This is a genomic window from Cytobacillus oceanisediminis, assembly GCF_004366035.1.
Classification (GTDB): Bacteria; Bacillota; Bacilli; order Bacillales; family Cytobacillaceae; genus Cytobacillus; species Cytobacillus oceanisediminis_C.
The window spans coordinates 470,865-519,027 of the sequence record NZ_SOEE01000004.1; the positions used below are offsets into that span (position 1 = coordinate 470,865).

Consider the following 48,163-nt stretch of genomic DNA (forward strand, 5'->3'; position numbering starts at 1 on the left):
AATCGGGCCAGATAATTGAATAAAAAATTGTTAAATATCTAAAAATTTGAAATAATTGTTATTAAGCAAAAGGGCAGGATTCTGGAATAAGTAGGTGCCCTTAAATTCGGATTTCATCGCTTTGGGGTCACGCTAGACTAATTGGACCTATAATCCTTATTTCTGAAAGTGTAATCACAGACACTTCTATTGATTTAAGTCAATGAGTCCCCTTACTTCTTGTATTACAATACAATAAACCGTAAAAAGGAGGCTCTATATGACAACTCAAAACAAATCGTTCAATCGTCAACACATTTCCTCCATCATTGCAGGAATATCCTTGCTTATTATGGGCATTGTCGCTGCTTTTTCGTATGGGTATGTTCACAATTCACTGGTGGCGAGTCGAGATCCTGTCACCACATTAAAAAACATCGAAGCATCATTCTCCTTATTCCAATTGGGAATCATTGGATGGGTTGTGATTGTTTTAATGGATATTCTTGTTTCATGGGCTTTTTATGTATTCTTGAAACCGACTGATCGGGACTTATCGCTTTTGGCTGGGTGGCTTCGCCTTGTCTACACCGCCATTCTCGCTACGGCAGTTTCCCATCTAGTAATCGCTAGCAATCTAGTTCGCCAACATATGTCCGGTGAATCCATCGAACTAGAACCTTGGGATATCATGATATCTATTTTAGCATTCGAATCGATTTGGTCCCTAGGATTAATCATTTTCGGCACACATCTAATCTTGGTCGGATATATTGCCTTGAAAGCGAAATACATCCCAAAAGTCATCTGTATCCTGTTGATTATAGCAGGGACCAGCTACACTCTAATTCATCTATTACATGGCTTCTTCCCACAATTGGGCAGAGTAACTTCCATCATCGAAATGATTTTAATCCTCCCGATGACTATTGGGGAACTTGGATTTGGGGTTTGGCTCTTGTTGAAAGGAAGCAAAATCAAGACGGCATTATTCTAGTCGCTTTTTAATCCGGCTTAACGACTCAGGCGTAATCCCAAGATAGCTTGCTAACTGATGCTGCGGTACCCTTTGAATTAGACCGGGTCTCTTTTTCAACAGTGCTTTGTATCGCTCTTTGGGTGTCGAGACCATAAAAGAAGCAAAATCATCGTGCATTTCACCGATATTTTCTTCTATGATTTTGCGCGTCATCTTTTCTAGACCAGGATACATGTTGTACATATCCTGTTCGATCGATAAGTCGCCTTCGACCAACACACAGTCTTCCATACAGCAGATTGAATAGTTGGATGCTTTATTATTCATATGCTGGTTAAAAATTGTGACACTCTGCTCTTCGGTAAAAAAATTAAATGTGATTTCTTTCCCACTCTCATCTACTGCGTACTGTCGTACACACCCTTTTAAAACGAAATAACATTTGTCTGGAACCTCTCCTTGATGTAATAAAATGGTTCCCTTTTTAAAGGTGGTGACATGGAGATCTTCAGCAATCTTTTCAAGTTCGGCATCACTTAGATCCGTAAACCGTTTCATATACTGAATGATGGTATCTTTCATACTGTTTACCTCCCAATGTTCATTTATTTCTCTTTTTTTATTAATTTAGTTCTACTACAAGCTTCTAATCCCTTTTAAAAAGGGATAAAATAAAGCTCCTGCCCTCGTACGACTACAATAATGTACGGGGGATAGACAGCAACATTAATCACTATATGAATCGTGTTTTTATGCTTTAACTGGAAACTCAAAGTATTCTTCCAAGCTTAATGAAGGACAAAACAATGTAAAAAGGATGGTGAAATGTCTTTCATAAAGACAGAATCAAAAAAGGCTGTTTCATAATATGAAAACCGTAATAACAGAAAATGACATCCCTATAAAGAATTTGCGAGGACAGTGAAAGTATGTACTTTTTCAACAATTGGGAGCTTTTCAGGAATAAAAGTGCAGCCAACATACAGTAAAATGATCTTCCGCAATCGGGCGCGATTGTTGAAGATTAAAGGTAGAAAATGATCAATCTTTTTTATAAAAACCAATCTTTAATCTGCTAAAAAAGAATCCATTTTGATCAAACTTTTAAATAGACTAAACTAATAAGAGGATATTATGTTCAATATAAGAGCATATATCCTCTTTTTTCATACATATTAGATTTATTAATTAGATATTAAAAATATAGTTTAATATGTATACAATGAATAAGAACGTTATTATATTTTTAGGGGTGAAATGCTATTAGGGTTCAAGAGGTTATCCTGGAGAGTAATAAGAGGTACATATTACTGGATCAAGAGGGATTCCCTGTAATGTCAGTTATGAAATATATAAAGTATTTAGATAAGACAGGGAAAAGTCCTAATACTCAAAAAACATATTGCTATTCCTTAAAACATTTTTTCACTTACTTGGAAGAAACAAACAAGGATTATAAGTATATCAGGTTAGAAGATTTAGTAGAATTTGTGGGATGGTTAAGAAGTCCCTACGAGAGTTCAAAAGTCACTCCCCTACAAAAAGTGAAAGCAAAGCGAACGGAAAAAACAATTAACCTTACCATTACTGTTATCGCAAACTTCTATGACTACCTCTACCGAAATGAAGAAGTACAAAATGACATGATGGAAAAGTTAATGAAGCAAGTTTTTATAGGGGGACACTCACGTTACAAAAGTTTCTTACATCATGTTAATAAGGACAAGCCATCAATCAGAAACATACTGAAATTAAAAGAACCACGCAAAAGAGTAGAAACACTCTCAAAAGAACAAGTACAACAAGTATTACAAGCAACCACTAATATACGAGATAGGTTCTTAATACAATTGTTATTTGAAACAGGATTGCGTATTGGAGAAGCTCTCGCTCTTTTCATGGAGGATTTTGTTTATGATTATGGAAAGGGGCATCGGATTCGTTTAGTAGATCGTGGGGAATTGGAAAATGGTGCTATGTTAAAAACAGGAGAACGAGAGATATATGTTTCACAATCCTTAATGAATTTTTATGATGATTACTTGTATGAAGTGATTGACGAATTAGATTTAGATTCAAACTTTGTTTTTGTAAAACTAAGGGGAAAAGGTGTTGGAAAACCAATGGAATATTGGAACGTAGAATCCCTATTTAAGCGTTTGAAAAGGAAAACAGGGATAAACCTTCACCCTCATCTATTTCGTCATACACACGCTACTATCTATTATCAGAAAACGAAAGATATTAAACAAGTGCAAGAACGCTTGGGACACTCACAAATTCAAACAACGATGAATTTATACCTTCATCCTTCGGATGAGGAAATTCGAGAGGATTGGAAGAAGGCACAGTCTGAATTCGATTTATCAAATAACTTAAAGGGAGATAACGGGTGAAACATATAAAGAATGTTCATAAAGATGAAATAGATTTCCAGGATGGTTTACAAAAAGAACTGTCCACCTATCCTAAAAAAATAGTAAATGAGGATTGTTCTGTAACCAAGTGAAAAATCCTTATTTCCTGGTCAACGACAAATGGAATATTGAATTTTTAGGTGAAATTAACCAGTTCGAAGAAATGGTGGCAAACTATAAGTATTCAAATAAAAATATTTGTTTTCGTTTTAATAACCCCACAATCAATTTAGAAGTGAAATATTTATATTACTATCATTTATTTAATGACTTATGGACAATTAATTCTTGTTTTGTGGACCAAAATAAATTAAGAAGATTAACGGTATTCATAAATGAGAAATATTTAAAACTCCCATCTTTATTGGACTTAGACATTGATAAAGCAGAGCGAGAATATTTATTTTGGTTAAGTGAAAAAGGGATTAAAACATATGAATTGGACAAACAAAGTGGCTGCATCAAAAAAAGTAAAGCAGCTAAGTTTCTTAGAATTCTTTATGATATTCTATCCCAATTAGCTGATAACCGTGAGGAATGGGAAAAAGATAAATGGGATATTCGTACTTTACATAATAAATATGGTTTAGATTACCGCAAAAGTATTTCAGCTTATCATCTTGACTTCTCAAAGATAGACAAAGCAATTCGTGAACAGCTTAAAAAATACTTTAAACAACGATTACTTAGTAAAAACAAATTTTCATGGGGGACAGCACGTGGTTACATTAATATTCTATCAATATTCTTCACATATATTTTTTCGATAGAGGTAAATTGGAAAGATGTAAAGTCCCTAAAACGACACCATATTGAAAAATACATTGAATATTTACATGAATATGCTAAAAATAATAAAAGTGGTAATGCACACCCTGAATATTATGTAGGTTACTCATTAGCAATAGTGCAGAAATTTCTCGAAGATATTCAACGGTATGAATACGAAATGGCTCCTGAAACCCATGTACGACTATTGATTTTCCCCGAAGATAAACCTAAGTTAAGAAAAAAATCCATTGACCAAATTGACTATATTCCAGACTATGTGTTGGAGCAACTTTTTACCCATATTGATGATTTGCATAAAGATGTCGTTCCAGTCGTTTGGGTTGCGTTTAAAACAGGGCTAAGAATATCAGATGTATTAGAATTAACCTCTGATTGTTTAGTAAAACTCAATGGTCAATATTCCATTGAAACGGATATTGAAAAAACCTATGTTAAAGGTCATCGAATCCCCATTGACAATGAATTAGCAGATATTCTTGCGGTTCTAATCGAAAAATCAAAAGAACTTAGCAATCAAGAAAATAATCCCGAAGGGTATATTTTTGTTCGATATCGTGGTCAACGAAAAGGTAAACCATTTACTCAAGAATTTATAAGGCAACAGTTAAATAAATTAGCAACACAAAAAAATATTATTGACGAAAATGGGGACTTATTTCATTTTAATACACACCAGTTCCGACATACTTATGGAGTAAAAATGTTGAACGGTGGTGCGGATATTCTTACGGTACAAAAGTTATTGGCACACGCATCCCCCGAAATGACATTAAGATATGCCAAACTATTAGATAATACTAAAAGAAAAGCATTTGAATCCGTAATAAGGCAAGGAGTTTTTAGTTTTGACTTAAATGGTGAAGTACAAGAAATTAAAGTTGGAGAAGATATCCCAACAGACGTTTTGGATGCCTTCTGGCAGGATCACAAGCTAAATGCAATGGACAACCCTTATGGAACGTGCCACGCTCGCCTGAACGGAAATTGCCCTCATATGGAAGCACCGCCTTGCCTTACTTGTGGTGACAATCAAACGCCATGTAAGGATTTAGGTGTTGGTTTTTCAGAATTAGATAAGCAAAAGTATGAACTTCACATTAAAACAACCAGGAAGGCAATTGAAATAGCAAAACAACGAGGTCGAGAAGATATTGCGGAGAAGAACCAAAAGAATTTACAACGTTATCAAAACATTTTAAATACCCTCCAAGAAGGAAATGTTATCTTTGGTAGACAAGCTCGGATAAAGAGAAAGTTGGGTGTTAAACATGGCTGAATATGACCGTTCTGCACATTTGAAAGTGATTCATGCCAAACGTAAAGCTAACACTTATCAGAAAGTAGATGAAGCCATTAAAAGGCTCATACGAGCCAATGAAACCGTAAACTTCAATAGCGTTTCTAAAGAAGCTGGTATATCGAAAGCAACACTCTACAACAACATGGAACTGCGTTCCAAAATTGAAACATTACGAAAGCAACAATCACAAGTACCAACACCGAAACAATTAAAAAGAGAAATGAACGAAAGTAATAAGGATGCCCTTATCGCCTCTCTAAAAAGGAAGAACAAAAAATTGGAGGAAGAAAACAAGCAATTCAGAGATCAACTGAAAGTAGCTTATGCAGATGTTTATAAAAAGTTATAGTCAATAGGAGAACGTTGTTCTACTTCTTCAACAATCGGGCCATTTCGTATTATAAGGTCAATCAGTTAATTACTGGTTGACCTATTTTTTATAGGTTACTCTTTAAGTAGCCGGGGTAGGACGCAAAGGGCCATTGGGACTTGATCCCGTCCATTATACTGTCCACCCCCTGCTTGTAGAAACATGTTTGAGAGGATCCCGTATAACAAGCGAAGCTATGATACTACGAGACAGAAGGGGCATCAAAAAAGGAGTACTGCAGTACATTTAATCGATATGCAAAATTTGCACTTCTCCTTCAGTGAATGTTTTATCGGCATAACCGTCACCCCATTGACAAAGCGCTCTTAGAATCGGTTCAAGCGATTGCCCAAGCTCTGTGGTCGAATATTCGACCTTCGGAGGGACCTGATTAAACATTTTTCTGCTTACAAGTCCATCAGCTTCCAATTCTCTAAGCGTTTGGATAAGCATTTTTTGAGTTATATTGTGTACAAGTCGCTTTAACTCACTCGGTCGTTTTGGACCATGTATCAAATAATATAAAACTAGCCCTTTCCATTTCCCCCCAATTACCTCCAACGTAACTTCAAGGTTACAATAATAAACTTTCATGTAGTAATCTCCTCCAGCGCCAATTATTACTTTTTAGTTACTATATCACAAAAAAGTGGGTACTTCTATTATTGTTACTTTTGATACATAATATAATTTGTGGGATCCGCTTATCTTGTCATCAGCACAACAAGGCGGTGTTAGCCACAAATCGACGCAAGGAGGAGAAGTTTACTATGCAAAACAAACCTGTTGCCTTAATCACCGGGGCTAATCAAGGAATTGGTCTTCAGATCGCAAAGGATCTCGTGGCACACGGCTTCACTGTACTGGTCGGGTCGCGCAATCTAGAACGCGGCGAGGATGCGGCCAAGGAGGTTGGGCCGGATGCACACGCGCTCCAGCTCGACGTGACGGATCAGGCTTCGATCGCCGCAGCGGCGGAGCGCATCCGGAGCGAAATCGGACGTCTCGACGTGCTCATCAACAACGCGGCCATCTCGCACGCGGGCAAGCCGGGCAGATCGCCCGAGGAGATCACGAAGTCGAGCCTCCCGAGCAACGTGTCTCTCGATGAAGTGCGTGCGGTGTGGGAGACCAACGTATTCGGCGTCCTCGCCGTTACCCAGGCGATGCTGCCGCTCCTGCGCGAGGCGCCAGCAGCCCGCATCGTCAACGTGTCGAGCGGCGTTGGCTCGCTGACGATGAATTCGGACCCGTCGTTCCCCTTTCGTTCGCACTTCAGCCCTGTCTACCCTGCGTCCAAGACAGCTCTCAACGCTATGACGCTCGCCATGGCTATCGAGCTGGAGCCGACTGGAATCAAGGTCAACGCCGTCTCCCCGGGCTTCACCAAGACGAACCTCAACAACTATGCGGGCACGGAGACTGTCGAGGAAGGCGCCAGCGAGGCGGTTCGCGTTGCGCTCCTTGGCTCGGAAGGCCCGACAGGTACGTTCACGCACGCAAACGGAACGTACCCGTGGTAATTTAGTCTCGAGGCGCTACACATCTGCTCTACAGGCGGACACTCATAATGTGTTCGCTTTTTTATTGAACAAAGCGATATCAAAGTAAAGGCCACCCCTCAGGGGTGGCCTTAAAACTGTACGCCCAGCATGGGCGTCATCTCTACGTTGAAAGTCCGGAATGGGGGCTGGCAAGCGCCTACCATTAGCCAAGAGCAAGGGTGTCCGCTGCGAGGCGGAATCTGAGGGAAGCTGGAGGCAAACGCACGGCTCGAGGTACGAATCCAATTTGAGGCGGTTACAGCCGGATGGGTCACCAGTTCATGACGAAATCCAAAGCTGCCAAAGGCTGTGGCCGTATACTTCGGCGAGCGCGGGCGGAAAGATGGCGTTCTTAGAATAGAAGTTAAAGTTTAGTTATTCCGCTAACGGAAACGTTAGTTCAAGAAAAATAAACTAATTTGCATCTGTGTTTCTATTTTTTTTATTCCATTATAGGGCGCGATTGTTGAACAGGAAGTAAAGGAGTGTAACATATTTTACATGACAAATATGTTACACTCCTTATTTTTTATGGCTTTTTTTGATTTAGGTCTTGATAAAAAGATTTTTCAAAATGGATTCTTTTTATTTATCGTAAAATGCTGGGTTAGGGGGTATTTTTGATCGAACTTTTAAGGCAACATTAGATACAGAAATCATGAAAATAAAAAATACCTTAAGGGAAAAAGGGTACCGCGCTAAAATGGATTCTTTGAATAATGAGTACCAGCTGCAAAGCAATAAATTGTAAGACCAATATGAAAAATTAGAGTTAATGAGAATCAGCGTTACCAAGTGGTCAATAAACGGTCCCAAGATTCAATTTCCTTATTAAAACTTAGGCTCAAGTCAGTTGGATATATTTTTTCCTTATACAACACTCGAATCTTAAAAGCATTGATTTTATAGATACTGATTGTCTTATCAAGTATATAATACAAAATGCAAAGAAAGAGTTCAAAGACGTTACTCTTAAACAAACCATTAAAGATATAAAGCATCTACTACATTTCCTTATAAATATTAGAGGGATTAAGCACCCACCCAAAATTGATCTCTCTCTCCAAAATATAGACTTATGGACAAGACTATAATACTCTCAATCTTATACAATCATTCCGAAAGGACCAATCTTGTAGGTGGATGAAATTTACGCTATGATATATTTAATAAAATAAACTATAAAATGGGAAAACCCCAAGAGCACACAGTGATCACCTAACTGTGTCTCTTGGGGTTCTTTTGTTTGGAGGGAAGTCATGAAAAGGTTAGCAACTTTATCAGCTGCCCTGGCTATAGGAGTAGGCAGTCTCCCAGGTCCTGTCCTTGCAGAAACAAACAGTACTGTTTCTAGGATTGAGGTACAAATTGAAGGTATACAGCAGCAAGTAGTTAAAATGGATAGCACCATTAATCAATTTCAGAATGAGAAGGCAGTCTTAAAAAATCATATCGATAAATTAAAAACGGCCATATTAGATTACCGTGAGAAGATAAAAGAAGCTAGAGAGGAGAGCCTTCGACTGGAAACTGACATTCAAGAACTAAAACTAAATATTAAGCTACTTCAAGATAGAATTTCTTTAATTCCAACTTATGATTCAACACTTTTGCCTTTTCACCAGAGGATCCAACCGATTCCTTCAGCATTGGAGACGAAAAGACAGATTATAACTGAAACCGAAACACTTAATATATTAATAGAGAAAGAAGAAGCAATTACATCTAAATTAGAAAAGCAACAAAGCCTGGAACTCGAACTAAAGGGTATGGCTGAACTTTTAAGTGAGCAAAGAGCTGAAAAAGATAAGCTTCTTTCGGAATTAGAATTTAAAGAAAAACAAAATCTTGAAGCTAAAGAAGCCTTGGAAAAAGAAAGCCAAATGCTCTCTAAACAAAAAACAACTATTGAAAAGGCGATTGAAAATGAAAAAGCACGGAAGAATGGGAATTTAGGAGATTTACAAGTTGATAAACCTAGCACATCAATTTTTGTTCCATCGTCTCCTAAAGGCCAGGTACCTCCTGAATACATGAAGTACTATCTACATGCTGAAAAAGAATATGGTATCCCTTGGTACTACTTGGCATCCCTACATGGAATAGAAACTGATTTTTCTAGGCACCCAACAATGATTTCATCGGTAGGAGCAGTTGGTCATCTGCAGTTTATGCCGGCTACATGGGTAGGACATAAATATGAAACAAGCGGCGGGTTAGTCGCCTCTGACATTGATATAACAGATTTAGCTCTTATTAAAGCGGGTTCTGGATACGGAGTAGATGCAGATAATGACGGTATAGCAAGCCCGTGGAGCATCGCAGATAGCGTAGCTTCTGCCGCTAAGTATCTTGCTAGTCATGGTTTCAAAAAAGATGTGAGAAAGGCGATATGGCACTATAACCACGCTGTTTGGTATGTTGATAAGGTTATTGCACAAGCAGAAGTATACAAAAATAGCATAAAGGTTAGTGAAGATGGTGAAATCAATATAACTGCTGTTGCAAACAATGAGGTAACTACTATAGGTAACCGGTGGATAAATAACTCAGTCTATGTCTTTGGGGGTGGAAGAAACCAAAACGATATTAAAATGGGAAGATTCGATTGTTCCAACTTTGTCCATTGGGCATTTTCTCAGATCGGTGTTAAATTAGGGGAGTTAACATCGGTCAGCACTGAAACACTTAAACACATGGGTACTGCCATTAATGTGGAGGATATGCAGCCGGGTGATCTAATATTCTTTGACACATACAAAAAGGATGGCCACGTGGGTATATATTTAGGCGATGGGGACTTTATAGGGGCTCAAAGTTCTACTGGAGTAGCCATTGCAAATATGAATAATGGCTACTGGAAAGAAAAATTTAATCATAGGGTAAAACGCATTGATTACGTCAAAAAATAATTTTGTATAAATAGTTGTTAGAAAGCAGAAGGAGCGTTTAAAAGCTTCACCTGTTTTTTTAGTTGATATATGAAGAGATGCATCTGTTCTGTTTTCGATCACTTCAGCAAGTACACTGACACAATCTAAATAAACATTAAGTCCATAAACTAGCATAAGTCAATTTTAACTCTTTCCGGTTCTACATCCAATAATTTAGCTATATTCTACGAAACCTAGCTGATACAATGTGAAGTTCCATTATTTTTTAAATTGCAAAGTACTGCATAGTCATGAATATCTTTTATTGGTATTTGTTGAAAAAAGAAACACCTTGTCTTAATCAAAAAAAGCAGTATTATAAAAAGTAAGATTGAAATTATATGATGTTTATGAAATGTAACCGGAGGGATGGTTTCCTTGTTTCGAATGAAATAATAGCTACCATCAATACTTGGAATTGTCGTTGTATGCATTATAGATTGAAAATATAGATAAGTCGTTTATATGAGTATTCGAGACATATCAAATGTATCTGCCTCAAGCATTTCTGCAGGAAATTGAATTGTGAGGGATTTACGAATTCAAGGTAAAAGTAAATCTATTATTGGATAAAAGGACGATCAGAAAGTGTACTTTGGAGTCAATGGCAAGGGAAGAGAACAACTAAAATAACAAATAACTTTATTCGATCAACTCATTAAGAAAGGTGAGTAGATAAATGGTCTCGAAACGACAAAAAGACATCGTGTTATCTTTAATGAAGGCAAAAGAACCTGTTTCAGCTGAATGGATGGCAAAAGAACTTGGTGTCAGTGACAGAACGATTCGCAACGAGATTAAGGAACTTCAATCACAAGGATCCTCGTTAGGAATCATCATTGAGTCGGTTCGAGGAAAAGGATATCTATTAAATATTAAGGATTATGAAATGTTTGAAAAGGAATATAATTATAATGCGAATGAAGCCATAGATGAAAATAAATTGGATTTTTCTGAACAGGAAAATCGGGTTTTGTACATATTAAAACGATTTTTATTAGAAAAGGAACCAATCAAAATAGAAACTCTTGAGGAGGAGCTATTTGTTTCCAAGCCTAAGGTTCAAAATGACTTAAAAATTGTCCGTGAAATATTGGAAAGTTATCAATTGAAGTTAGTTACCAGACCGCATTATGGTACACAGGTTGAAGGCGATGAATATATGAAACGACTATGTTTATCAAATTATATTTTAAGCCGAAATAGCAACTTAATCATTGAAAGTAATTCTTTTCACTTTTTGGACGAAAAACTGTTTGAAAAAATAAAAGAAATCATCATAAAAAAAGTGAATGAATACAAAATTGAGATATCAGACATAGCACTCGAAAATTTGGCGACCCACATTACAATTGGATGTAAGAGAATCGAAGAAGGTTTTGTCATTGAAAATCTCGAACATGATTTAACAGGAAAATACCCCTTTGAAAAAATTGTTGCCAATGAAATTGTAAAAGAAGTTGAGGCGTTTACGGGCTTTAAATTCCCGAAATCTGAAATAAACTATATTATTGTCCATTTGTTGGGGACAAAATTAATTCACAAGAATACGTTGAAAGAATTTAGTCAATTTGATGAGTTAGGCAGCATCATGCATTGCATGCTGGAAAGATTGAAAACCGACTTAAATTGGGATTTTTATGAAGACGAAGAATTCATTCAAGGGCTGACTTTGCATATTCGTCCAGCAATGAATCGGTTGCGCTATAACATGAACATTCGCAATCCTTTATTAAACGAAATTAAAATGAAATATCCCAGCGCCTTTGAGGGTGCTGCCATTGCGAGCAGATGCATTGAAGAATATTTAGAGATTGAGGTAGGAGAACACGAAATTGCTTATATTGCATTGCACATAGGAGTGGCGTTAGAAAGAATGAAGACAAGGCAGAAAATGCCAAAACGGGTGATTGTGGTGTGTGCTTCTGGTGTTGGAAGTGCAAGACTATTGTATTATCGTTTGCAAAATGTATTTAATGATGAAATCGATATTGTGGCTTCAACCAATTATTATCAATTAAAAGAATACGACCTATCCTCTATTGATTTTATTATTAGTACGATTCCAATAAAAGAAGATTTAGACGTTCCAGTACAAGTGGTCAACACATTTTTAGGAGAAGAAGATATTGAAAAAATTCGGGAAGGCATATCACCTGTAAAAAAGAATGAGGAACAGAGCTATTTAGATGATTCAAGAGTTTTTATTCACAAAAACTTTGAAGATAAAGAAAGCGTTATCCGTTTTTTATGTGAAGAATTATGTAGACAAAGGCTCGTCTCCAAAGAATACGTAAATTCGGTGTTGGAAAGGGAGGAGCTTGCTCCAACCAGTTTTGGGAATCTTGTGGCCATCCCTCATCCACTTTCACCAGTAACAGAGGAAACATTTTGGACTATATGCACGTTAAAGAAACCAATCGAATGGACTGATAAACATATGGTTCAATTTATCTGTTTGTTAAATATAAGAAAAGTACCTAATAAGGATGATCTGGAAAGTATGTATAAAAGGCTCATTGCTTTAATTGAAAACAGTGCCACAGTCAAAAAAATACTAAAGAGTGAGTCTGCTGAAGAAATTATAAGGATTTTAACTGTTACTAACTAATATGGAACATTAACGGATAATATATATCTTTACAACGAAACAAAAGCTGATAGGATCCATATTAAGACATTGATTGCTGCAAATGAAGAAGAAATTTAATAGGAAAATAATAAGGGTATTCCAGAAGGAGTACCCTTTTTTAGGTTACGGGCATATTAGCGGAGGATCATTTACAAAACAAAAACTTTATTTTAGTTTCCATTCATTTTTCCGTTACGTAACGGAAAAATCATTTCTGTAAAATAAAACGCTTTCAACATAAACTATAAACAGAAGGTGATTAAAGCACTCTTAAAATAGTTGCCAAATTTAACAGTTTAGATTAATTGGCTAATTGTTTTTTAAAAAAACCATTGTGGATAATAGGAGGAATAAATAAATGCATATTTTATTATGTTGTGCAGCCGGGATGAGTACAAGCTTGCTGGTGACTAAGATGGAGAAAGCAGCCCAAGAACAAGGTTTAGAAGGGAAAATTTGGGCGGTTCCGGCTAATCAAGTCAATCAACACATTGACAATGCTGATGTCCTTCTTTTAGGACCACAAGTTAGATACTTGCTTTCAAATATGAAAAAGTTAGGTGAAGAAAAAGGCATTCCAGTGGATGCAATCAATCAAGTCCACTACGGAATGTGTAATGGAGAAGAAGTTCTAAAAACAGCAATAAATTTAGTGAATACTAAGTAATAAAAAAAGGAGAAGAAGATTATGGGTAAATTCAACAGCGTATTAGAAGAGAAAGTCATGCCTGTTGCAGCAAAGATTGGTGCACAAAGGCACTTACTGGCTCTTCGTGATGGTCTCATTGCCACTATGCCATTCATTGTCATTGGTTCATTATTCTTGATCCTGGCTAACTTACCAATCCCGGGTTATGCTGATTGGATGACTTCTATTTTTGGTCCAAATTGGGCCGCGAAATTAAATTATCCAGTAGATGCAACTTTCAATATCATGTCAATTATTGCAGCATTCGCGGTGGCTTACCGATTAGCAGAAAGCTATAAGCTTGACGCGATGAGTGCGGGTACTATTTCAGTTGCTGCTTTCATATTAACTTCACCATTTAATTTCTTTTTTACTCCAGCTGGAGCTGAAGCAGGAATTATGGTAACTGGTGCGATTTCAAAAGCTTTCTTAAGCAGTAAAGGTTTGTTTGTTGCGTTACTATTTGCAATATTATCAACAGAAATTTATCGTTGGGTCGTCAAAAAAGATATTGTTATTAAAATGCCAGCAGGCGTACCGCCAAGTGTTGGTAAATCATTTGCAGCTTTAATTCCAGGATTTATTGTTCTTCTTGTGGTTTGGGTAATACGTTTACTTGTTGAACTGACTCCTTATGAAAGTATCAATGGTTTAGTCACGACCCTTTTAGGTGACCCGCTAAAAATGGTAGGTCTTACTCTAGGAGGAACCATAGTTGCTGAATTATTCGTAACTGTACTTTGGGCTACTGGATTACACGGTACAAACATCGTTAAAAGTGTAATGGAACCAATTTGGTTTGGTGCTATGGGTGACAATATGACAGCATATCAAGCTGGTCAACCTCTGCCACATATTGTCACACAACAATTCTGGGATAACTTCGTCCACATCGGTGGAACGGGTGTAACATTTGGTTTAGTTCTTTCAATGTTATTGTTTGCTAAATCTCAACAAATGAAAAGTCTTGGTCGTTTGTCATTTGCTCCTGGTATCTTTAACATTAATGAGCCATTAATATTTGGTTTGCCAATCGTGTTAAACCCACTCATGATCATTCCATTCGTCCTTACTTCAATCGTTACCGTGATTGTAACCTTCATTGGAATGGATATAGGATTAGTAGCAAAACCTACAGGTATTGCAGTCCCTTGGACAATGCCGCCAATTATCTCAGGATATCTTGCTAGTGGCGGACATATTTCAGGTGCAATCATGAATTTAGTTAACATCGTTATTTCATTTTTAATATATACTCCGTTCTTTAAAATATATGATAACGCGAAGAAGAGAGAAGAAGATGCCATGAACGCAGGTGAAAGGAAAAATATAATCGCGTAGGAAAAGGATGCAGACATTAGTTTGACTAGTGCCTGTCCCTTACAAGTAAAATGACAATAACGGTCATTCTACTTCTAATAGAATTGGAAATATGATCTTTGATAAGATGTTAAAAAACTTCTAGATTTTAATATATAACTAAAATTGATAGAGGAGGGGAATGTTCCCCTCCTAGTAAATCATTTGAAAGGCTGTTAATCATGAATAAAGAAGAACTTTACAATCTTGCATTTCAATTAATCCTTCATGCAGGAAATGCTAAAAGCTTGGCAATGGAAGCGATGCAGGAAGCTAAAGCAGGCAATTTTGATGAAGCAGAAGAAAAACTAACCGAAGCAGATTCTGCCTTTAATGAAGCACATCATGTTCAAACTGACTTAATCCAAAAGGAAGCAGGCGGATCGGAATTCGATTTTCCCCTTATTATGGTTCATGCACAAGACCATTTGATGACCTCAATGACTCTAAAAGATTTGGCCAGAGAAATCATCGAGTTGCATAAACTAATCAAAAAGGCTTAAAACAAAACTCTCCTCCAGAATAGCCCAACTTATTTTGGGCTTTTTTTATTCAAAATAATTTTCGCATACAAATCTTGCAATGATAGTAAGGGAAGAAATTTGTATATGAACCCATAGTCATTCTAATTAAAGAAATATAAAATGTGCAGTTACTACTATTTAATCCGTTTAACAATTATTTTAATGCATTTAGAAAGGAAATGAACTTTAATGAAAAAGACATTCCCGGAAAATTTTTTATGGGGTGGAGCTACAGCTGCAAACCAATATGAAGGTGGTTACAGTGAAGGCGGAAGAGGGCTTGCAACAAGTGACTTCATAACAAATGGTTCTGCAGACCGTCCAAGAAAAATTACAATCAAGCTAAAAGATGGCACAAAAACAATGGTAAACCGACGACCTGCTGGGGATCCCAAAATTGATACCATACCGGAAGGCGCATCAGGCTATATTGATGAAAATGTTTATTATCCAAGCCATAAAGCTGTTGATTTTTACAACCATTACAAAGAAGATATTGCCTTATATGGAGAAATGGGTTTTAAGTGTTTCCGGTTATCTCTTAGTTGGTCTCGTATCTTTCCAAAAGGTGGAATTGAAGGGGAACAACCAAATGAGGAAGGGTTAAAATTTTACGAAGATGTTTTTAAAGAGTGCAAAAAATATAATATCGAACCATTAGTCACTCTTTACCATTTTGAAACTCCTGCTTATTTGGCGAATCATTTTAATGGTTGGGGCGGTCGTGAGACGATTGCCTGTTTTTTAAGAATGTGCAAAGAAGTCTTTACAAGATATAAAGATTTAGTTAAGCATTGGATCACCATTAACGAAATTAATGTATTAAATGGTTACGCCTTTATGGGAACCAGGGAGGCTACTGCCCAGGTACGTTATCAAGCAAAGCATCATATGTTTGTTGCGAGTGCCCTTGCCAATAAGCTTTGTCACGAGATCATTCCAGATGCAAAGATTGGCTGTATGGTTGCATTAAGCTCCATTTACCCGAAAGATTGTAAGCCGGAAAATGTATTCGGAGCTTTGGATTATCGAAGAGGAGCTTTGATTTATTCTGATATTATGATGAGAGGATATTATCCATCTTACGCCGACCATTTTTTTGAAGAGATGGGGGTAACCATAAAAAAAGAACCAGGAGATGACAAAATAATCAGGGCGTATCCTTCGGATTTTTTATCATTTAGTTATTACCGCAGCAGTGTATACCATACTGAAATCGTTCAGAATACCGATACAGGCGGACAAATGGGAGATGTAAATCCTTTCGTAGAAAAAACTGAGTGGGGTTGGGCCATTGACCCAATTGGGTTAAGATACACCTTATCTGAACTTTATGACCGGTATCAAAAACCTCTCTTTATTGTTGAAAACGGAATGGGAACCATCGATAAAGCGGATAAGGATGGGTATGTGGAGGATGATTATCGGATCCAATATTTCCGAGATCATATTGCAGAGATAAAAAAGGCGGTTACTTTAGACGGTGTTGACTTAATGGGCTATACACCATGGGGTTGCATTGATTTAGTTTCAGCAGGAACTGGAGAGATGAAAAAACGATACGGTTTTATTTATGTAGATATGGACGATGAAGGAAATGGAACATTAAAAAGAACAAAGAAAAAATCATTTGATTGGTATAAAAAAGTGATTGCAACTAACGGAGAAGACCTTAGTTAATGGCAAACAAGCTTGGATTCTGATTGGGAAACAGTCCAATTTTCATACCTTCATACTTTAGGAAATCTAACTTTGACCGGATATAATTCTGAATTAAGCGATCGCCCGTTTTCTGAAAAACTCTTACTTGAAGGGGGCTTCAAAGATAGTCCCTTATGGTTAAATCGTAGTGTCTCCAAATATAAAACTTTGAGTAAAGAAACAATTGAAGAAAAAAAGCAATTACCTTGGCGGAGCGAGCAATCAGTGTCTGGCAGTCCCCTTCTCTTACAGAAGATGTTTTAAGACTATATCAGAAAAAGGAAAAAACAATAAAATCAAAAACAGATTATTCACTTGATCAGCATATTAGTGCATTTAGTTCTGAAACACGTCAGTTATATGATTTATTAAAAACTAGAATTTTAAACATTGATAGCTCCGTGCAAGAAGAAATTAAAAAATTTTATATTGCTTTTAAGTGCGGTAATCGAAATTTCGTAGACTTATCACCAACAAAACAGTCTATAAAGCTGTGGTTGAATTGCAAATTTGGAGAATTACATGACCCAAATCAACTTGGACGAGATGTGACTGATATTGGCCACCGTGGAAATGGTGATATTGAAATTATCTTAAAACCTGCGTCTAATTTACAATCCGTTATGGATCTTATTCAGCAGTCATTTAGATTGAACTCTGATTCAGATTGAATACAAAGAGTTTTATATTTTTGTATCTTCCTCAATTTGTTAACACCTGTTTGTAGAAAGCAATAAAAAGGTTTGGTGGAAATGTAAGGATAGTCATGAATGGAGAGCTACAATCGCGAGAAGAGTTAAAGGTCCAACCTGTCCACATTGCAGTGGAAGGCATAAAAAGTAACCACTTAATGAAGATATGTGGATGAGTAATATGAACAAGCCAAAGCTTACTACCTTCAACACAATAATTTAAACGTAAAAGCTACCTATGTTTGCAATAATGGATTTAAGTTAGGAAGTTGGATCAGAACACAACGAAATAGTTATAAAAATAACGATCTTACTTTAAAACGATGTAAGTTGCTTGAAGAAATTGGTATGATATGGAACTAAACTCCAGGAGCCAAGAAAAGCTAATTACTTTTTTGGTGGTAAAATCCAAGCAAACGGGTAGCGTTAGTTTAATAACGATCTTCAAAAAACGGGCGCTATTCTTGAATAGAATAGTGCCTAAAATGCAATACAGTAAATCTGAAAAGAAAGGGATTGGAAATAGTTTAGACTTTCATGTCTCGAAAAGAGTGTAAAGGACGGAGTTTAGATTTTCCTGTACAATCGGTTAGACTTTTTGCAAAAGAGATAAAGAGGAGTAATGTATTAATTTCTATCGAACACAACAATTCGTATAATACTTATTTTACGAATAATACCAAAAAAGGCAAATGTTTGGTATTATGAATATAAACCCATATATATTCAGGAGGAAAAATGGATAAAAAGGAACTCTATAAATATAGAGAAAAATTAATGGAATTCGTATTTCTCCAAAATTATAACAATGAATATAACATAATTAATAACAACTTCAGTGGAAATTCGTCGATTTTGCGATATATGAATCTATCATGTGCTAAAGACTTTTTCATCTTTATAATTTGTCCTCTTCGCCTCTTCCAAACTCAAATAGGATTACCAAAAAAAGGTGCATGCCCTCTGTTAATTTTATACGTTAACAAGTGTGGGGCAAGCACCTTTTTACTTCCTTCCATTTTAAAATCCAATTACCATCAACTCCACAACTAGTTTATAATAAGAATGATGTCTGCCTGAGTTATTGCAGTCTCTAAAGACCCCAAGATGTTTAAGAAGGTGAACAAAATCAACATCATTGAAACAAGGGTGAGAAGTTTCATTGAAGATATTCAGCACCCGAAGCAAAAGAAGAAGTTAAACATAAACGATTTAGAATTTCAGCTGCGAAAATTGCTGGATGATTATTACGAAATGGATGGTTATTCGCTTTTTTATGAGGCTATTCAATCATTGCAAATGGATGGGCAGCTGACCCCTATACATAATAATCAATACAATGGGAAAACACCGTCCTTGCCTTTATATTACTGGGTTAATGTGAAAGCTCAAGCCGACAAATGGGACCGGCTCGGGATGATGAAGCTGAGTGATCTGTTCGATTTTTCATTTTATGAACGGCACCCGGAATGGCAGACGAAAGAAGAGTGGAGCCGAATCCAGAATTTATATGCTTTTCTCCAATCCAGCGGTGAACGGGAAACCGTTTCACTCGAGGAGAGAAGCCTGGAGCTGTTCGGCCATGAAAAATTCCTGCAGGACGGGATCAGTTTTCCTGATGGAAAAGGCTTTTTAGAGAGAATTGGAATATCGGAAGAACAGCTTAATGTGGTGAAATACGGGGAGCCTTTTGTATTTTGGATGAAGCAGGGAAAAGAAATCAAAGATATTCAGAGAGTGCTGATTGTCGAGAATCTATCATTCTTTCATACTTCCATTCAATTATTGGAAAGTGATCTGCTTGATTATGAGCCTGAACTCATCATTTATGGGGAAGGAACTAAAATTGAACGGAGCTTTTCGTTTTTCTTTAAAGTTTTCCCGGCTAAATCGTATCTATTTTATTATGCAGGAGATCTTGATGCGGCAGGGTACGGGATCATGACCCGGCTGATTGAAAAATATCCGGATTGCTGTATTCAGCCTGCATTAAAGATTTACCGTAAAATGCTCGAATGTATAGATCAAAGAAATGAACAGAAATCAGGCCAGCTTCAATACCTTAAATACCGAGATGCATTCTTTCAGTGGTTTACCGAGGAAGAACGGGAACTATTAATGCACTTATGGCAGGAAAATAAACGGATTCCTCAGGAAGTCTTAACAATTGAAACATGGAGGAGATGGATGTGAACGAATCATGGGAAGGATTCGCTCAGCGGATGCAGCGATTGAACCCGCTGTTTGAGCTCGGGAGAGGAATGGAAGTCGGAGAGCTGAAGCCTCATATCCAAACGATTCTGATGCAGGTGCTCCTTACCATTTTTTATCGGGAATTGAATGATGATGATCATCGGAGAAAATCGGATATTAAGTATATGGTCGAAGATACAATTAAGCAAATGAAGCTTTTGGCCGATGAGAAACAGGTTGAACGGATCACAAGCGGGCTTCTGTATCAGGGGAAAGAGGAGTACAGCAGACCTTTTGAAGCCCTATATTACGATGAAATCAGGCAATCATGGGAGACTCAGGTTTTCCGCTATGTGACAATGGATGAATTATATACGAACCTGGAGATGGGCGGATCCATTGTCTACAAGCTCACCGATGTCTCACAGGAGATGATTTTCATGAGCAGGGAAATGGCAGAGGAATTCTCAATCACTATTGAACAGCTTTATAGTATGCAGCTGATAAAAAACGGTAATTTCCGCAAAGCTACTCGAAACCTCGATCACCTCATTTCACGGGTCAACCGCTTAATGGCAAAAGAATTTTCCTTTCAAAAAGAAATGATCAACAATCCCAAAATCTTATTGATGGAAGAAGAAATGCAAAGGGCTGATAACCGTTCGGAAATTGAAAAGCAGTTCGAAGAAGAGAAGAATCACTTCCGCACGATCAGCAGCATGATTGAGAAAACGAAACGAAGAAATGAGGAAGATGATCTTATTCAAAAAGAATTGATCCTTCTCCAGGAAAAGATCGGTCATACTAGGCAATTGCATGACCGTTTCGCCAAGCTTGTGATTCAAAATATCTCCTATGAAATGAAGCTGAAAGCGGAAAGCCCGTCCCTGTTTTGGGAAACGAGCCTTGTGTCATTCAGGGAGCATATTTATGAGAACTGGTTCATGAAAGAAGGGTTTTCTTCATTCGATAGAGTTGAAAAAGTATTAGGTCCTTTATTTTCGCCAAAGAATGAATTTATCTTGCCTTTGGACTGGATTTGGGGAGAGCAGGAATTTGATGAAAAGCAGCTGACAGAGGTAATGGAGGAAGAAGTGCAAGAGGAAAGCATTACCCATCAGAGGGTAACGAACTGGGATTCTGTCATCAAGGCCTGGAGCTATGTGTTTCAATATTTGCAGACATACGGAGAGTTTTCTTTGGCTGATTTAACGACATTACCGCTCGAAGTCCAGGATTTATGGTTTGAAGAATCGGAAACGATTGATTTATGGATGATGTTTGATAAAAAGCCGCTGAAGGTTCAGGTGCTGCATCGGAAAGAAGAGTCGTTAAGTGATGAACGGGAGATTCTCCTCTATAAACTGATGCAGGAATATCCTCAATTCCAGGTGTTTGAAGGCTTGAAAATATATACCGAGTTTGATCATCGGGCGGAACCCTTCCTCTGGTATCAAATGAAAATCACTCCGTTTAAAATTTGTGTACAGGAGGAGAAATGATGAGTGCAGAAAGTATCAAGAAAGCATCAGCGGTTTATTTTACTCTATTAAAAGACAAAGTCATCGACGAAAACAGCGAGCACTTTCAGGCGTATTTCGATCCTGATGTAAGACAGACGGTTCTTTTATTGGCAGACGAATCCGGTACCTTTATCATTGAATCGCCAAAACGGATTCAGCTCGTCGTGCAGCCGACTGGTTCTGTTTTTGCTACAAATTTTACTCATATGAAGGATAGGCATAAGCAGGTTGAAACTAAGAAACACTTTCACCTGATGAGCGTAGTCATTATGGCATTCCTGGCAAGCATCGACCGCAGCCAGGCGGCTAAAATCCGTACCAAGCGGGAAGGGATTAGCTTCTATACTCTTGAACGGCAAGTAAATGATGTCATTATGAATTGGGACAGCATTCTTAAATCAAAACCTGATTTCGGAGAAGATGAAAAAATTGATATGAAGGACGTCGTGACAACATGGAAATACATGGAGGTCGACACGGATGATTATGGATCTAAGAAGGCCAATCGCAGGACGCGTATCGGTTTGATTGCAAGCAGCATGCGTCTTTTGGAGACAGAAGGACTTATTGTCATTCTCGATCGGGAGGATATTCCAAAGGCGATTCCGAAACAGGAATTATTTGAGCGGATTGAATATCTGTATCATGATTATGACCGTTATGAAATGTTCAAGGAATTAATGAAGACAGAGGAGGATCAGCATGCCGAAAATCCATCGAATTAGAATTGCCGGCCTGAAATATGATGGCATGCAAAAGCAATACAAAGATACAACATTTAACTTCCATAATGAGGAGACCTCCACAAATGGCCTTATTTCCATGATGAATGGAGGCGGGAAAGGGGTTTTCCTGCAGACCATTTTCCAGATTCTTAAGCCAGGAACATCTTGGGGAAAGCAGAACAACCGCTATTATCAGCAATTCTTTTTTAATAATAAAGAGCAATTCATTCCTTATACCTTTCATGTACTTATGCAATGGGAACTCGACGGGGCTGACAGCAGGCATTTGGTGACGGGCGGAATGTTTTCAGCAGAACAGCGGATTTCCATGAACGAAGAAGGCGGAGAAAGCAAAACGCTTGAACAGGAAGCGAAAATTGTCCCGAATATTATGTTTTATACAAGGGAGTTTGAACGGAAAGAAGAAGCATCCCTTGAACATATTCCGCTCTATGAAGATGGTGAACTGGCTGATACAGAAGGCCTGAAGGATTATTTAAAATGGAATGGCTATGATGTCTACCGCGATACAAAGAAGCACTACCGCATCCTTGATACATACGGCATTAACCGCAAGGACTGGGATATTATGAAAGACATTAACAAGGATGAGGGCGGCGTCGGAAAATTCTTTGAAGGTGCTGAAGATGATCACTCCCTGTTCCAAAAGCGGATTATTCCTACAGTCAGTCAGGTCATGCACCGGACGGAGCATCAGAAGAACGATCTGGTGGAGATTTTTAAGAGTCAGGCAAGCATTGCAAAGGACCTGCCTGTTTTGCTGAAAAGAGAGCAGGCTCATAAAGAGTTTCTGGAAGATATTCTTCCTTTTGAAGAGAGTCTGGCAAAGGGCATCGGGCATAAAGAAATTGTTGAGGACAGCATAATGGTCGGGAGACAGCTGCTTGGTGCTTTGGAGCATTTGAAGAAAACGGAAGAAGAAACACTCATTGGGCTGGAAAAGGAAATCGAAAAACTAACGGGCAAGCAAGTGGAACTGCGCTTTCAGAAAGATAACCTTGAGTACGCAAAGGCTCACCGGGAAGTGCTGGATTGGGAGAAGAAACTAGGGGAAGAGCAGAAGAAGCATATAAGTCTGCAGGAAACGGTGAAAGAAAAGCAGGAGCGAAAAGATGAGCTGGCTTTTCATCTGTTATTGAAAGAATGGAATGAAGGGGAACAGAGCATTCGCGCGCTTTCCCAGCAGATTATGAAGCTAGAGCAGAACAGCGGCCTAGAGCAAGTGAATCAAAGAATGGATGAAATCAAAAAAGAAGCTGCACAGCAGTGGGAAAAATCCTCCGCGGCTATTAGGGAAGCTGTTCAGCATTATTCCGGATATCAGAAGTTTTTAAAGAAAAAAACAAACGACCTGTCTAAGCAGGATAAGCAAAAGACCCAGGAGATTGCCCAGCTTAGTACGGAAATTGATTTTCTTTATACTCAAATTCATGAATTTGAATCAAAAGAAGAACATCTTATCAAAGAATTCGGTGATCGCTTAACCTATGATTTACAGGGCTTTATCGAGAATCTTAACAAGCAGATAGAGACCAAAAAAGCAGCTCTCGAGGATTTACAGGCAAAAGAGAAACAATCGAATGAAAAGCAAAATCAGCTTGCATCTGCGCATGGTACGCTCGCTCAATCCATTCAGTTTTCTGAAGAAAAGTGTGAAGAGTTAAAGATGAAAAGTGAAGAGCAGCAACGAAAAGAAGCGAAGCTGTACGACAAGCTGCAAGGTGTGCTGAATGATGTCTCAGGACAGTTCACGAACGCTCTTTTATCCAAATATGCCCTGCAGGTGGAAGATCTCCTCGTTCAAAATCGTGAGCAAGTGGAAGAAATGAAGAAAGAGCTCTGGGAAACGCAGCTGGATTATGCTTTGAATGATGAGCATTTCTGGATTGCGAATAATGATGTGAAGGAACTGAAGGAATGGATTGATGAGAAAACAGGGATAGATGTTTTTTACGGCTCACAATTTCTCCAATCTTTAAAACCGGATGAAATGGCGAGTCACATGCTTTCTCATCCGCTGCTTCCCTATGGCTTAGTGGTCAGCAGACCGCAATGGGAAAAAATGAATAAACAGGTCCTTGCAGGAAGAATGTTTAAGAGCCCTGTCCCGATTTTTATGAGGGAAAAAATGGCGGGCAAAAATCAGCAAGATACCTTTGTGATGATCACCGGTGCGGAGAAGGAACTTCTGACAGATAAAAATCAGTTCACGAACTGGAAAATTAAGATTGCCAAAGAAATAGAAGAAAAAAAAGATACACTTATAGAAATGGAAAAAACAGAGAGTTCTCTCCGTCGTATTTTAAAAGAAATCGACCGTTTCCTTTCCAATGACCTTGCGGGTGATATCGAAAGAACGCTGCTTCAGGAAAAAGAAGCCCTGCTTTCCAAGAAAACGGAATTGCAGGCCATCATCGTGCAGGAGGAAAAAGAAAAAGAACGGCAGCTGGGACTTAGAGATCAGCTTGAAAAGACGAAGGAAAAGATTGAAAATCTATCTAAAGATGTGGAGTCCCTGGAAAACTTTAATCGTGAAAAGTCGCTGCATCATGAAAATAAACGGGTAAAGCAGGAAAAAGAGAAACAAAAGGTAGCTTTCGAAAGTGTACAGAAAGAGCTTGCAAACGAGCATCAAATCATCGTTGATCTGCAGGAAAAGTGGAGCCAAACGTACTTGGAATGGAAACTATCAGCCGAGCAAAATATTAAGGAGATTAGCTTCTTTATAGATGGTGCGGTGTTTCCAGCCGCTGGGAAAGCAGAAGCTTCTGATGAGGTTCCGCGATTATCATCACATATGCTGGAAGAAATCATTGGAAGCATTGAGGAGCTTAAACAGCTGCAAAAATCAAAAGAAGAACAAGCCAGTGAATTGCTGGCGATCCAGGCGACAAGAGAATCGGAGCAAAAACAGCAAAAGAAGCTGGAGAAAAAACTTCATGCTCTTAACGAAGAGTGGAAGGATGCACCTATACCGGATGAACCCATGAGTATTTTGGAAAAGATGGTTCAGACAGCTGCAAAGGAATCAAAGGCAGCAGAGAAAGAAGAGCGTGAGCAGGGAACAGCTGTAACAGTTGCTGATACTTCTTTAAAGCATGCGAAGGCGCAGCGCGATAAGACTGTTAAAAAAGTGGCCAAGCATGATAAACAGCCAGAAGAATGGGAAGAACTTGATCTGGAGATGAAGACGGTTGAGATTACTGACCAGACCAAACAGACGAATGCAGAAATAAAGAAAACGGAAGAGCGTAAAAAAGAGACGGAGCAAAACATTGCTGAGTTTGAAAGCAATCAATTACATCTATCCGTAATCCTTAAAGAGGAAGCAGCAGCTTTTACGGATGAAGATATTGAAAAAATAAAGAGCCAGGGAAAGCAAAGCATCATTTCCTGGAGTGAAAAACATCAGGATATCCAGGATGAAGGCCTGGAGAAGCACGCAAAAATTGAACAATCCCTGCGCAATTTAAAGCTCAATATTGAAGGAAAGGATTGGGAAATCCGCTTTAAGAATGAAGTCTTAACTACGCTTGATCATATGGATACAAGGCATTATGCACATATTCAAAGTGTGGTTCAAAACATGAAGCGCTTTTCACAGAGCGGCTTAGAACAGTTGGAACGCGATAAAGAACGGGCGGAGAAAGCGCAAAACTTCTGGGCCAGTCGTGCGAGCATGAAGGTGCTGAGTATTTCGGAAGCGATTCGCTCGATGATTGCAAAAATGAAGCTTAAGAATGAACGGGGTTCTTTCCCGCTCGTCCAGCTCAAAGAAGACATCCTGCCTAAAAAGGCGGAAGATATTGAAGCTTTACTGAAACAGCATTTTGTTTCGGCCATTAACAAAATTACGAAACGATTCGAGATGATTGATGACAATAATCTGGAGCTGGATCAGGAAATCAAACAGCTCATCAGTGATGAGCAGATTTTATTTGTCTCCCTCAGGAATCGTTACCCGGAGCTGCTGGTATATAATATGCGTACTGATAATGCCTTCATGTACGGAAAACCGCAGCGTGAGCATTATTCAACCTGGCAGACGATCAACCAGGGTTCAAAGACTAAATCCGATGGCAGCGGCGGCCAAAAGCTATCTGCCCGCATGGTCATGATGATGATGCTTCTTTCGGTTAAGAGTGAAACCGATCAAAGCTGGGTTCCATTAGTCTGTGATAATCCGTTCGGCCAAGCGGCTTCTGCACATGTGCTTGATCCGATTTTTGCTGTAGCTGATAAGCTTAAGTTCCAATTTATCGTCGTTACTCCGCCTGAATTGGTGAAAACAGAAATCAGCCAGAGATTCGATGCGTATTATAAATTGGATTTCATCCGGGAAAAAGGGAAAGAGATTGTGTCGGATACGATTGTTCCGGCGTTTCGAATTTATCAGGGAGAGGAAGCAGTTCATTAGATTAAAAGAATTAAAGTATTGCTATCTTGTAAAAAATATGCAATACTTGGTTGAAAATATATATTTTATACAAATTCTTATCCAGAGAGGTGGAGGGACTGGCCCTGCGAAGCCTCAGCAACCCCTGATTATGTCAGGAAGGTGCTAATTCCAACAGAGTTGAAGCTCTGGGAGATAAGAGGTCGTTTTTGATAGTAAAGGCCTCTTATAAAGAGGCCTTTTTTTGATGTCTTTTTAGTTTGAGCTTGGTTTAAATAATAACGAAGAAAGAGGAGGAATGGCAAAATGGAAAACGGCGTTATACAGGTACCGGAAGCATATTCGAGGATATTACAGGACTCTGATGTGCTGGGTTTCGGACAATCATGTGATCGGAAAACAGGGTTTTTACTAAAGGGGCTGGCTGCCTCAAAACCAGGAGGAAGCTTTTTGGAGCTGGGCACAGGTACGGGGGCGTCTGCTTCCTGGATCATTGATGGGATGGATGAAGGCAGTAAGCTAACGACGGTTGACATAGATTCAACAGTGCAATCCATCGCGAAAAAAAACCTCGGGTATGACAGCAGAATCACATTTTGCTGTGAGGACGGTGCAGCTTTTATTCGAAACCTATCAGAAAGCTTCGATTTTATTTTTGCAGATACGTGGCCAGGGAAATTCGAGCTTCTGGACAAAACCCTGGATCAATTAAATATCGGCGGTTTTTATGTGATTCATGATGTGTTTCCGCAGCAGAAATTGCCTGAGGAATTTAGGATCAAAGCCACTAAGCTTCTGAAAACTCTGCAGGACAGACCTGACCTTGACATTACAGAATTGGATTGGTCTACTGGACTGATATTGGCAGTGAAGACTGCGGTTTGATAGTGAAATATGAGGGGGGCGTTCCATGAAGAGTGATATAAATCAGGTTAAACATGTATTGCATGAAGATGAAAACATTATTGAATGTTTAAGCTGTTCATTAGTGGCTCATTTCTGTTTAGCACCTCATCCAGGCTTCTTTGCAGCAACGAACAAAAGACTGCTGTTTTATGGAATTCCTGCATCAGGGACAACCAAGGAATTAGTTGAAGAATTTGCGTATATCAATATAACTTCCATTGAAGAAAAAAGGGGTATCACCGGCAAGCATATTCATATGTATTATAACCAGGACTTGTATAAATTCCAGCAAATCCAGGGGATGAATATGTTTGATTTTATGGCAGCGGTTAAGGAAAAGATGTGCATGTTTGCTGCTTCGGCAAAAGAGCGTTATCCCGTAGGATAAGCGCTCTTTTAAATAGTGGAATATATGGCTTAACTTATTTGCTCAGATGACTTTTCCATGCTTTAGCGATTAACTGGACCCCTTTCTGAATCTCGTCCATTGAGGGGGCACCATATCCAATCATCACTTGATGATTTGGCTTTTGAAGCTGATACATAGGTGAGACGGCATCCATTTCCACACCGCAGGACTTCGCCAGTTCAATGGCCATTGCTTCTTTTAATCCTTCGGGTAATGTCACGATGATATGCAAGCCCGCTGTATCACCAATTATGTCAAAGTGGTCACCTAAGTGTTTTGACAGGCTTTCTATCAAACAGCTCCGCTTGGCTCGATATAACGTTCTCATTTTTGCTATATGAGATGTATAAAGTCCTTCTTCTATAAATTTTGAAGCAACTTGCTGATCAATTCTAGAAACATTCGACTTTTGGTAAGCATTAAATTTTTTAAAGTCCTGCTGCAGTGCTGCTGGCATAATCAGATAGCTGATCCGAAGTGATGGCAGCAATGTTTTTGAAAAGGTGCCAAAGTACAGTACCCGCCCTGTTGAATCCAAATGGGACAATGCTGGAATTGGTGCACCTTTGTAGCGAAATTCAGAATCATAGTCATCCTCGATAATATAAGCGTTCTGTTTAATTGCCCAATTTAACAGCTCAATTCTTCTGGCAATTGACATAATTGAACCGGTAGGGTATTGATGAGCTGGTGTCGTATACAATAATTTTATTGGCTCATCAGCATCAGGCACACAGCATCCTTCCTCATCTACAGAAATCGGATAACAAGGCAGCTGTAATTGATCAAAAACAGATCTTGCCCGAATAAAACCTGGATCTTCTATTCCGATGGCTTTCCGCTTAAAAAACAAACAGACATTTAGCAGCTGCTGCTGAAATCCGCTGAATATATACACTTGCTCCGGCTGGCAGGCCAGCCCTCTAGCTTGCTGCAGGTAGTGTGCAATTTGAAAACGCAAAGAATATTCACCCTGCCACGGGGCATTGCTGGCATTGGATTCCTTAAGCTCTTTTCGATAAAGTCTATTCCATTGTTTGTAGGGGAAGGCAGAGGCATCAATCTGCCCATTTTTAAAATTAATGAGAAACTCATGCTGATCTCTTTTCTCCAGGTCCAATGCATTAATCTGACTATAGTGCATTTCATCCTGAATTTCAGAAACAAAATAGCCTCGGCGTTCTGCTGAATAACAGTACCCTTCACTCTGCAATTGTTCATAAGCCACCTGAACAGTTATAATGCTTACGTTTAATTGTTCAGCCAGCCGCCGCTTTGCAGGGAGTCTTGCATGAGCTGTCAATCTTTTTTCCAGAATCGCCAGCCGAATTTGTTCATAGATTTCTTTATACTTTATTCCATTTTCCGAAAGCAAAATTTGAATTTCCATCGAATCATTCCCTGGTATTATATTAAAATTCATTTTTGGTTATTTTTATCATACCAGAATTCGGTTTTAATTGATTCAAGGAGAGTGATAGCATGCAGAAATTAGAAAACAATGTTGTGCAATTAATTCCTATGGAACTTGAGCATGTTGAAGGAATTTGTGAAGCAGCTCAGGATAAACGGATATGGGAGCATATGTCTGTTGATTTAACTGAGAAATGCCGGGTCATACATTATGTCAAAGATGCCATACAAAAACGGGAGCGAGGTACCGATTTTGCTTTTGTCATTGTCCATAAAAAAACAGGGACGATCATCGGTGCTACTTGGTTTCTCGATATTTCAGCCCAGCATAAACATCTTGAAATCGGCTCCACTTGGATGAACCCTATTTATTGGCGCACGGAGCTTAATACAAACTGTAAATATTTATTATTACAATACTGTTTTGAAGAACTTTCACTTAATCGCGTCCAAATCAAAACCGGACATGAAAACATCCGATCACAGAAAGCGATAGAACGAATCGGTGCCGTAAAAGAAGGCCTTCTTCGGAATCATATGATACGAAAAGAAGGGACCATTCGTCATACTGTCCTGTATAGTGTCATAAAGGAAGAGTGGGGAAAAGTAAAGAAACATTTCGAGGATCACTTGCTTTTATAGGTTTGGTGGAGCATCTCAGGCAATAAGTTTATAATGAATAATAAAACTGCCGGAAGGATGTAGATTCAAGTGAATGCTGGTTCTTTTTTTCCTGATAATATCAAAAAGGCGCTTCAGAATACTCCCCCTGGGGAGTGGATTCCGGAAATTCCAGATGAGTGTATAAGCCTGCATTGTGGCTATCCAGCTCCTGCCCTTATGCCTGATGAAGAGGTAAAGGCAGCTGTTACCAGTCTATTAGAGGAAGAACATGATTTGCCGCTCCATTATATAGGAAGTCCCAAAATAATAAAACTCAAGGAACAAGTTTTAAAGAGATTGAAAGAGCGGGGTATATCTGTTGCAGAAAAAGAGCTTTTGATCACTTCAGGTGCATGTCAGGCGATCGATTTGATTGCCCGCATTCTCCTTAATGAGGAGTCAATCGTGGCAATAGAATCACCTACTTATATGGAGGCTTTAGAAATTTTCCAAAATTACACCAGACATATAATTAGTATTCCTGTAGACAAGCACGGACTTCAAACAGGTGTATTGGAAGAGATTCTAGAGGAAAGGAGGCAAAAAGGGTTCACTCTGCCGCGTTTTCTTTATACGATCCCAACCTTTCAAAATCCTACAGGCACGACGATGTCAGGAGAGCGCCGGCAGCATGTATTGGAGCTTGCCAAAAAATATAATTTCCTAATAGTTGAGGATGATGCTTATGGGGAATTATCATTTAATAAATGTTTCCCCACTCTAAAAGCAATGGATCAATACTCTCGAGTTCTGCATGTCGGTTCGTTATCCAAGATAGTGGCCCCGGGCATGCGTATAGGATGGATAGCGGGAGCAAGCGAAATAATCCATGCATGCGCCTGGTTTAAAAAAGATTTGAACCATCCGTTTGCTCAAGCTGCGATGGCAGTTTATTTAGCAAACACGAATCTTAATAATAAACTGGTAACCTTGAGAGATACATACCGGTCTAAAAGAGATGTTCTGACCTCCGCACTGGAACAGTACTTTCCTGAATCAGCTTCCTGGTATGTGCCCGAGGGGGGGTACTTCCTGTGGATGAAAATTCCAGGTGCCGATACATCGGAACTGCTGACACATGCCCTGGCAGAGGGGGTATCTTTTATTCCTGGCAAGTACTTTTACATAGATCAGGCAGCGGGAACGGAATTTCTGCGCCTTTCCTTCAGTTATGCGGATGAGAAGGAAATAACAGAGGGTATTCGCAGGCTGGGAAAAGTCACAGAGGCCTATCTTTAAATGAAAATATTCTATGGAACTTTCAAAAATGAAGAGGAATAAAGTAAAAAAAGCCTAATTATCTTGGTATTTTAAGCCAGAAATTAGGCTTTTTTTAAAAAATGCGTCAGGGATAGATGTAAAAATAAATTATAGTCTTACCTGAACCTCAGAACCGTCCTTAGCCTTGACATCTACTATCACGATCCCCTTTTGATTTTTCAGTTCCTTGACAATAGGCTTTAGCGCTTCTTTATCTATTAATGGAAAGGTAAAATCCAGTTTTTTTCTTTCGAAGTGCTCTTTTGTCCATTTATTTACGTTTTTATGAAACAATTTTGAACAAAAAATTGAAATAGCAAGGTTTAAAATAGCATATGGAATTGGGATGGTTAACCGAATGTCTTTTGCTTTCACTTTTACATACAGCATAAGCATTACACTAATCGATGATGACCGAAACGGTATCTCCGTTTGCCGATTTAATATCAACAATTTGGCCATCTAATTCGTTTTCGATTGCTTCTATAATAAGGCTAATGTCTATATCTTTAACGTATTTTTCTGATTGGGGGACACTCGCCGCGATGCTGTGTCCAGCCATTAATACTGCCTTAACAAGTTTTATTGGCAAATTGACCGTGACGTTATCATTTTCGGCGGATACAACACGGATTTTTAGAGTTTTATCTAAATATTTAGTCGTGTTTACTGCTGGCTTATTACCTGTTTCTGCTTTCTCTTTTAATACTTGGATTAGTTCTGATCCTTTATCTGCATCAATTTTCCCTTCTTGAACCATTGTTAACACTCTTGTAATTTCTTCCTTCATGATAAATCCTCCCTATTCCTCTTTTAATAGCTTAATGGCTTCTTCTGGTGTGATTTCGCCATTTTCCAACATGGTGACAACTTTTTTCTCATCTGCTTCATTTTTCTTCTTCTGCACATATCCGAGGGATGAAATGATGTCTGTTAGCTTGCCTCGAACCGTTGGATATGAAATCCCAAGTTCCTTTTCAACTTCTTTGATATTCCCTCTGCATGTTAAAAATACTTCCACAAAATGAAGCTGATCCTTTGATAATGATGCCAGCTTAGATAATTCAAACTCATTTTCAATCGTTGTATGACAATGAGAGCACTGCAGTTTTGTAATTTTCAATGTTTTACTGCAGACAGGGCAATCTGTGATTAATTTATAAGCCATAATAAAATTCCTTCCTTTTATTTGATATGATTATATAACATTAAATCAAAAAGATAAATAACAATAATGGAATTTATTGATGAAAAAAGTTAATATTTTTAAGTGTGTGTTTAATTTTATTGATTTTTAGGTGAATGCAGAAGTTTCGGGAAAAGAGCAGAATAGAAGGGAAAATAAAATATTAATAGAAAGTAATCTGTGATGTATTTAAATATTTTCGTGCTGAAGGAGCGATTGTCAATGCATTTTCGAAAAGCAATTGAAGAAGATTTACAAGCTATTGTCCGCTTGCTTGCCGATGATGAATTAGGAGCAAAGCGTGAGAGGTATGAAGAACCTCTGCCGGAATGTTATTATAAAGCATTTAAGGCAATAGTAGCACAGGCCGGAAATCAGATTATTTTGGCGATAGACGGTCAGGCTGTGATTGGCTGCCTTCAATTAACAATTATTCCTGGGTTAGCACGGCAAGGGATGAAACGAGCACAAATTGAAGGGGTGCGTGTCGATCAGCGCTGCCGTGGTAAAGGGGTAGGGGAAGCCTTGTTTAAAGAAGCGATTGCCATAGCAAAGTCTGAGGAGAGTGGTCTTGTTCAATTGACGACTGACAAGCAGCGTGATGATGCACATCGTTTTTATAATAAGCTGGGGTTTATGGCGAGTCATGAAGGGATGAAACTAATCTTTTAATCCGGAACCTTTATTCCTTATTTAGTCGCTATTTTTTTGTAAGATAGAATACTAGCTAAATACTGAAGAATCATTTTGAAGGAATGCTGAATAATTTTTCATCATATGGAAATTATATAGTTGAATTCAAAAAGGAGGAATAATGTGGAAACAAGCATGAGTGTTGAAGAAGTATTGACCGGGATCTCTGAACTGTTGGAAAAAGAAGGGGAGCCGCCCCGAAAGAAGCAAGTAAAAAAATCAAATCCAGAGTTAATGAAAAATGCATTGTATTATTTTCCGAGCTGGGAAAATGCAGTAGAGCAGTCTATAGGATCTTAACCCAAAGGGTACATAACATATCTGCTTTTTGAAGTGTTTTCATATGTGTTTGTCCAATTTAAAAGGAAATGCTGAAACCACAGAAGATGCCTTCCTTATGGGAAAAGGAAGGCATCTTCTGTGGTTTTATAAATTAGGGGGTTAAAAAGCCCTGTCACCATTAAAGATTGAATTTTTAACAATTACGTAATCGACATGGCGGATGGCATCCAGCTTGTTGCCGCCTGCATAAGAAATAGAGGACTGGAGATCCTGTTCCATTTCTTTCAGCGTATCTGCTAAAAATCCTTTGTGTTCTACTAAAATTCTTTTGCCCTCAACATTTTTCTTTTCGCCTTTTTGAAATTCAGAGGCTGAGCCAAAGTATTCTTTATAGAGTTTTCCGTCTTTCTCATTCTCGATGGTTTTTCCAGGAGATTCCTCATGTCCTGCAAATAAGGAACCAATCATCACCATTGTTGCACCAAATCGAATCGATTTAGCGATGTCACCATGAGTGCGAAGACCTCCATCTGCTATGATCGGCTTGCTTGCTGCCTTTGCACACCAGCGAAGTGCAGCTAACTGCCAGCCGCCCGTTCCAAATCCAGTCTTAATCTTTGTGATGCATACCTTGCCAGGTCCAATGCCAACTTTTGTAGCATCAGCACCAGCATTCTCCAGTTCTCTGACGGCTTCGGGGGTTCCGACATTGCCTGCAATCACAAAGCTTTGAGGAAGGTATTCCTTAATATGCTGGATCATCTGGATGACAGCATTGGAATGGCCATGAGCTATATCAATGGTAATGTATTCGGGTGAAAGCTTTTCATCGGCAATTTGCTGTATAAACCCATATTCGCCTTCTTTGACCCCAACACTGATCGATGAGTATAGTCCACGTGCCTTCATATCTTTTATAAAAGAAATTCTTTTCTCCGGTTCGAATCGATGCATGATATAGAAATACCCGTTCTCTGCTAAGTATATGGCAATTTTCTCATCTACAATCGTCTGCATATTGGCAGGCACCACTGGGAGCTTAAACGCACGTCCCCCTAGGAATACCGTTGTATCACATTCAGATCGGCTATTGACGATACTTTTTGCGGGAATTAATTGAATATCTTCATAATCGAATACATTTTCCATTGTAATCCTCCTATTGAAAACAAAGCTGATACGCACGTTCATTGCAAGGATAGGTTTTTCAGTTTCAATCGATCTTATACAAGCAGCTATGGAAGCAACATTAAAAAAGAGCTTAGAAAATTCCTAAGCCCAATGGATAATAGGGGGTCGAATTGTGAGGGTTCGACCAATTTAATTTTATACAATTCTGAATGTAATTTCAACTAATTAAAGTGAAAACGCATAAAAGTGATAATGTATTAAAATACCAAGCTCAGGTATAGACATGATTAGCCTTGGGTTTTAAAGAGCATCACTTTTGTTGGGCTCATAAATAATCATGGTAATACACAAAATTTGATTAAAACATGCCATTTTCATTAGGTGAGTCCTCAGGCACAGGCTGTCCAACATCCCATAGTTCAGCCACCTGGCCATCTTGAAACCGGAAGATATGGACAACTGCTCCCCCAAGATCCTCTGAATTTTGCTTCACATGGGAATGAACCGCAACGGTTTCATTCTCCTGGATTGTGAGTCTGACTTCAAGAATTTTGTTAGGGTTTTGTGCTGCATTCTCTTCCATCGCGTGCATGAGTGAATCTGCATCGCCTTTGAAATAGGGATTATGGTGAGTAAAATCCGGACCGATGTAACGCTTGTAGGCTTCACGGACTTGGCCTGATGCTACGAGCTGCAGGAAGGATACTGCTTTCTCTTTCAGTGATAGACTTGAAGTCGTTTGCTGCTCCGCACTCATTTTAATCATCCTTTCATATCGCAGGAATTTTTTAATTTAATAGAAGTATAAAATATAGTAAAAGTAATGACAATTATATAATAAAATATTAGTGTGAAATGGACATTCTTATTAGTTATTGAGAGGGGGCAGTTAACTTGAGTATTCGTTTTGAAGTGAAAAGAACCATTCAGGTATCTGCACAAAAGACCTACAACGGTTTAATTGACCTTGATTCAGCAAAGGACTGGATGCAAGGTCTGGTTGGAATACAGCGGTTCGATAGCGGGCCATTGAAAGTAGGGAGTCAGTGGAAAGAGAAAAGGAAAATGTTTGGAAGAGAAGCTGCAGAACATTTTGAAGTTATCGGTCTGGATGAGTCTAATAAAATTGTGCTTCGCTGTGACGGAACCAAAGGAACAACAGGCAAAGGAGAATTTATTTTTACATACATAATAGATTCAGCAGGTGATGCTTCTGAAGTTACTTTAGGTGGTGAAATTAAGGGACTTACTGGTTTGTCAAAGCTGTTTGGAAAACTGATGGCTGGTGCTTTTAAGAAAGCCTGTGCGAAAGATTTGGATTCCTTGAAAAGCTATTTAGAGAAGTGATGGCAGCAGAAAATGAAGCATGAATGGAGAAAGAAAGAGAAGCAATTGTATAATTGTATTTATTTAAAGAAAAACCTGAATTTAATTCCGAGCCGGATCAAAAGTTTTTTATGATAAAGGGGAAAGGAAATTCTAATAGTCGGGCAAAATTAAATACTGTTTTGCGATATAGTGTTCGGTCTCAAGCTTAAATATAAAAGGAGTAAATTATGACAATCATAGATAAATTAAAGCTGAGCAAATACAACAATATGGCAGTGCTAAATCAGCCAAGTGATTATGATATCTTTAATGGATTTAAAACGGAATTATCAGGCGGGCATGACGCTATTTTCATTTTTGTAGAATTGGTTGATGAAATGGTGAAGCATACTCAAAGAGTTATCAAAGAGGAGCTGCTGCTCGAAAAAGGATATTTATTTTTCGCTTATCCAAAAAAGGGGAATAAACGGTATGATACATATGTTCATAGAGATGATATATTTCCGGCGATGAAAGTGGGAGAAGATGGGTATGTGGAAAATAGCGATGTGAAATTCTCGCGGATGGTAAGTATGGATGATGTCTTTACGGTAGTTGGATTGAAGCGAGAAAAGAAGAAGGAGAAAAAAACATCCGCTCCTAGTCAATGTGTGGCTGATTACAAAGATAACGTGAGCGATATTGAAAAGATTTTAGCAGAGTACCCCAATGAATTGAAATTTTATCTGGAACTGACACCGGGTTATCAAAAGGATTGGGCTCGCTACATCTTTTCTGTTAAGCAGCAGAAAACCCGTGAGAAACGCGAAGCACAAATGGTCGATATATTATCACAAGGATATAAATCCGTTGATTTGTTTAGGCAGAAGAAGAAATAATATGGTTCCTTCCCCAGGTTACTTTAGTAATTAGGGGGCAGGAACCTTTTTTAAACTATAAATTATTTAACTCACCTAGAAATACATCTAATTCATCATCAGAAGTAAATTTATATGCATACCATAGCAGATCGGTTCATTGCCCGTATGTTCCCGTTTTGGGAATTCCCGGATGATGACATCCAACATTATTACCAAGTTCCTTATGATTGGCTGCAGACATTAAAAATCAATTTAACTAATGACTCACATGATAATAGTATTAACGGGTAGAGGGTTCAAGCGGCCAATCTAGATACTTAAGGTATAGGGCGTGATTGAGTTTGCATAAAAAAGGAGTTCTTCTTCCTTTAAAAATTCCTAAAAACTTTTACCAAGATTTAAATAAGATTAAGGGGGATGTAACCTTATCCCAAGCTCTATTAATAGGATTTTCCCATTATAAATGTGCTCCATTTGAAATAAGTGTCAATCGAACAATTGATAAATGTTAAGCGGCTATATCCGATACAAAATACTTCTCTTAGCATTCCCATTACAGAATATAGTGAGATTGAAGATATTGTTAATAATGAGAAGGATGTTAACTATAAGCTACTCACATTCCTATACCTGTTTTGTCAACATTCAACCAGGATATTATCATTCTTTTTTTGATCAGGAACTGTTTGAACAGAAGTTTAAGTTTTGTGAACGAGATTATTATGCTGCATATCAATATTGTAAAGAGCAGGCTGGAAAGGAATCATTTAGCCAAAGAGAATATCAGCAATATAGATTAAGTACCCAGCCTTCTCTATATAAAGTTCAGAAGAAATATGGAAGTTTTAAAGAATTTATTATAAAAATGGAAATGTGTATTTAGGGAAAATAAACAACATGATAATATTAATGTATTAAATTCATATAAAACCTATTGAGCTGGAAGAACCGCCAATACCCAGTCTACGGGTTTGGCGTTTTTTATTATCTGGATATCCGATGTTGTTTTAATATAGAAAATCTTATAAAGGGGAGAAATGCAAATGAATGAAAAGGTGAAACGATTTTTATTAACTAGTCCATCTAATTTTAAAATTGTTGGATTTATGGTGGGAATCCCAGAGGTAAATATCCTTACAGGAGAACAGGGATTAGCAATAAATTGCCGAACTGCAAATAATGATGGCCAGGTAAATATTACACCATTTCTCGAACAGGTTGAAGTAGTTAGATAAGAAGGGAGAGTCCTGAAGTGTATATGTATTTTCGTTCAGTTTGGATTAGCTTCATCATGCTTTCTTTGCTATTTATGTTTAAAGGATTTATCGAAAGCAATATCATTGCATATGGGTTAGCTTGTATGATGATGGGTACATATATCTTTCACATATTTAGCACCAAAAGACAGTATGCATATGCCAACCTAAAAGGCTATCTAGACTTTTCCGGGATGCCCAAAATGGCTAGGATTGAAAATACATTATATGCTGCATTAGAGACTCTGATTGTTGTGGCTTTGTTAATAATCAACACTCAAAATGGACTTTTATCTATGGCCCTATTATAGGTGGATCCTATTTGGTATTTATTCACTTAAGAAGAAATAAAGAAGAATACGACTTTTATGGTGTAGGTGTAGTTAATTAGATTTATGATTCAATTTATCCTTTTAAAATGAATTTAATATTAATAAATAATAAAAAAGGTGGTATGATATTCCATCATACCACCTTCAGTGTGCCTTAAAGCCCGTTAATAACAGCACATTTTGTCTGATGTAATAGCCCTTCTCAATGGAGAGGGCTTTATTTTAATTGGTCTAAATGTTCCTCTATTGAAATCCATATAATTCTGAAATCTGTACTAATTTTTTTTCTGTGTAATATGTTTCCTCTTCCGGTGTTTCCGCCCAAAACTCTTGTTATATTAAAAAAATACAACTAGGCATGACTCCATATGCAAATTAGCTAAGCACGAGAAAAGTCCTTGTGTCTGATTTGTGAATAAAAGGTACTTCAAATACAACTATAATTCTACTAATCTCTTAATATCACTTGATTTCTTGATCGTAGAGACTGGCTACTGTGACACCTTAAATATATTTCAAATGTCTTCATATAAGTTCCCGATACATTTGGGAACTTATATGGTTATAACTGCAGAATAATCCATTCTGTCATAAAAACTCCATTTTTACTCATTCCGTGAAGTAAATAGGAATAGTTGTTCCAAAGAAGAACTTCGCATCTTTTTCCAATCTTTAACTACAATATCCCATTTAAATACTCACTGTCGAAACTTAAAAGCAATTTTTAAATTGATTCCCTTTCGATTGATCATACTAGGTCCATTCAGATCATATTTCGCCCTGAAAGGAACAAATCCCCATTTTTTAAATGCTTTTTCATTATTTTGTTGTATGTATTATCGAGCAAGAAACTAATCTTAACATTGAAAGGACACGATAGTTATTAGCCTTGCTCTTGCGAATAATGTTGCCAAAGGTGGAAGAGTCTATACGTCTTCGCAATACGTTAAAGAAGGTTTGACGAAAGGGGTGTGTGTTTTCAATTACATGAACAAATATATAGTGACTGACTAAATGAGTACAGTTACTTGTGTGGTAAAACTTATATTACTGAATAAATTAATTCACCATTTACTCGATTCTCAGATGATTAACCTAACAAAAAGCTAAACGAAAGTTCAGTAATATAAATAAACAAAAAAACAATACTAAACCGTCATGCATTGTTTTATTAAATTATATATGGGGACGATCATATGAAAATTGTATAGCAGATTATTTTTTACATTGAGTGCTCTCGGATTGTCTTACAGGATAAAAAGGATATCATCTTTGATACTTATACCAAAATGGTTGGTTAGTGGATTATATTTCTTTTTCTTTAATGGTCTAAATATATCCTTCAAGTGATAAATCTCCAAAATTAAAGTACTTACCGGCAGGTAATTCCATTTTTATCTTCATTTATTGAGGGAGGAAAGTCTAACTATAATAAGTATAATAAGATTTACTTTGAGGAATTTTATAAAAAACATATTTAAAGGATGTTGATTTATATGGATAAAAAAAAGACTTTCGGGTTAGCGATGTTAATCGTTCCTTGGCTAACTGTTCCCTTCATGGGGAAAAAGTCATTTTTAAGGTTTTTACCTGTCGCAAGTTTTGTTAATTTATTTTTAAGTTTGTTAGGCGTAATTGCGAATAAGAAAAAATGGTGGGTAAATAAAAGCCCCTTATCTCCTGGTTTTGTGGATTTTACATATATATTAGGTCCTTTTTTTGTAGCCACACTATGGGTATTTAAACTAACTTACGGCAATTTTCCAAAATATTTAATTGCAAATATGGTGATAGATGCCATTAATGCCTATCCTTTTGCTCAAATATGGGAAAAGGTAGGAGTTTTTAAATTTAAAAAGATGAATCATACTATATGGTATTTTATATGTGTGTCATTAGCAATTATTATTTATGGGTATCAGTATATAGTGGAAAAAACGATCAAAACAATTGAAGACGAGGTTTAAAGTAATACTGAGGAGAAGGGATTTGCCTAGAAGGTATGTGTTTATCGCTGCTGGATAATGAATTCAGTTTGTTCACCAATCGAATAGAAAGAATCGCACTCCGTGTTGGAAAAGGCCAACGCTTATACAGAGATTCATTGGGAAGAATAGGTATAGGAAATGTTTGTTTTCATTATAATAAGAATATTAATGGGAGTAAGTTAATCATTTATAAGCAGAGTTGGGAGCTTTTATATTACGCTTAACATTAAATTAATATTTTTTATCATGGTTTAGTTAAATTCCAATTTAAAATAAAAAAACTACCATTTTAGCCACCGCTATTTAGTTCAATCAATGGAAGTAAATTCCTATACATGACCAATAAGTTTTTAAAAGTGAATCAAAGGAGAGAAGAACTGTTTATTTAAATTAAGGAAATGAGGTTTATGAAAATGGGTTTTCTATCCAAGTTATTTGGAAATTCATCTATAAAGGAGACAAAAGCAATGTCAAATGTTAAATTAGCAATCATTTTTTACAGCATGGGTGGAACAAACTATCAATTGGCAAAATGGGCTGAAGAAGCAGCAAAAGAAGCGGGTGCTGAAGTAAAGGTTTTAAAAGTAGAAGAATTAGCCCCAGCCTCTACCATTGAGAAAAATGAAGTATGGAAATCAACAGTAGAAGCAACGAAGGACGTACAAGTCGCAACTGGAAATGATATTGAATGGGCAGACGCAATTATCTTTAGCATTCCAACCCGATTTGGGAATATGCCTTCACAAATGAAGCAATTCCTTGATATTCAAGGCGGGTTGTGGGCGACTGGTAAGACTGTCAATAAAGTCGTAAGTGCCATGACATCTGCCCAGAACCCACACGGTGGGCAGGAAGCCACACTTTTATCCTTATATACTTCCATGATGCATTGGGGAGCAATTATTGCCACACCTGGCTATACTGATTCGGTTATTTTTGGAGCAGGTGGTAATCCATATGGAACAAGTGTAACAGTTGGCCAGGATGGAAAAATGATTGAAGATGTTCAAGCTGCTGTAAAACATCAAGCGAAACGTACTGTAACCATCGCTAAGTGGGTAAAGAAAGCCAATCAGTAAAAAAGCTAATCGTCGTTAATCGATTAGCTTTTTTATTCCATAGGCAGTTTTTGGGGGTTAAGTGCTTTAAACATAATTATCAGCGCCATTAATGTATGGAATACTCTACATCCGACAAAAGCAGTTGAATACCAAAAAGGTTTAGGTAATTTTAGTGAATATTTGTTGCATCATATGTCTCCTTTAGGATGGGAGCAGAACAATTTACTAGGAGAGTACCGTTTTAATTCGGAAAAAATGGTTGCGTTAGATTTCTAAGACCGCTAAAACTGTCTTAACGTTGTTAAAATCGGGGTAATCGTCTTGAAAATGGACTTAGCGTTGTAAATCCTCATTTTCCTGATGATATCCCGATTAATGCCTTGTATGGAATTGGTGGATCTCACCGAAGCCATTCCTTATAAATCATGAAAACGCAACCTATTTAATTGATACTAGCATGGGTGGTGACTAACCATAAAAGCCTTTACCATAAATGGCTGGACGATGACTTCTTATAATGTAGAATTTCGTGTTACAAGATGATAATTAACATGGTGACTATCTAATAGAATTAAAAGTAAAGCATAAAGGGCAAAATTGGAGAATTGGTTACACCTTTCATTCAAAGCGACCATTAAAGGGAGGTCCGAAATTTTATGAAATGCAAAAAAATTTAATCGTAAAGGAAAAATCTCCACTTAGGAAAAAAAACCCATTGGTTATTCAAATAAAGGGAATAGGATATTTAAAGATACTATATAAAGAGACTGAAAAAAACAGGGTTGACAGCTAACGTTTCAATGAACTTGCTAAACTTTACTTTGAAGGTATTTTCGATTATCATTAGTTTTGTTCTGGATAATCACAATACTCAATAATCGTACCATCTGTGTCAGCTGGATTTAAGTATATTAATCTTCTTCCGTGATTATTTATCCTTAAAGTATCCTTCAATGTTCGAACCCCTTTACTTTCTAGTTCTTTCAACGCTTCATCAAGATCCTTGACATCGTAAGCAATATGATGTACACCTTTTCCTTTCTGTTTAATAAATCGTGCAATAGGGGAAGTTGTATTATTTGTTGGAGCAAGCAATTCAATTCGATTTCCACATACCTCCATAATAGCGATTTCACTCTCTACCCCTTTTAACTCGCTTCTGTATCGATCCAGAAGTGTGCCCTGCAATACGTTTTCATAAAATAGTATACTTTCATCTAAATGACGTACGGCAATTCCAATATGATCAAGTTTATAATCCATGCAAACCCTCCTTAAGCTCAGTATATTTTTATTTTAACATCCTCCTACTAAAAATTAGCTATAATCTTATCTTTTGGATTAGCTAAGTTTTTGTTATACTTTCATCCAAAGCGGATTATTAATCTAGTGATGAAATATACAATTGATACGATTAAAAGAACGGAAGTAGTATTGGTCGAAATATTTGGTTATTGTATAGAATACGGTTAAATTCAGGTTGTTGTCGTGGATTCTTATTTCTTTAATCCTTTCATCGTAATGAGAACAGTATATTTATAATCTTCTGCTCCTGGCGGTTCACGCGTTTCGTCGGTTTAATAACGTATGGTTGAGGGTTCGCCGCTTTACTAATCACATTTTAATTTTAGGACTATCCACATACATTCTAACCATATTCATTCAACTCCAGCATCATGAGTTACACCACTCCATCGAGTAAACTTTCGGCAGCCGAACTGCTACGGTAATTTCTCGCATCTTTTCACCGAGCTAATAACACTAACTTTCTTACCCATGGGACGTTACTTCGTCATTTTATTCTTCAATATTAACCTTCAGTCCCGACAGTAACTGTCAGACATACACCTGAGTATTGTAACCAATCGCAATTTAGGCCAGAAACAAGTCACACATCTAAATCAACCATGTTATTTAAGCACATTCCCTCACAACCATTTCCATATGAGCTACAATCAACCTCAGCCTTATTCGTCAAACCCTCGTCGAATATGCTAAATCTTTTCAGTCCATTCTTTAATTACGGTTAGGGCTGGTGTTAACCAACTAGAGCTAGATCTTATAAGTATGCGACAGCGGGAAGGGATTGAACTGGCTAAGAAAGAAGGGAAATTTAAAGGTGGGTTAAAAAAACATCATAAAAATCACACAGTAATGAATTATGCATCTAAGCTATATAAAGATGGAAATATGACTGTTAATCAAATATGTGAAATCAAATGTGTCCAGGGCTTCATTATATAGAAAGTTTTCAGAAGGGAACATACAGTCTTTTTTTACTTCATTAAAGGACCATTTAATTGAAAATAGGTTGGATAATACTCTTTCCTCTATCTTGGCTGATATGGTTATGACCAGTTATCTGGCACATAGGCCTTATATCAATCAAAGAAAAATTCAAGTTTAGACATATTTCCCAAGCAGCTCAGTGGGAAGTAAAAGCAGCACGTTTAGACTTTGTCTCTATAAAACACGACCGAAATACAAGGTATTAGTCTCTCAAATTACGCATATTTAACATTAAAATAATCCTTTAACTTGTCACATTCATTATAGATGGAGCTTTTCTGAGTGAAGGAACGCCTATTGATAAAGAAGCATGAGAAGTACCAGGGAGTTTACTTCTATCACGATCCTGCCTTCTCTTGTTATGCCCTTCTCATTGACAATAAAGGTATGTGTGGCGGATTGGATATCTTTGTTTAAAATATTGAACGTGGCTGGATGGACGGGACTGGAATGGAAAAAAAGAGTAAAGGAGTTAGGAGGCCATTTTATTGGTGTGAGAAGTGCCAAAAATATTCAAGTTTTGTCTGGAACGGAGTAATAAGTGTTTGCGATAAATGCAGCAAAGAAACTAAATTAGCATTGTGGTGTTATGAGTAAGGGCGGAAACTTTTTTAATAGGTGTAGGAGAATTCGAATATGCCCTTACTCTGATGAATATTCTACCCGTTGTTTTGAAGTTATACATTCTAGAATGCGAGTAAGGGCCTATTTAGGGTGTTTGTTATATTTTATTTATTTTATTTGACAAAAATAATTATACCGTTTATATTAATGATCGAATTAATCGTCGATTTATTCAATCTCTAATTATAGACTAAAAAATCATTTTAAAGGAGAAATACAAATGAACAAAACACTTATCATTTACGCACATCCAAAAGTAAATGAATTAATTCCTGATATCGAAGCAACTTGAACCGATTATTATATGTAGAGTTGTGTGGTGCTTTTGATAGATCAAACAGTTTTAAGATCATGGGAAAAACCTCGAAAAGAACAAGAGCTAACTGGTGCAAGGAACTGCTTTACTAGAACCAAGTGAAGTATTACAAAAAGTATATAAAGAAGCTGAAGAAGTTGCTTCAAGATTGGCTACTAAATAAGAAACACTTCAATAGAAAGGAAATGTCAAATTAAACATTAATTTGACATTTCCTCAATTTAACAAAAGAGGAGAGTTTGGTTTAACATGTCGAAAGTTCTATACATTACTGCTAATCCAAAAACAGTTGAAAGCTCCGTTGGTTATAGAGTAGGACAGGCTTTTCTTAAAGCTTATTACGAATCTCATGCAAATGATGAGATTCAGGAAATAAATTTATATGAAGAGGAATTTCCAATAGTTGATCGCGATATCCTTAATGGCTGGGATAAAATGCGAAGAGGGAGAATCCCATTCTCAGAGTTGAATCAAGTCGAACAGCAAAAAATCAATGCTTTAAATAAATTTACAGATATGGTAGCGAGCGCTGACAAATACGTATTTGTATCTCCTATGTGGAACTGGGGAATTCCACCACAATTAAAAGCATTTATTGATTCCTTTGTAGTAGTAGGAAAAACATTCCATTACACCGAGAAGGGCCCTGTTGGACATTTGAAAGATAAAAAAGCTATTCATATTCAAGTAAGTGGCGGAATTTACTCGCAAGGACCTTTTGCGGAAATGGATCATAGTCATCCGTATTTAAAACAAGTTCTTAATGTCATAGGTATACATAATGTAGAAGTATTATATGTGGAGGGACATGACTTTGACCGAGAGAAAGCAGATGATATTATTCGCAAGGGTATATTAGATGCAGAAAAGCATGCGACGGCTTTTTAATAACTATGTTTATTTAGTTAGAAGTGAATTGTAAAATCAAAACATTTTTCAATTTTGGTGGAACTCCGTGAGTTGCACTTAAATGATTCAAGCTGCACTTAAAATTTTCCCAATAGACTAGAAAAAAGAAGAAGGCTCTGGGGAATATCTTCGTTTATTTAAATAGTTATGAAAACGTTCCTGGAGACTTCTCTAGGACGTTTTTTTATATTTAAGCATAAATGTAAGCTAGATTACAGAATCCATTCTTTTTTTTATATAAACTGATCGTAGAGCTTGTGCAGAGGGATCATCGAAATGCGACGAGCGTAAGAACTTGGCGAGCCGGAAGTCGAATATTTGGCTATTATCTTCTTCAAATAATGGAATGGATAATCCGAAAAAGTGTTGTTAAGATTGATTTGTTAAAATGGAATGACCAATCCAAAATCAGGAGGTGAAACGAAGTTAATAAAAGTAGAATTCATTTAGGAGAAGGGAATGTTTGTCACAAACGTACCTTAAGATGTACAAATGTAACTTTTGGACATATTAATGAACAATTGCATACCGATATCGAATTTGTTTTAAAGAAGGGCAATAAGCTCCGAATCAATTTTTCATTGAATTGATTTGAATAAACTTTTTTAGGAGGAAATAAAATTGACACAAAGAATTGATTATTACAATGTAGCACCTGACGCACTTGACATCATTGGGAAATTGGATAAGTATACGGCAACTACAGGTATAGACCGAAAACTTCGTGAACTTATTAGACTTCGTGCTTCTCAAATTAACGGCTGTCCACTTTGTATGTATATGCACACAACAGATGTCCTGAAAATGGGTGAAACAGAAGAAAGAGTATATTGTATTAGTGCTTGGGAAGAGTGTGATTTTTACACAGAAGCAGAAAAAGCAGCTTTAGAGTTGACAGAGCACGTAACGTTAATCCCGGCAAAACGTGTGCCAGATCAGCTTTATCAACGAGTGCGTAACCACTATGACGAAAAACAGTATGTTGACCTTGTTCTAATAATTAATCAAATTAACACTTGGAATAGAATTGCTATTGCAATGGGGCAAACAGCAATTGAAAAATAATAACTCTATGCGATCCTCATGTAGTATTTGTTTCGGATTATTTTCAGAAACCGGGTCCAAATTATACTGACTGCAGGTCTGTTATCAAACAGATTATATAAACCTGGTGATTATCCGAAAAAATCCATGTAAAAAACAAAATAGGAAGGTCGGTTCTACATGATAGGAACGGAGAGTAAAAAACAAGAAATTTTAAAAGCTTACCAGTTCAGAAATGCTTGTAAGGCATTTGATAACAACAAAAAGAATTCGGATGAAGATTTTCAATTTATTTTGGAGACAGGAAGATTGTCTCCAAGTTCATTCAGCTTCGAACCGTGGAAGTTTGTCGTGATCCAGGGTGCTGCACTTCGTGAAAAATTAAAACCTGTATCCCTCGGTGCCCAGGGACAACTGCCACTGCCAGCCATTTTGTCGTTATATTGGCCAAAAGAGAAGAATGTATAAGGCATAATTCGGTTTACGTGACCAAAATGATGAAAGACATTTATCATATGTCTGAAGAAGTTATGTAAGATCATTTGGGTTTCTACAAATTCTTTGTCGAAACAGAATTAGAAGATAATGGCCTCTCATTTTTGAATGGTCAATCAAACAAGCATATATAGCATCGGGTAACATGATAACAGCCACGGCTTAAATCGGTATTGATTCCTGTCCGATCGAAGGTTTTGATAAAAAGCAGGTGAACTCTATTTTACAAAATGAGGGTATCATTAACGCTAACGATTTCGATGTATCCAGTATGGTCGCTTTCGGATATCGGCAAAAGGATCCTAAACGTTCAAAAACAAGACAAAATCTCGATGGAATTGTTGAGTGGCGCTAAACATAAGATCAGCATTAGAGGACATGTTTTCCTAATAGGTTGGATGAGTTTAAGTGGGGGTTGCTAACGGCAACTCCCTTTTTATTATATGTTAACGAAGGGGCAGATTCAAAAAGGGGTACGTAAACGATTCTGGATCTCAGGCGCATCTATGGAAAACAACAAAGAAATATCAAGGTAGCCACTCTAGAAAAGGAAACTACCTGGATAATGCCTGTGTAGAATCGTTTTTCTCATACCTCAAAAGAGAGAAGTTGTATATAGACAAGTGTATTTCAGAAGAAGAGCTAGAGCAAGCCCTTGAGAATTACATCTCTCATTACAATTACAAACGAATACAAAAGAAACAAAAGAAACCCGCGCAGATTGAATATCGAAACACGCTTGCTGTTTAGCTTTTTTATGTTGTCTACTTGACAGGGGCTAGACCAATTAAAGGTTGCCCGAAAAATATTTCCTAGTATTTTCACGTATTTGTTTAGGTAAGACACGATCAAGCTCTTCATTTAACCATGAAAGATTTTTACCACGCAAGAAATCACGCATTTTTTCTTCCGCAGAGAGCATAACTAAATTGATGGTGCAAGAGGACGG

Annotated in this window: 40 protein-coding genes, 7 pseudogenes and 1 riboswitch; of the genes and pseudogenes, 37 read left to right on the top strand and 10 right to left on the bottom strand. The window is 37.5% G+C overall.

Annotation, left to right across the window (positions count from 1 at the left end; translation table 11 throughout):
* Positions 1-259 precede the first annotated feature (259 nt).
* A complete protein-coding gene (locus DFO72_RS13120; RefSeq protein ID WP_113882103.1) occupies positions 260-976 on the top strand; it encodes a DUF4386 domain-containing protein in 717 nt (238 codons plus the stop codon).
* On the opposite strand, the gene DFO72_RS13125 is transcribed toward DFO72_RS13120, so the two are convergent.
* Entirely contained in the window at positions 968-1,540 is a 573-nt protein-coding gene (locus tag DFO72_RS13125; protein WP_113882104.1) for a Crp/Fnr family transcriptional regulator, read from the bottom strand. The genes DFO72_RS13120 and DFO72_RS13125 overlap by 9 nt on opposite strands.
* Before the next feature lie 680 nt (positions 1,541-2,220).
* On the opposite strand from DFO72_RS13125, the gene DFO72_RS13130 reads away from it, so the two are divergent.
* From DFO72_RS13130 to DFO72_RS13140, 3 genes and pseudogenes are all read left to right on the top strand, one after another.
* Positions 2,221-3,354, top strand: coding sequence for a tyrosine-type recombinase/integrase (locus tag DFO72_RS13130; RefSeq protein ID WP_113882105.1), 1,134 nt, complete (start codon positions 2,221-2,223; stop codon positions 3,352-3,354).
* Positions 3,351-5,443, top strand: a pseudogene (locus tag DFO72_RS13135) (tyrosine-type recombinase/integrase). Before DFO72_RS13130 ends, DFO72_RS13135 begins: the two are co-directional and overlap by 4 nt.
* The gene (locus DFO72_RS13140) at positions 5,436-5,816 is read left to right on the top strand and encodes a DUF6262 family protein (protein WP_113882159.1); all 381 of its coding nucleotides are present in this window, start codon (positions 5,436-5,438) and stop codon (positions 5,814-5,816) included. The pseudogene DFO72_RS13135 and the gene DFO72_RS13140 overlap by 8 nt, the downstream one beginning before the upstream one ends.
* A 267-nt stretch (positions 5,817-6,083) precedes the next feature.
* Here the strand turns inward: DFO72_RS13140 and DFO72_RS13145 are convergent, their stop codons facing one another.
* The gene (locus DFO72_RS13145) at positions 6,084-6,431 is read right to left on the bottom strand and encodes a winged helix-turn-helix transcriptional regulator (RefSeq protein ID WP_113882106.1); all 348 of its coding nucleotides are present in this window, start codon (positions 6,429-6,431) and stop codon (positions 6,084-6,086) included.
* 176 nt (positions 6,432-6,607) lie between these two features.
* On the opposite strand from DFO72_RS13145, the gene DFO72_RS13150 reads away from it, so the two are divergent.
* The 17 genes and pseudogenes from DFO72_RS13150 to DFO72_RS13235 all read left to right on the top strand — a co-directional run bounded on the left by DFO72_RS13150 (position 6,608) and on the right by DFO72_RS13235 (position 28,062).
* Positions 6,608-7,360, top strand: a complete 753-nt coding sequence (locus DFO72_RS13150) for an SDR family oxidoreductase (RefSeq protein ID WP_113882107.1) — start codon at positions 6,608-6,610, stop codon at positions 7,358-7,360.
* 1,280 nt (positions 7,361-8,640) lie between these two features.
* On the top strand, positions 8,641-10,293 hold the full coding sequence (locus tag DFO72_RS13160; RefSeq protein WP_113882110.1) for an NlpC/P60 family protein: 1,653 nt from the start codon (positions 8,641-8,643) through the stop codon (positions 10,291-10,293).
* 700 nt (positions 10,294-10,993) lie between these two features.
* Positions 10,994-12,925: a BglG family transcription antiterminator gene (locus tag DFO72_RS13165; RefSeq protein ID WP_113882111.1), complete on the top strand. Its 1,932-nt coding sequence runs from the start codon at positions 10,994-10,996 to the stop codon at positions 12,923-12,925.
* A 379-nt stretch (positions 12,926-13,304) separates the two neighbouring features.
* Complete coding sequence (locus DFO72_RS13170) at positions 13,305-13,613, top strand: PTS sugar transporter subunit IIB (RefSeq protein WP_113882112.1); 309 nt, start codon at positions 13,305-13,307, stop codon at positions 13,611-13,613.
* Positions 13,614-13,634: 21 nt separating this feature from the next.
* Positions 13,635-14,975 carry a PTS cellobiose transporter subunit IIC gene (gene celB, locus DFO72_RS13175; protein WP_113882113.1) on the top strand — a complete coding sequence of 447 codons (1,341 nt, stop codon included), beginning with the start codon at positions 13,635-13,637 and terminating at the stop codon, positions 14,973-14,975.
* Between the two features lie 200 nt (positions 14,976-15,175).
* Complete coding sequence (locus DFO72_RS13180; RefSeq protein ID WP_113882114.1) at positions 15,176-15,496, top strand: PTS lactose/cellobiose transporter subunit IIA; 321 nt, start codon at positions 15,176-15,178, stop codon at positions 15,494-15,496.
* A gap of 210 nt (positions 15,497-15,706) precedes the next feature.
* On the top strand, positions 15,707-17,197 hold the full coding sequence (locus DFO72_RS13185) for a family 1 glycosylhydrolase (protein WP_113882115.1): 1,491 nt from the start codon (positions 15,707-15,709) through the stop codon (positions 17,195-17,197).
* A 12-nt stretch (positions 17,198-17,209) separates the two neighbouring features.
* Positions 17,210-17,482 carry a GmrSD restriction endonuclease domain-containing protein gene (locus DFO72_RS30700; RefSeq protein ID WP_113882116.1) on the top strand — a complete coding sequence of 91 codons (273 nt, stop codon included), beginning with the start codon at positions 17,210-17,212 and terminating at the stop codon, positions 17,480-17,482.
* A complete protein-coding gene (locus DFO72_RS13195) occupies positions 17,425-17,889 on the top strand; it encodes a DUF5655 domain-containing protein (RefSeq protein ID WP_134177247.1) in 465 nt (154 codons plus the stop codon). The genes DFO72_RS30700 and DFO72_RS13195 overlap by 58 nt, the downstream gene beginning before the upstream one ends.
* A gap of 46 nt (positions 17,890-17,935) precedes the next feature.
* Positions 17,936-18,061, top strand: coding sequence for a zinc-ribbon domain-containing protein (locus tag DFO72_RS30705; protein WP_113882160.1), 126 nt, complete (start codon positions 17,936-17,938; stop codon positions 18,059-18,061).
* Positions 18,062-18,102: 41 nt separating this feature from the next.
* Positions 18,103-18,273: pseudogene (locus DFO72_RS30710) on the top strand (helicase associated domain-containing protein); the annotation flags it as partial.
* A gap of 756 nt (positions 18,274-19,029) precedes the next feature.
* The gene (locus DFO72_RS13210) at positions 19,030-20,103 is read left to right on the top strand and encodes a Wadjet anti-phage system protein JetD domain-containing protein (protein ID WP_243856147.1); all 1,074 of its coding nucleotides are present in this window, start codon (positions 19,030-19,032) and stop codon (positions 20,101-20,103) included.
* The gene (locus DFO72_RS13215) at positions 20,094-21,605 is read left to right on the top strand and encodes a hypothetical protein (RefSeq protein ID WP_243856148.1); all 1,512 of its coding nucleotides are present in this window, start codon (positions 20,094-20,096) and stop codon (positions 21,603-21,605) included. The genes DFO72_RS13210 and DFO72_RS13215 overlap by 10 nt, the downstream gene beginning before the upstream one ends.
* A complete protein-coding gene (locus DFO72_RS13220) occupies positions 21,602-22,351 on the top strand; it encodes a DUF6063 family protein (protein ID WP_243856149.1) in 750 nt (249 codons plus the stop codon). The genes DFO72_RS13215 and DFO72_RS13220 overlap by 4 nt, the downstream gene beginning before the upstream one ends.
* Positions 22,329-26,789, top strand: coding sequence for a hypothetical protein (locus tag DFO72_RS13225; RefSeq protein ID WP_113882121.1), 4,461 nt, complete (start codon positions 22,329-22,331; stop codon positions 26,787-26,789). The genes DFO72_RS13220 and DFO72_RS13225 overlap by 23 nt, the downstream gene beginning before the upstream one ends.
* A 74-nt stretch (positions 26,790-26,863) precedes the next feature.
* A riboswitch (SAM riboswitch) is annotated at positions 26,864-26,970 on the top strand.
* Positions 26,971-27,074: 104 nt separating this feature from the next.
* A complete protein-coding gene (locus DFO72_RS13230; protein WP_113882122.1) occupies positions 27,075-27,653 on the top strand; it encodes an O-methyltransferase in 579 nt (192 codons plus the stop codon).
* Positions 27,654-27,678: 25 nt separating this feature from the next.
* The gene (locus DFO72_RS13235) at positions 27,679-28,062 is read left to right on the top strand and encodes a PH domain-containing protein (RefSeq protein ID WP_113882123.1); all 384 of its coding nucleotides are present in this window, start codon (positions 27,679-27,681) and stop codon (positions 28,060-28,062) included.
* A gap of 34 nt (positions 28,063-28,096) precedes the next feature.
* On the opposite strand, the gene DFO72_RS13240 is transcribed toward DFO72_RS13235, so the two are convergent.
* The gene (locus tag DFO72_RS13240) at positions 28,097-29,473 is read right to left on the bottom strand and encodes a PLP-dependent aminotransferase family protein (RefSeq protein ID WP_113882124.1); all 1,377 of its coding nucleotides are present in this window, start codon (positions 29,471-29,473) and stop codon (positions 28,097-28,099) included.
* Positions 29,474-29,565: 92 nt separating this feature from the next.
* Between DFO72_RS13240 and DFO72_RS13245 the strand changes: the two genes are divergently transcribed.
* Together DFO72_RS13245 and DFO72_RS13250 are read left to right on the top strand one after the other, a co-directional pair.
* Entirely contained in the window at positions 29,566-30,138 is a 573-nt protein-coding gene (locus tag DFO72_RS13245; RefSeq protein ID WP_113882125.1) for a GNAT family N-acetyltransferase, read from the top strand.
* A gap of 69 nt (positions 30,139-30,207) precedes the next feature.
* Positions 30,208-31,398, top strand: a complete 1,191-nt coding sequence (locus DFO72_RS13250; RefSeq protein WP_113882126.1) for a PLP-dependent aminotransferase family protein — start codon at positions 30,208-30,210, stop codon at positions 31,396-31,398.
* 129 nt (positions 31,399-31,527) lie between these two features.
* Here the strand turns inward: DFO72_RS13250 and DFO72_RS13255 are convergent, their stop codons facing one another.
* From DFO72_RS13255 to DFO72_RS13265, 3 genes are read right to left on the bottom strand one after another with little or no spacing between them, the layout of a single operon-like run.
* Positions 31,528-31,809, bottom strand: a complete 282-nt coding sequence (locus DFO72_RS13255; protein WP_113882161.1) for a hypothetical protein — start codon at positions 31,807-31,809, stop codon at positions 31,528-31,530.
* 10 nt (positions 31,810-31,819) lie between these two features.
* Positions 31,820-32,209, bottom strand: coding sequence for an SHOCT-like domain-containing protein (locus DFO72_RS13260; protein ID WP_113882127.1), 390 nt, complete (start codon positions 32,207-32,209; stop codon positions 31,820-31,822).
* Between the two features lie 12 nt (positions 32,210-32,221).
* The gene (locus DFO72_RS13265) at positions 32,222-32,587 is read right to left on the bottom strand and encodes a DUF2089 domain-containing protein (RefSeq protein ID WP_009330513.1); all 366 of its coding nucleotides are present in this window, start codon (positions 32,585-32,587) and stop codon (positions 32,222-32,224) included.
* 240 nt (positions 32,588-32,827) lie between these two features.
* Between DFO72_RS13265 and DFO72_RS13270 the strand changes: the two genes are divergently transcribed.
* Complete coding sequence (locus DFO72_RS13270; RefSeq protein ID WP_113882128.1) at positions 32,828-33,277, top strand: GNAT family N-acetyltransferase; 450 nt, start codon at positions 32,828-32,830, stop codon at positions 33,275-33,277.
* 144 nt (positions 33,278-33,421) lie between these two features.
* Positions 33,422-33,598: a hypothetical protein gene (locus DFO72_RS29475; RefSeq protein WP_166672468.1), complete on the top strand. Its 177-nt coding sequence runs from the start codon at positions 33,422-33,424 to the stop codon at positions 33,596-33,598.
* Positions 33,599-33,739: 141 nt separating this feature from the next.
* Here the strand turns inward: DFO72_RS29475 and guaC are convergent, their stop codons facing one another.
* Entirely contained in the window at positions 33,740-34,729 is a 990-nt protein-coding gene (gene guaC, locus DFO72_RS13275) for a GMP reductase (protein ID WP_113882129.1), read from the bottom strand.
* 340 nt (positions 34,730-35,069) lie between these two features.
* Positions 35,070-35,468: a nuclear transport factor 2 family protein gene (locus DFO72_RS13280; RefSeq protein WP_113882130.1), complete on the bottom strand. Its 399-nt coding sequence runs from the start codon at positions 35,466-35,468 to the stop codon at positions 35,070-35,072.
* Between the two features lie 137 nt (positions 35,469-35,605).
* On the opposite strand from DFO72_RS13280, the gene DFO72_RS13285 reads away from it, so the two are divergent.
* From DFO72_RS13285 to DFO72_RS13310, 7 genes and pseudogenes are all read left to right on the top strand, one after another.
* Entirely contained in the window at positions 35,606-36,058 is a 453-nt protein-coding gene (locus DFO72_RS13285) for an SRPBCC family protein (RefSeq protein ID WP_113882131.1), read from the top strand.
* 209 nt (positions 36,059-36,267) lie between these two features.
* Complete coding sequence (locus DFO72_RS13290) at positions 36,268-36,918, top strand: YdeI/OmpD-associated family protein (protein ID WP_113882132.1); 651 nt, start codon at positions 36,268-36,270, stop codon at positions 36,916-36,918.
* 114 nt (positions 36,919-37,032) lie between these two features.
* On the top strand, positions 37,033-37,191 hold the full coding sequence (locus DFO72_RS29480; protein WP_166672475.1) for a hypothetical protein: 159 nt from the start codon (positions 37,033-37,035) through the stop codon (positions 37,189-37,191).
* 752 nt (positions 37,192-37,943) lie between these two features.
* Complete coding sequence (locus DFO72_RS13295) at positions 37,944-38,135, top strand: hypothetical protein (protein WP_113882134.1); 192 nt, start codon at positions 37,944-37,946, stop codon at positions 38,133-38,135.
* A 1,849-nt stretch (positions 38,136-39,984) separates the two neighbouring features.
* Positions 39,985-40,455, top strand: a complete 471-nt coding sequence (locus DFO72_RS13300; RefSeq protein ID WP_243856150.1) for a hypothetical protein — start codon at positions 39,985-39,987, stop codon at positions 40,453-40,455.
* A 488-nt stretch (positions 40,456-40,943) separates the two neighbouring features.
* Positions 40,944-41,555 (top strand): NAD(P)H:quinone oxidoreductase, encoded by a 612-nt coding sequence (gene wrbA / locus DFO72_RS13305; protein ID WP_134177249.1) that lies wholly within the window; start codon positions 40,944-40,946, stop codon positions 41,553-41,555.
* 60 nt (positions 41,556-41,615) lie between these two features.
* Positions 41,616-41,833: pseudogene (locus tag DFO72_RS13310) on the top strand (Tn3 family transposase); the annotation flags it as partial.
* 547 nt (positions 41,834-42,380) lie between these two features.
* Here the strand turns inward: DFO72_RS13310 and DFO72_RS13315 are convergent.
* Positions 42,381-42,800, bottom strand: a complete 420-nt coding sequence (locus tag DFO72_RS13315) for a VOC family protein (RefSeq protein WP_113885906.1) — start codon at positions 42,798-42,800, stop codon at positions 42,381-42,383.
* 753 nt (positions 42,801-43,553) lie between these two features.
* On the opposite strand from DFO72_RS13315, the pseudogene DFO72_RS13320 reads away from it, so the two are divergent.
* The 5 genes and pseudogenes from DFO72_RS13320 to DFO72_RS30715 form a co-directional block, all read left to right on the top strand.
* A pseudogene (locus DFO72_RS13320) lies at positions 43,554-43,800 on the top strand (helix-turn-helix domain-containing protein); the annotation flags it as partial.
* Between the two features lie 1,215 nt (positions 43,801-45,015).
* A complete protein-coding gene (locus DFO72_RS13330) occupies positions 45,016-45,654 on the top strand; it encodes an FMN-dependent NADH-azoreductase (protein ID WP_113885905.1) in 639 nt (212 codons plus the stop codon).
* 642 nt (positions 45,655-46,296) lie between these two features.
* Complete coding sequence (locus DFO72_RS13335) at positions 46,297-46,740, top strand: carboxymuconolactone decarboxylase family protein (RefSeq protein WP_134177251.1); 444 nt, start codon at positions 46,297-46,299, stop codon at positions 46,738-46,740.
* 159 nt (positions 46,741-46,899) lie between these two features.
* Positions 46,900-47,569 (top strand): annotated as a pseudogene (locus DFO72_RS29960) (NAD(P)H-dependent oxidoreductase).
* Between the two features lie 191 nt (positions 47,570-47,760).
* A pseudogene (locus DFO72_RS30715) lies at positions 47,761-47,964 on the top strand (IS3 family transposase); the annotation flags it as partial.
* Positions 47,965-48,001: 37 nt separating this feature from the next.
* Here the strand turns inward: DFO72_RS30715 and DFO72_RS13350 are convergent.
* Positions 48,002-48,163, bottom strand: a pseudogene (locus tag DFO72_RS13350) (Rrf2 family transcriptional regulator); the annotation flags it as partial.

Coding starts and splice junctions, on each gene's coding strand:
- DFO72_RS13120 (WP_113882103.1), top strand. CDS start 260: ATGACAACTCAAAACAAATCGTTCAATCGTCAACACATTTCCTCCATC.
- DFO72_RS13125 (WP_113882104.1), bottom strand. CDS start 1,540: ATGAAAGATACCATCATTCAGTATATGAAACGGTTTACGGATCTAAGT.
- DFO72_RS13140 (WP_113882159.1), top strand. CDS start 5,436: ATGGCTGAATATGACCGTTCTGCACATTTGAAAGTGATTCATGCCAAA.
- DFO72_RS13145 (WP_113882106.1), bottom strand. CDS start 6,431: ATGAAAGTTTATTATTGTAACCTTGAAGTTACGTTGGAGGTAATTGGG.
- DFO72_RS13150 (WP_113882107.1), top strand. CDS start 6,608: ATGCAAAACAAACCTGTTGCCTTAATCACCGGGGCTAATCAAGGAATT.
- DFO72_RS13160 (WP_113882110.1), top strand. CDS start 8,641: ATGAAAAGGTTAGCAACTTTATCAGCTGCCCTGGCTATAGGAGTAGGC.
- DFO72_RS13165 (WP_113882111.1), top strand. CDS start 10,994: ATGGTCTCGAAACGACAAAAAGACATCGTGTTATCTTTAATGAAGGCA.
- DFO72_RS13170 (WP_113882112.1), top strand. CDS start 13,305: ATGCATATTTTATTATGTTGTGCAGCCGGGATGAGTACAAGCTTGCTG.
- celB (WP_113882113.1), top strand. CDS start 13,635: ATGGGTAAATTCAACAGCGTATTAGAAGAGAAAGTCATGCCTGTTGCA.
- DFO72_RS13180 (WP_113882114.1), top strand. CDS start 15,176: ATGAATAAAGAAGAACTTTACAATCTTGCATTTCAATTAATCCTTCAT.
- DFO72_RS13185 (WP_113882115.1), top strand. CDS start 15,707: ATGAAAAAGACATTCCCGGAAAATTTTTTATGGGGTGGAGCTACAGCT.
- DFO72_RS13215 (WP_243856148.1), top strand. CDS start 20,094: ATGGATGTGAACGAATCATGGGAAGGATTCGCTCAGCGGATGCAGCGA.
- DFO72_RS13220 (WP_243856149.1), top strand. CDS start 21,602: ATGATGAGTGCAGAAAGTATCAAGAAAGCATCAGCGGTTTATTTTACT.
- DFO72_RS13225 (WP_113882121.1), top strand. CDS start 22,329: ATGCCGAAAATCCATCGAATTAGAATTGCCGGCCTGAAATATGATGGC.
- DFO72_RS13230 (WP_113882122.1), top strand. CDS start 27,075: ATGGAAAACGGCGTTATACAGGTACCGGAAGCATATTCGAGGATATTA.
- DFO72_RS13235 (WP_113882123.1), top strand. CDS start 27,679: ATGAAGAGTGATATAAATCAGGTTAAACATGTATTGCATGAAGATGAA.
- DFO72_RS13240 (WP_113882124.1), bottom strand. CDS start 29,473: ATGGAAATTCAAATTTTGCTTTCGGAAAATGGAATAAAGTATAAAGAA.
- DFO72_RS13245 (WP_113882125.1), top strand. CDS start 29,566: ATGCAGAAATTAGAAAACAATGTTGTGCAATTAATTCCTATGGAACTT.
- DFO72_RS13255 (WP_113882161.1), bottom strand. CDS start 31,809: ATGCTGTATGTAAAAGTGAAAGCAAAAGACATTCGGTTAACCATCCCA.
- DFO72_RS13260 (WP_113882127.1), bottom strand. CDS start 32,209: ATGAAGGAAGAAATTACAAGAGTGTTAACAATGGTTCAAGAAGGGAAA.
- DFO72_RS13265 (WP_009330513.1), bottom strand. CDS start 32,587: ATGGCTTATAAATTAATCACAGATTGCCCTGTCTGCAGTAAAACATTG.
- DFO72_RS13270 (WP_113882128.1), top strand. CDS start 32,828: ATGCATTTTCGAAAAGCAATTGAAGAAGATTTACAAGCTATTGTCCGC.
- guaC (WP_113882129.1), bottom strand. CDS start 34,729: ATGGAAAATGTATTCGATTATGAAGATATTCAATTAATTCCCGCAAAA.
- DFO72_RS13280 (WP_113882130.1), bottom strand. CDS start 35,468: ATGAGTGCGGAGCAGCAAACGACTTCAAGTCTATCACTGAAAGAGAAA.
- DFO72_RS13290 (WP_113882132.1), top strand. CDS start 36,268: ATGACAATCATAGATAAATTAAAGCTGAGCAAATACAACAATATGGCA.
- DFO72_RS29480 (WP_166672475.1), top strand. CDS start 37,033: ATGCATACCATAGCAGATCGGTTCATTGCCCGTATGTTCCCGTTTTGG.
- DFO72_RS13295 (WP_113882134.1), top strand. CDS start 37,944: ATGAATGAAAAGGTGAAACGATTTTTATTAACTAGTCCATCTAATTTT.
- DFO72_RS13300 (WP_243856150.1), top strand. CDS start 39,985: ATGGATAAAAAAAAGACTTTCGGGTTAGCGATGTTAATCGTTCCTTGG.
- wrbA (WP_134177249.1), top strand. CDS start 40,944: ATGTCAAATGTTAAATTAGCAATCATTTTTTACAGCATGGGTGGAACA.
- DFO72_RS13315 (WP_113885906.1), bottom strand. CDS start 42,800: ATGGATTATAAACTTGATCATATTGGAATTGCCGTACGTCATTTAGAT.
- DFO72_RS13330 (WP_113885905.1), top strand. CDS start 45,016: ATGTCGAAAGTTCTATACATTACTGCTAATCCAAAAACAGTTGAAAGC.